This window comes from Mesorhizobium sp. P2_B5, from assembly GCF_056404775.1.
Genome location: NZ_JBFUDJ010000005.1, coordinates 341,695 through 399,365, shown reverse-complemented (window position 1 = coordinate 399,365; position 57,671 = coordinate 341,695). Strand labels below are relative to the sequence as shown.

Below are 57,671 nucleotides of genomic sequence, written 5' to 3'. Positions count from 1 at the left end.
GCCGACGGCTGCCCATTTCAGGCATTCGCGCTCACGCGGGGTCAATTCGATGTGATCGATGGTGTTGGCCGCCATCGTGTGCAGTTGCATGGCGCGGCCGACCGCATAGGTCGACACCAGCGACACCAATCCGAATTCGGCGCCCGACAACTCGACGGCCTCGCCACCCAGCGAGACCATGACGATCTGGCCTTCGAGCGTCACCAGCGGAAAGGCCAGGCCGTCGCGCAGCTTGAACTCTCTGGCGTCGCCCATCACCTCGCCGCTGCTCCTGTCGACGCGGATGCCGCGCGACGCCTCGCGCCATTGGAACGGCGCCTGCAATTCCTTCATGTGGCTGACAACGGGATCATGGTCGACATAGTTGCGCGCCACATAGCGCTCCAGCCATTCCACAGGCCAGTCGCACAAAAGCACGTGGTCCTTTTGCTGGCCACGCGGCGTGCCGGGTTGCGGGACCGTTCCCGCCATCAGCGCCGTCAGGCCAAAATGCGAGGTGACGCCAAGCAATGTTTCACAAACCGCAGCCGCCGTGTCGGCATGCTGCAGCTGGTCCATGTATTCCAGTGTGCGATCGAACTGACTCATCGCAACATCTACCCCATGTTGCCTACCGCTCTTGAGACCGATGCTACGCGCCTGATGCGCACTTCGCCATCAACCCCGGATTGCAAGCCGCATGCTTGATTTTTCTAGCGCAGCGACCGCTTGCCCTCGGACCGACTCTGCGCGGCTATTTGCAACCTCTATGAAGCATAACTCGAAATTTGCCCTTTGAAATCAAAAACAATTGTGCCTGCACCGTTTTCGTATCAAAAGCCAACAAGACGCGCGTGGAGTTCTTCCGTGACATCTCGCTGGATAGCCATCGCCTTGCTGTCGCTGCTGGTCGGAGCGCAGCCTTTTGCCGGCGTCGCACGGGCGGCGGAACCGCAGGTGCCCGTGCTTTGGGACGCCAAGGAGCGGCTGCCGAAACCGGATCTCTCGGCGCTGCCGAGGCTCAGATTCCTCACCACCACCGATTTCCCGCCCTTCAACTTTCTCGACGGCGCCGGCCGGCTGTCCGGCTTTCACATAGACCTGGCGCGGGCGATTTGCGCCGAACTCGACATCGCCGACAAATGCCAGATCCAGGCGCTGCCCTGGGCCGAGCTCGACGACGCGTTGCAGAAAGGCGAAGGCGAGGCGATCATCGCCGGCATCGCCGCGACGCCGGAAACGCGGGTGAAATACAGTTTTTCGCGCTCCTATCTGCAGTTTCCGGCGCGCTTCATCATGCCGAAAGCCAAGGCCTTTGCCGAGCCTATCCTCGACAAATTGCGCAGCAAGCGGGTCGGCGTGCTGGCCGGCTCGGCGCATGAAAAGATGCTGCGCGATTATTTCGGCACGGTGCAGATCGTCCCCTTCAACAGCCCTGAAGACCTCTACACCGATTTGAAAAGCAGCAAGATCGACGCCGCCTTCGGCGACGGCATGCGCTTTTCCTTCTGGCTGGGCGGCACGGACGCGGCAGGCTGCTGCCGCTTCGCCGGTGGCCCGTACCTGGCCCCGGAATATTTGGGATCCGGCATGACGATTGCCACAAGGGCCGGCGACCCGGCGCTGGCAGCGGCCATGGACTACGCGCTGCAGGAGATATCGGTGAAGGGCACGTTCGCCGAATTCTATCTACGCTATTTCCCGGTCAGTTTCTTCTGATCCGGTCCTGGTCAGCTTGTTCTAGGGCTACCGGCGAGACTTTTAGGTCAACGTCCGCAGCCGCGCCTTCGCGCCGCGCGCGATGGCCGCGGCGGTCAGCGTATCGAGATCGAGTTGGCGCCGGATGAGCTGCAGCACCCGCAATTCCTCCATGCGCATTTCGAGATCGACGGCGGCAACCTCAAAGGCGGCGGCATAGGCGGTGTCGTGCAGCCGCTCGGGCAAAGCCTTGCCAACACGCTCGAGAACGCCTTCCAGCCCATCCTTTTCATGCAGCATCTTCTGGCAGTCCTGCGCGATGGCAATAAGCCTGTCCTGATTGAAATCCTCGAACACCGGCCAGCTGCGGACGACGTCCCCGATGCGCGCCAGTTCGACATCGGTCATGTCGCGGTCGGATGCCGAGGTGATGACCATCAGGTAGATCAGGGCTTCATGCGTGGACGGCAACGGCATTCAAAACTCCTTGATATTGAGTTTCGAAGGTAGGAACGCGGTCTCCGGGCCGCAAGGAAAAACCGCCGCGCGCGTTGACGCCCAAGGCGTGCACGCCTAGAGACCGGTTGAAAAACTCCGATCCGGCGAAGCCGGTGCATAATTTGGAAGACAGCGACATGACGGGATCAAACATCGCCGATCTCAACCTCGAAATGCTTGCGGCGGCAGCCGAAAGCAAGGCCTGGCCGTTCGAGGAAGCCAAAAAGATCATCGAGCGCTACAAAGGCGCCGACTTTCCCGAGACCGTCCTGTTCGAGACCGGCTACGGGCCGTCGGGCCTGCCGCATATTGGCACGTTCGGCGAGGTCGCCCGCACCTCGATGGTGCGCCACGCCTTCCACGTGCTGACCGGAAACAAGGTCAAGACCAAGCTTCTGTGCTTCTCCGACGACATGGACGGCATGCGCAAGATCCCCGACAATGTGCCGGATCGCGCCGCGCTCGAGCCGTATCTGCATATGCCCTTGTCGTCGGTGCCCAATCCGTTCGGCGGCGACTATGCAAGCTTTGCCGACCACAACAATGTGATGCTGTGCCGCTTCCTCGATACGTTCGGCTTCGACTACGAGTTCGCCAGCGCGACGCAGTACTACAAGGCCGGCCGCTTCGACGCGATGCTGCTGCGCGCCGCCGAGCGCTATGACCAGATCATGGCGGTGATGCTGCCGACGCTCGGGCCGGAGCGCCAGGCGACCTACAGCCCGTTCCTGCCGATCTCGCCGAAGAGCGGCCGCGTGCTGTACGTGCCTATGAAGCATGTCGACGCCAAGGCCGGCACCATCACCTTTGACGATGACGGCACCGAGACCACGCTTTCGGTGACCGGCGGCAGGGTCAAGCTGCAGTGGAAGCCGGATTTCGGCATGCGCTGGGCAGCGCTCGGCGTCGATTTCGAAATGTTCGGCAAGGACCACCAGACCAATGCGGTGGTCTACGATCGCATCTGCAACATCCTTGGCGGACGCGCGCCGGAGCATTTCGTTTACGAGCTGTTTCTCGACGAGAACGGCCAGAAGATCTCGAAGTCGAAGGGCAACGGGCTGACCATCGACGAGTGGCTGCGCTATGCGCCGACCGAAAGCCTCGGCCTGTACATGTACCAGCGGCCCAGGCAGGCGAAAAAACTCTATTTCGACGTCATCCCGCGCGCCGTGGACGAGTACTACACCTTCCTCGGCGCCTATCCGCGCCAGGACTGGAAGGAGCGGCTGGGCAATCCGGTCTGGCATATGCATGACGGCAAGCCGCCGGCGATCGACCTGCCGGTGCCGTTCTCGCTGCTGCTTAATCTGGTCAGCGCCTCCAACGCGCAGAACAAGGATGTGCTGTGGGGCTTCATCTCGCGCCATACGTCCGGCGTGACGCCGGCAACACATCCCGAGCTCGATCAGCTGGTCGGCTTCGCCATCCGCTATTTCGACGATTTCGTGAAGCCAACGAAAACCTTCCGGCCGGCCGACGATGTCGAACGCGCAGCACTCGAAGCTCTTGGCAACGCGCTTGGCGCCCTGCCCGCGAGCGCCGATGGCGAAGCGATCCAGAACGCTTCGCTCAACGTCGCGCGCAAGATCGAACGCTATCAGGATCATTCCAAGCAGAGTCCGGACGGAGGCCCCGGCGTTTCCGGCGCCTTCTTCCAGATGATCTACCAGGTGCTGATCGGCCAGGAACGCGGCCCGCGCTTCGGCTCGTTCGCGGCGCTTTACGGCATTGCCGAGACGCGCGCGCTCATTGAGCGGGCGCTGGCTGGTCAGTTGGCGGCGTAACGTCCGTCCCGGCCGGCGCGACATCTGTCGCCGGGGCATCGAGGATCGGCTGCGAGGCCGTTGGTGCGGCAACCGGCGTTGGCGCCGGTGGCAGGCCGTCGAGATCGGGCGCGGCGCCGAAGATGCCCTTTTTGGCGGTGCGCGCCTTGTCGCCCGCTTCGACATAGGGGCCGCCGGCGATCGCGCGCGCCCAGCCGTTTTCGACCAGCCACTGGCCGACATCCTGCTTGCCGATGCGGCACTCGGCGACGATCAGGTTGCGGTCGGCCTCCGGCGGCACCTTGCACGCCACGGCCCGGCCGCGCAGGAGAGACCGGAACGCGGTGCGCGCGCGAACGCCGCAAGCCCAGGACTTGCCGTCATCGGTGCAGGTCTCGTCTTGCCTGACGATGTTGATGCCGGAAACCGCCACGGAATAACCATTGGCTTCGATCAGGCCGGCGGCGGATGCGACCGGCTGGAACAGTTTTGTCCCGCCCCAGTCGTCGACTGCTTTCGGCCGGCGCGGCTTGGGCGGTCCGGCCAGCGCCAGATCGCTCAGCGGTGCGCGCGGTTCGACCCGTTCGAGCTCCTCTGACGGCAGCGGCGGCGGTGCGATGGCCTCTGGATCGATCGCTCTCGAATGCAGCGGAGGCGAATGCACCGGAGGACTGGGGGGCTGGATCTCGGGGATCGCCGACGTCGCGGGCTCTTCGGGCACGATGTCAGCGGCCGGGTCGATCTGGTCGATGACGACGCTGCTCTGCTCGGGCTGCAGGACGCGGCCACCGGCGACAACCAGGGCCACCATCGCCGGGACCGCCAGCACGGCCAGGGCCAGTTGCAGCAGCCGCACTACTGGCTTGCCCAGACGATCCGCGCCACCCATTCGACATCGCGCATCGCGATGTCGCGGTCCGGGTGGTCGGGATTGAGCGAGATCAGCAGGATCGATTTCGCCGTCTGACGGTCGAGCACCTTGGCCATGACCTCGCCGGCATTGGTCTTGACGACGACGCGGTCGCCCTTGCGGGTGGCGGCGCCCGGCTCGACAATCAGCACATCGCCATTGCGGTAGAGCGGCAGCATGGAATCGCCCTGCACCTTCAGCGCATAGGAGGTTTCCGTCGCCCGCGCCGGAAGCTCGACCAAATCCCAGCCCTGGCCGGAGGGATAGCCGGCATCGTCGAAGAAGCCGCCGGCGCCGGCCTGGGCAAAGCCAAGCAGCGGCACCGCTGAACGCTGCACTGTCGTGGCGCCTGAAGCGTCCCTGGCGCGGCCTTCGACCAACCCGGTGAATTCGTCGAGCGAGGCGCCCGTCGCCTCGATGATCTTGGCCAGCGATTCGGTCGAGGGCCAACGCGGCCGCCCATCCGAGGACAACCGCTTCGACTTGTTGAACGCGGTCGAATCAAGGCCGGCACGCCGGGCAAGGCCTGAGGCCGACAGCGAATAACGCTCGGCGAGAGCGTCGATGGCGGCCCAAACGCGGTCATGCGAGAGCAATTCGCTCTCCTCAAAACAGGAAAAAATACCTTTTCCTTCTAGCGCGCGACCGTCCGCTTGTCCACCGGCAGTCCCGATCACAAAAGGGTTCAGTCGCCCCCCTTGGCCAAGCTGCGCAATCCCTGGTGGGAGGTCATGAAAGTCCGCTCGGCCTCTGTCGGCGGCCGCGGTTGAACGGAACGGCCAAGTGCCGCCACGACCTCGTCGATGTCGACAAAGCGGCGGCCGGGACGGTCATAGACACCGCCCGTCGTCATGATCAGAGCAGCCGTCTCGCCATTGTCGAGGACAAACCGGTGCCTGCCGATGACCTGGGTACCTTCCCAGGTCTCGATCGAGGACATCACCTCAAAGCGACGCCACAGCCTGATCTCGCGCACATAGACCGACTCCAGACCTCCGATCATCGGCGCCCAGCCTTTCTTGCGCGCCAGCGCGATCAGGCCGACGCGCAGGAAGATGTCGATGCGGCCGAGATCGGCCAGCATCATGTAGCGGGCGTTGTTGAGATGGCTGTTGAAGTCGATGTCGGTCGGCAGGCAGCGGAAAGCCAGGCGGCTTTTGCTGCCGACCATATAGGGGCCACGGCGTGATGCCGTGGCCATCATGCGCGCCAGGCGCCCCCAGACATACATGGGGCGCTAGATCAAGCGGCCTTCTTCACTTCGCCCTTCGCATAGGGGTCGAAGCGCTGGTAGAAGGTCTCGCCCTTTTCGGCCAGGTCGAGCAGCAGCTTTGGCGCCTTGAACTCGGCGCCGTATTTCTTCTGCAGGCCCTTGGCTATTCTGACGAACTCCTTGGCGCCGATGCCGTCGATATAGGACAGCGCGCCGCCAGTGAACGGCGCAAAGCCAAAGGCGAGGATCGAGCCGACATCGGCCTCGCGCGGGTCGGTGACGATGCCCTCTTCCATCACCCTTGCCGCTTCCAACGCGATGGTGACCAGCAGGCGCTGCTGCAGCTCCTCATAGTCGACCTTCTCGGCCTTCAGCTGCGGATAGAGGTCCTTCAGTCCCGGCCACAGCTTCTTCTTGGCGGGCTTTGCGGGATAGTCGTAAAAACCCTTGCCGTTCTTGCGGCCGAAGCGGCCATGGGTGTCGACCAGCGTGTTGATCAGCGCCATCTGCTTGGGGTCGACGGCCTTGTCGCCGAGGTCCCTGATGGTCTGCTTCATGATCTTCTGAGCAAGGTCGATCGCCGTCTCGTCGGTCAGCGCAAGCGGGCCGACCGGCATGCCGGCGGCCTTGGCGGCATTCTCGATCATCGGCGCCGGAACACCCTCGATCAGCATCTTGTAGGCTTCCGACATATAGCGCAGCACGCAGCGGTTGACGTAGAAGCCGCGCGTGTCGTTGACGACGATCGGTGTCTTCTTGATGGCGCGCACGAAGTCAATCGCGGTGGCAAGCGCCTTGTCACCGGTCTTCTTGCCCAGAATGATCTCGACCAGCATCATCTTGTCGACCGGCGAGAAGAAGTGGATGCCAACGAAATTCTTCGGCCGCGCGGAGTTTTTGGCCAGCGCGGTGATCGGGATGGTCGAGGTGTTGGAGGCAAAGATCGCCGACGATTTCAGCACCGCTTCCGCCTGTTCGGTCGCAGCCTTCTTGACGGCCGAATCCTCGAACACCGCCTCGACGACGAGGTCACAGCCGGCGAGATCGGCATAGTCCGCGGTCGGCGTGATCAGCGACAGCAGCGTCTCCTTCTCCTCGGGCTTGGCGCGGCCCTTCTTGACCTGATCCGAGATCAGGCTGTCGGAATGCGCCTTGCCCTTTTCGGCCGACGCCATGTCGCGGTCGAGCAGCACGACCGGGATACCGGCCTTGGCGGTGACGAAGGCGATGCCGGCGCCCATGAAGCCGGCGCCGAGAATACCGATCTTCTTGAACCTGGTTTCCGGCACGCCGGCCGGGCGGCGGGCGCCCTTGTTGAGCTCCTGCAGCGAGACGAACAGCGAGCGGATCATCGCTGCCGCTTCCTTCGACTGCATGATTTCGGTGAAATAGCGCTGTTCGATCCGCAAGCCGGTGTCGAACGGCACCAGCAGGCCCTCATAGACGCATTTCAGGATGGCCGCGGCGGCCGGATAATTGCCATAGGTTTCGCGGCGCAGGATGGCGATGGCCGGCGGCCACAGATTGAAGCCGGCGGGCGAATAGATCTGGCCGCCGGGCAGCTTGAAGCCCTTCTCGTCCCAGGGCTGGACGGCTTTCAGGCCGTTCTTGATCATCGCTTTGGCAGTGTCGATCAGTTTGCTCGGCTCGGCGACCTCGTGGATCAGGCCCATGGCCTTGGCCTTCTGCGGCGACAGGCTCTGGCCGGCGGTCAGCATCTGCAGCGCCTGCTGCTGATCGGTCAGGCGCGGCACGCGCTGGGTGCCGCCGGCGCCGGGGAAGATGCCGACCTTGACTTCCGGCAAGGCCATCTTGACCTTTTCTGAATCGGCTGCAACGCGGCCATGGCAGGCAAGCGACAGTTCGAAGGCGCCGCCCATGCAGGTGCCGTTGATGGCCGAAACCCAGGGCTTGCCCGAGGTTTCGAGCTTGCGCCAAAGCGCGCCCATACGGCCGGCATTGTCGAACAGAAGCTTCGCCGCCTTCTCCGGATCCTTGCCTTTCTCCTTGGCAAAAACCGTCAGCATCTTCTGCAGCATGGTGAGATCAGCGCCGCCGGAGAAGCTGTCCTTGCCCGAGGTGATCACCGCACCCTTGATGCCAGCGTCGGCCACCACCTGGTCGATGATCTTGTCGAGCTCGTTCATCACCTCTTCGGTGAAGACGTTCATCGAGCGGTCCGGCATGTTCCAGGTGACCAGCGCAATGCCGTCTGCGTCGGTGTCGACCGTGAAGTTCGTGTAGGTCATGTCTCTCTCCTTCCGGCCGAAAATCAGACGCGTTCGATGATCGTTGCGGTGCCCATGCCAGCGCCGATGCAGAGCGTCACCAAAGCGGTGTTGAGGTCGCGACGTTCCAGCTCGTCGAGCACCGTGCCGAGGATCATCGCGCCGGTGGCGCCGAGCGGATGGCCCATGGCAATGGCGCCGCCATTGACGTTGATCTTGTCGTGCGGAATGTCGAAGGCCTGCATGTAGCGCAGTACCACCGACGCGAAGGCCTCGTTGAGCTCGAACAGGTCGATATCCGACAGCTTCATCTTGGCCCGCTTCAGAAGCTTCTCGGTGACGTCGACCGGACCGGTCAGCATCAGCACCGGCTCGGAGCCGATATTGGCGAAGGCGCGGATGCGGGCGCGTGGCTTGAGACCCATCGTCTTGCCGGCCTTCTTGGAGCCGAGCAGCACGGCGGCCGCGCCATCGACGATGCCGGACGAATTGCCGGCATGGTGGACGTGGTTCACTTCCTCGACTTCCGGATGCTTTTGCACGGCAACCGCGTCGAAGCCGCCCATTTCGCCAGGCATGACGAAGGACGGGTTGAGCGAGGCCAGCGACTGCATGTCGGTCGACGGCCGCATATGCTCGTCGTGGTCGAGGATGATGAGCCCGTTCTGGTCCTTGATCGGGATGACCGAGTTCTTGAAAAGGCCGTCGGCCCAGGCCTTGCCGGCGCGCTTCTGGCTCTCGACCGCATAGGCGTCGACGTCGTCGCGCGAAAAACCGTATTTGGTGGCGATCAGGTCGGCCGAAATGCCTTGCGGCACGAACCAGCCGGGCAGACCGACGGACGGATCCATGAACCAGGCGCCGCCCGAGGCGCCCATGCCGACGCGTGACATCGATTCGACGCCGCCGGCAATGACGATCTCGTCCGCCCCTTGCGCGATCTTGGCGGCGCCGAAATTGATGGCGTCGAGGCCGGAGGCGCAGAAGCGCGAAATCTGCATGCCGGGCGCCTTGTTGTCGTAGCCGGCCTCGAAGGCGGCAGCGCGCGGAATGACCGAGCCGGCTTCGCCGACCGGATCGACGCAGCCGAAGATGATGTCGTCGACATTGCCGGTGTCGAGCCCGTTGCGGTCGCGCAGCGCCTCGAGCGTCCTGGCGGCAAGCCGCACCGCGGGCACTTCGTGCAGCGAGCCATCTTTCTTGCCCTTGCCGCGCGGCGTGCGTACGGCGTCATAGACATAAGCTTCGGCCATTTTTTCGGTTCCTTCCTTCTGGTGCCGCCTAAGGCTAACGCAAAGCCGCGCGTAGGCGATTCAGTTCGTTCTTGAAATTGCCTGCATCGGCTGGAGCGGCTTCAGCCCAGAGTTCCATGAGTTCAGAGTTAGGGCTGCTTACACATTCGACTGCCTGGATTGCCTTGCCCTTCAATCCACTCAAAGCTTGCCAGTTCGAGACAGTTCGCAACGCCGTCTCTGCAGGTTTCGACAAGAACTCGGACTTCCCGTTAGCTGCGGCGACAATTGCGGCGGCGGCCAGCGCAACCGAGCCATCCGGCGCCTCGATGTAGTCAGGATTGTTGCAAGCCGCATCGAGCGCGCCTGCAACGGCGACGGCGCCACTGTTCTCAAATTCCGCGACGAAATCGGCTGCGTCATCGTTTTCGAAAATTTTGAAACCCCATGCGCCCATAATTGGTATCCTAAAGGCTCCGTCCAATCAGCAATTTCATGATCTCGTTGGTGCCGCCGTAGATGCGCTGGACGCGGGCGTCGCGGAACATGCGGGCGATCGGATATTCATTCATGTAGCCATAGCCGCCATGCAATTGAAGGCATTCGTCGACGACTTTTCCCTGCAGGTCCGAGAGCCAGTATTTGGCCATCGATGCCGTCACCGGGTCGAGGCCGCCATTGATGTGGCGGGTGACGCAATCATTGTAGAAGACGCGGCCGATGGTGGCCTCGGTCTTGAGTTCGGCGAGCTTGAACTGGGTGTTCTGGAACTCGACGATCGCCTTGCCGAAGGCCTTGCGCTCCTTGACATAGTCGATGGTCAACGCCAGCGCGCGCTCAATCATGGCGATGGCGCCGGTGCCGATCTGCAGGCGTTCCTGCGGCAGTTGCTGCATCAGCTGGATGAAGCCTTGTCCCTCTTCATGACCGAGCAGGTTGGAGGTCGGCACGCGCATATCGTTGAAGAACAATTCCGACGTGTCGTTGGCCTTCAAGCCGATCTTGTCGAGGTTGCGGCCGCGCTCGAAGCCATCGACCTCGTCGGTCTCTACAACGATCAGCGAGGTGCCCTTGGCGCCCTTGGCCGGATCGGTCTTGGTGACGACGATGATGAAATTGGCGAGTTGGCCGTTGGTGATGAAGGTCTTGGAGCCGTTGATCTTGTATTGGTTGCCGTCCTTCTCGGCGCGCGTCTTGACACCTTGCAGGTCGGAGCCGGCGCCGGGTTCGGTCATGGCGATGGCGCCGATCAGTTCGCCGGTCGCCAGCTTCGGCAGCCATTTCTTCTTCTGCTCTTCCGAGCCGTAATGCAGGATGTACGGGGCGACGATCGCATTGTGCAGGCCGATGCCGAAGCCGTCGACGCCGACATGGCCAATCGCCTCGATGATGGCGCTCTCATGCGCGAAGGTGCCGCCAGAGCCGCCATACTCCTCCGGCATCGAAGCGCAGAGCAGGCCGGCGGCACCCGCCTTGAGCCAGCTTTCGCGGTCGACCATCTCATTCTTCTCGAACTCGTCGTAGCGCGGCGCGATCTCCTCCGACATGAAGCGATGCGCCATGTCGTAGAGCATGCCGACCTCGTCCGCCGCCCAGGCGGGCTTCGGCAAAGAGAGCACTTCGGCTGGATTTGTCGCCACGATTTCCTCCGCGTTCCGACAATGTGGACCGGCTGAGCCGGCCCGACAAACCTAGAACGCTTCCGCAGGCAGCGCCATTAGCGTGTCCGCACCACTGGAAATGCGGGCGAGATGCGCCGACGTCTCGGGCATGATCCGCTCCATGAAGAAGCGCGCCGTCACCACCTTGTTGTCGTAGAAGGGCTGCGAGCCGTTGGCGCCGGTCTTACCTAGCGCGGCCTTGGCCATCTGCGCCCACATGTAGCCCAGCGCCACCAGGCCGAAGAGATGCATGTAGTCGGTCGAGGCGGCACCGGCATTGTCGGGCTTGGCCATGCCGTTCTGCAGCAGCCACATGGTCGCCGCCTGCAGATCGTTGAGGCCCTTCTTTAACGCCTTGGTGAACGGCGCCAGCTTCTCGTCGGAACGGTTCTCCTCGCAGAACTCGCCGACGTCTTTGAAGAACGCCTGGATGGCGCGACCGCCGTTCAGGCCGAGCTTGCGGCCGACGAGGTCGAGGGCCTGGATGCCGTTGGCGCCTTCATAGATCATGGCGATGCGCGCATCGCGCACGAACTGGCTCATGCCGTGCTCTTCAATATAGCCGTGGCCACCGAACACCTGCTGCGCCATAACGGCGTGGTCGAAACCCTTGTCGGTGAGCACGCCCTTGATCACCGGCGTCAACAGGCCGGTGTAGTCGTCGGCGGCCTGGCGGTCCTTGTCGTCGGCGGAGCGGTGGGCGATGTCGGACTTGATCGCCGTCCACAGCGCCAGCGCGCGGCCGGCCTCGTTGAAGGCCTTCATGGTCATCAGCGAGCGGCGGATGTCGGGATGGACGATGATCGGATCGGCCTTCTTATCCGGCGCCTTGGCGCCTGAGAGCGAACGGCCCTGCAGCCGGTCCTTGGCGTAGGAGACCGCGTTCTGGTAGGCGATTTCCGACAGCGACAGCCCTTGCAGGCCGACGCCGAGGCGGGCTTCGTTCATCATCGTGAACATCGCCTTCAGGCCGCCATTCTCCTCGCCGAGCAACGTGCCCTCGGCCTCGTCATAGTTCATGACGCAGGTCGAATTGCCGTGGATGCCCATCTTCTCCTCGATCGAACCGCAGGAGAGCGTGTTCTTCTCGCCCGGATTGCCCGAGGCATCGAGCTTGAGCTTCGGCACGACGAACAGCGAGATGCCCTTCACGCCTGCCGGCGCACCTTCGATGCGGGCCAGCACCAGATGGACGATGTTGTCCGCCATGTCGTGTTCGCCGGCCGAGATGAAGATCTTCTGCCCGGAAATCTTGTAGGTGCCGTTGCCGTTCGGCACCGCCTTGGTGCGCAGCAGGCCAAGATCGGTGCCGCAATGCGGCTCGGTCAGGTTCATGGTGCCGGTCCAGGCCCCCTCGACCAGCTTCGGCAGCCAGGTCGCCTTCTGCTCGTCGGTGCCGTGAGTGATGATCGCGGCGATCGCCCCTTGCGTCAGGCCGGGGTACATCATCAGCGCCATGTTGGCCGACACCATGTATTCGGCGACCGCCGTGTGCACGGCATAGGGCAGGCCCTGGCCGCCGAACTCGACCGGTGCCGCCAGCCCCATCCAGCCTCCTTCGCGATACTGGTCGTAGGCCTCCTTGAAGCCCTTCGGCGTCGTCACCGAGCCGTCGTCATGGCGCACGCAGCCTTCCATGTCGCCGACACGGTTCAAGGGATGCATGACGTTTTCGGCGAGCTTGGCGCCCTCGGCGAGGATCGCCTCGACCACATCGGGCGTCGCGTCGGCAAATCCGGGAAGGTTGGAATAGCGCTGGTAGCCCAGCACCTCATTGAGCACGAACAGCGTGTCCTGGACCGGAGCCCTGTAGATCGGCATGTGTTTCCTCCACCATGCGGGTCTTTGGCCGCGAGATCAGGCCCCCGAAACACGAGGTCGGGCAGCATGCGGACCAATGTTGAAAGCGGGATAGCAAAAATTGACGTTTGCGTAAACGTCAATTTTGTTGCCGCGACAAAATTTCCTTGTGCCAGCCTATCGGCACAGCTCAGCGGACACCAGCACGGCGGTTGGGTTGACCAGACGAAGATGGCAAACGAAAAGAGCCGCGCGGGCAGTCCCGCGCGGCTCTTGTCAAACGTCTCGGCGGAGCGGGATCAGCCGGCGGCGCTGGCCGGGGCTGAACGCTCGGACAGCATCTGGCGCACGGCCGACATCGAGCCGCTCAGCTCGTTGATCGCGTCGTCGATCAGCGCGCGCTGCTTCTGCAGGCGGGCAAGCTGCTTCTCTGACTTGTCGAGAGCCAGCCGCAGCTGCTTGGTGTTGGATCCCGTGGGATCGTAGAGATCCATCATCTGCTTGACGTCGCGCAGCGAGAACCCGACCTTGCGGCCGAGCAGGATCAGCTTCAGCCGCGCCTTGTCGCGACGCGTGTAGAGGCGCGTTGCCCCGTCGCGCTTCGGATTGAGCAGGCCCTTGTCTTCATAGAAGCGCAGCGTGCGCAGGGTCACGCCGTACTTCTTGGCCATCTCGCCGATGCGCACGAGTTCCTCGCCGGCTTCGACAGACATATTGTTGGTGTTGGCCGCGGCTTCGCCGGGCGAAACAAGTTTCATGGTCACTGGCTTTCCCCTGTAGTGGCGTCGCGGTCTCGGACCGTGCAGCGCCTGAGTGGAAGCGGGGGCATGCTTCCAGTCGTGGGTTTCAACTAATTCATCGCAAAAGGCACGAACAGCGCCCCTCTTACGTTTACGTCAATTCTATATCGATAGCCGCCTCATGACGCAAGGGCGTTCTGGGATTGCGAAACCTTATGCCGCACCCCTGGTGCCGGGTCCGAAAGGGCGCCGCCTGTATTTCAGCAATGCCGTAACTTCTTAAGCTTGGTTAACGCCTTGTTTACCACGATGGGTGAAATGTGCGCATGTCGGTCACCCGTGTTTATCCTGTAGCGAATTTTTCACGGTTTTTCGGAGAGCGGGCCTGGCCCGGGAAGCTCGTTCTTCCGCCGCAGCATAGCCGCACGGCCGCCTTCGTTCCCGACAGGGACTTTGGGGAAAACTGGCAGCAAGCCGGCCATTCTGAAAAACGGACGCATCGATGAACAGCAAGCGGTCCTATCTCGATACACTCAATGCCGGCAGGTCGCGCAGGCCGAACACCACGCTTGATGAATTGAACCGCTCGCTGGAAACGCTGGAACAGCGGCTGGAGCGCAAGCGCGAGGACGTGGGAGAGCGCTTCGATCCGCGCCGGCCACCGGTCGAGCCGCGCTATGCCAGCGCCCAGCCCTACGCCCCGCCGCGCTGGTATGAGGACCCGCAGCCCGCGCCGCGGCCGAAAAGCCCCGTGACGCCCGGCTTCGACCAGAATTATCAGGGGCTTGCGCGCGACATCGACCGCGTGCGCGGCCAGGAAGACAGCGTCGCCGTTGTCGGCAAGATCGCCGGCGAATTGCGCGGCCTGCGCGAGGAATTGCGCCATCAGATGACTGCCGGCCTGCAGCGCGAATTCGCCGCGCTGCGCAAAGACATCGAACGGGCGTTCCAGGCGAGCAACCAATCGGGAGGCCAATCAGGCGGCTTGCCCGGCAAGGGCAGCGCCGAACTCGGCCTCGAATTCGAGCGGCTGTCCGGCGCCATCCAGACGCTGGCCGAAAAGAGCGACGACAGAAGCGTCAACATGCTGCGGCTCGAACTCGAGCAGGTAAAGACCGCGCTCGACACGCTGGCGCGAGAAGAGAGCGTGCTGAAGGTCGACCGCCGCTGGGACGATTTCGACCGCCGCTGGAGCGCATTCGAGGACCGCGTGGACGCCGACCAGCGCAACCGCGCGGACGGCCCCGGATTTTCGGCCCTGACCGATCGGCTCGAGCAGATCAGCAATGCCGTCAACAATCTGCCGGAATCGCTGTCGCTGCGCTCGATGGAGGAAAAGGTCCGCACGCTTGCCGGCGCCGTCGACCACTTCGTCAGCCAGCAGAACAACCGCGGCGGCGACACGCTCGGCCTGATCGACGAACGGCTTGACGAGATTACGCGCGCCATCGTCGCCTCGACCGTCGCCGCCCAGGCCAATTCCTTCGACCCCGAGCCCTTCGAGCGCATCGAGAAGCGGATCGCCTCGCTGGCGCAGCAGATCGAGGAAGTGGTGCAGGTCCGTCCGAGCGGGGAGGTTCTTGACCGTCTCAGCATGCTGTCGAACCGGGTCGACGACCTCGCCGGCCGCGCCAATCTGCCGGAACAGGCGATGGAGCGCCTCGGCAACCAGATCGCGATGATTGCCGACAAGATCGACCGCGCCCCGGCCATGCCGGACGTCGACTATATTTTCCAGGGCCTGGAACAGCGCTTCGACGTGCTGTCGGGCATGATGGAACGCCGGCAAGGTGATGCCATCGAACAGGGCAACATGCTGTTTCGCGACCTCGAGCGGCGGCTGGACGAGGTTGCCGACCGCCTGGACCAGCGCCAGCCGCAAGCCGACAGCGCCGAAATCATGAACGCCATCGACGCACGCTTCACCGCGCTTGCCAAGCGCATGGAGACGCGTGTTCCCGATCCTGCCAACGAGGCGGCGATCCGCGGCCTGGAAAGCCGGCTCGAAGACATTTCAAGCCGGCTGGAATCGTCGGCCGCGCAGGTCGCCGGCATCGATCCGGCGCTGATCCGCAGCCTCGAGGCGCAGGTCTCCGGCCTGTCGGCGCATCTGTCGAAGCCCGGCACGCCGCTGCCGGAATTCGAGGACATCAGCCCGCGCCTCAACGAGATCGAGAAGTCGCTGGCCGGAACCCGCGAGTCCATCATGGGCGCGGCACGCGAGGCGGCCGAGAGCGCCGTGCGCTCGCTGGCCGATTCCAACGCCAACACCGCGGCCGTCACCGGCCTTGCCCAGGATCTGAAGACGCTGGAGGCGCTGACGCGCCGTTCGGACGAGCGCAATTCGCGGACATTCGAAGCCATTCACGACACGCTGCTCAAGATCGTCGATCGCCTGGGCTCGCTGGAAACCAGCGAACCGGTCGATGCGGTGAGCGAACTTCTGGATACGCCGGCCGAGCCGGCACGGCGGGCCCGCGCTGCCCGCGCCTCCAAGATCGCGGTCCAGGACGCGCCGTCGATGGACATCGACCAGCCGCAGCCGCTGACCGGAGACATCGCCGACCTCGACGGCCGCGCCGCCGCCATCATGCGCAACGAGCCCGATATGCGCGCCGAACCTGACATGCGCAGCGAGCCGGTGCGGCGCTCGCCGGCCGAGGCTGCCGCGGCCGCCGCGCAGGCGGCGCTCGGTTCCGATACGATTGCCGAGAAAGACGAAGGCACGGCCAAGAAGTCGCTGTTCGGCGGATTGGCGCGCGCCTTCAGGGGCAAGAAGCAGGCTGACATGCCGCCGCTTGCCGGTTCGGCGCCCAATGCCGACATGCCGAGCGTCGATCTCGATGAACCGCTTGACCCCAAGTTCGCCAACCGGCCGCTGGAGCCAGGCTCCGGCGCGCCCGACCTCAACGCCATCATGAAGCGGGTGCGCGATGAGCGCGGCCCGCCGGCGCGCCAAAGCACCGGCGATGCGTCGAAATCCGACTTCATCGCTGCGGCCCGGCGCGCGGCGCAGGCCGCTGCCGCCGAGGCCGACGCCCTGAAACGACAGTCCACCATGAAGGGTCCGGTGAAAGCGCTGCGGATCGGCGACCTGCTCAAGGCGCGGCGCAAGCCGATCCTGATGGGAGCGATCGCGATCATGCTGGCGCTTGCCGGCCTGCAACTGGGCAAGGCCTTCTTCGCCGACCCGGTCGAGGTCGCAAGCAACGATACCGCGCCGATTGTCGCATCGCAGCCGGTCGAGACCGCCTCGGTCAACGCTCCCAGCCAACCCAAGGCAGACACGCAGGCAACCGTGCAGGATGCATCGGCCCGGATGGTCAGGCAGGCGGAGCCATCGCAGCCGCCCGCCAAGGATGACGCGCCGATCGAGGCTGCTTCGACAAGTTCTGTTGGTCCTGACGTGCCGGCAGCCGAATCCACGCCAGCACCAATGGCTTTGGCCGATCCGGCCCCGGCGCCAGACGCAACATTGCCGACGACCGCCACTGCAGAACCGGCGGCTGACGCGCAACCTGCGGCCGCTGTCGTGGCGCCATCGGCATCGGATACGACCGGCGCCGTTCCACCCGCTGACACCGCGGCAACGCCTGTCGTCGCCAAGATCGACGTTCCGGCCGATGCCGGCCCGCAAGCCTTGCGCGACGCGGCCGCCGGCGGCGACGCCAAGGCGCTGTTCGAGCTCGGTTCGCGCTATGCCGAATCGCGCGGCGTTAAAGAAGACATGGCGGCAGCCGCCAAATGGTACGAAAAGTCGGCCGAACTCGGCTTCGCGCCGGCCGAGTACCGCATCGGCAATTTCTACGAAAAGGGCATCGGCGTCACGCGCGACATCAAGAAGGCAAAGACCTTCTACCAGCTCGCCGCCGCGCAAGGTAACGCCAGCGCCATGCACAACCTCGCCGTGCTCTTTGCCATGGCCGCGGACGGCGTGACCGACAATGAATCTGCCGCGCACTGGTTCCAGGCGGCGGCCGATGTCGGCGTCAAGGACAGCCAGTTCAATCTCGGCATCCTGGCGGCCAAGGGCGTCGGCATGAAGCAGAGCCTGGAGGAATCCTACAAATGGTTCGCACTCGTCGCCAAGACCGGCGACAAGGATGCGGAGGCCAAGCGCGACGAAGTCGCCAGTGCGCTGCGGCCCGAACAGCTCGAGCGCGCGCGCGCCGCCACCGAGCTGTGGAAGCCGAAGCCGCTCGACCCGGCGTCCAACTCGGCCGACATTCCTGAATCCTGGCAGGAAGGCACGCCGCAGACGACCGCCAGCGTCGACATGAAGAAAGCGGTCAAGAACATCCAGCTCATCCTCAACAAAAACGGCTACGATGCCGGCGGCGCCGATGGCGTGATGGGCGGCAAGACCAAGACCGCGATCATGGCTTTCCAGACCGACAACAAGATGCAGGCGACCGGCGAAATCGACGAAAAGCTGGTGAAGGCGCTGCTGGCGCACAAATAACGGCAGATGCGTCGCTAACGCGACGCCCTTGCCACACATTTGCCTGTTAACTGATTGAGATGTTTTTTGTTTCGGCAGGGCGGCGGGGTTTGACCCGACTGCCCCGTCGGCGCAAGGAAAAATTGGCTTTTCGGTGCGACAATGCCCGCGAATGGCTGCAATCGCCGACAGGCAAACTGATCGAGACTGACGGGTGGGCATCTATCTCCCGATCGCGGAAATTTCCGTCAACGTCTTCGTCCTGCTGGCGATGGGCGCGGCGGTGGGTTTCTTGTCGGGCATGTTCGGGGTCGGCGGCGGTTTTCTGATCACGCCGCTCCTGATCTTCTACAACATCCCGCCGGCCATCGCGGTCGCTACCGGCGCCAACCAGGTCATCGCCTCCTCCTTCTCCGGCGCGCTGTCGCACATGAAGCGCGGCACGCTCGACTTCAGCCTCGGCGGGGTGCTGCTGGCCGGCGGCATTGTCGGCTCGACCGGCGGTATCTTCGTCTTTGCCTTCCTGCGCCGGCTCGGCCAGCTCGATTTGTTCATTTCGCTGCTCTACGTCGTGCTGCTCGGCACGGTCGGCGGGCTGATGCTGGTCGAAAGCGTCAATGCGCTGCGCGCCACGCGCAGCGGCGCTGCGCCGGTGTTGAAGAAATCCGGCCAGCACAACTGGATCCACCGGCTGCCGCTGAAGATGCGCTTCAGGGCCTCGAAACTGTTCGTCAGTGTCATTCCGGTGCTGGGGCTCGGCGCGGGTATCGGCTTCCTGTCGTCGATCATGGGTGTCGGCGGCGGCTTCATCATGGTGCCGGCGCTGATCTACCTGCTGAAAGTGCCGACCAACGTCGTTATCGGCACTTCGCTGTTCCAGATCATCTTCACCTCGGCCTACACCACGCTGGTGCACGCCACCACCAACCAGACGGTCGACGTCATGCTTGCCTTCCTGCTGATGGCGGGCGGCGTCGCCGGTGCGCAATATGGCGCCAAGGCCGGTCAGAAGCTGCGCGGCGAACAACTCAGGGCGCTGCTGGCGCTGCTGGTGCTGGCGGTTGCGATCCGGCTGGCCATCGATCTCTTCGTCACGCCGCCAAACCTCTATTCGCTGACCGCGGCAGGCCTGAACTGATGCGGGGATGGAGGATTTTTTCGGCCGTCGCTTTGCTTTTCGCCCTCGCCCTGCCGGCGACAGCACAGGCGCCGAACCCGCTGCCGGAAGGCATCCAGATCGGTCTCTCCACCGACGCCGTGTCGATCACCGCCGGTTTTTCCGGCGCCGACCTGACCATTTTCGGTTCGCTGGAAAACCCCGATCCGCTGGTCGCGCGGCAGGGGCGCTATGACGTCATCGTCGTGCTGGAAGGGCCGCCGCGGCCGGTGGTGGTGCGCCGCAAGGACCGGGTGCTCGGCGTCTGGGTCAATCTGGAATCCGAAACTTTCGAAAACGTGCCGGTGTCCTATTCCGTCGCCACGACGCGGCCGCTGCAGGACATCACCGAACCCAACAGCTACAAGCAGCTATCGCTTGGCGCCTCCAACCTTTACATGAAGCCGGCCGACGCCACCGACAGTCCGGCGACGATCGAGGAATTCACCATGGCGCTGCGCGAGCGCAAGGCGGCGACCGGCCTCTACAGCGAGAATGTGGGTGGCGTGCAATTCCTGTCGCAGAACCTGTTCCGCGCCACGGTGCGGCTGGCGCCGAATGTCCCGGTTGGAACGCATAAAGCCCGCGCGTTCCTGTTCAAGAGCGGCCTGTTCCTCAAGGAAAGCTCGGCCCAGCTCGAAATCCGCAAATCGGGTTTCGAACAGTCGATCTTTCGCGTCGCGCACGATTATTCCTTCCTCTACGGCGTTTTTGCCGTGTCGCTGGCCATGATCACCGGCTGGCTGGGCAGGCTGATCTTCCGCAAAGATTGACGTCTAGAAGCTCATTTTACCAGAAAAACAGGGTTCCCCTTTCCGCGTTTATGCGATAGATCGCCGCCTCCCAACCCTCGGGCAAATACGCACAATCAATTCGGCAAGCGGTCCGGACATCCGGATGACAGTGCTTTTCAGCGTCGGCCACCGCGACCCAATGACAGGAGGCTGCAATGCATCAGGCATTTGGCGGCATCGATTTCGGCACGTCCAATTCTACGGTGGGCGTAATCCGGAACGGCCAGGCACGACTGGTGGCGCTGGAAGGGGAACAGCCGACATTGCCAAGTGCGGTGTTCTTCAACTTCGAGGACGGCCACACTTATTTCGGCCGCCGCGCCATCGCTGACTACACCGACGCCATCGAAGGGCGGCTGATGCGGTCGCTGAAGAGCGTGCTCGGCAGTTCGCTGGCGCATGAGAAGACGCGCATCAAGGCGCGCCAGATCGGCTTCATCGACATTGTCGGCATGTTCGTCGGCCATCTCAAGACGCGGCTCGAGGAAGATGCCGGCGCTCCCGTGGAGAGCGTCGTACTCGGCCGGCCCGTGCAGTTCGTCGACGATGATGCGGAAGCCGATGCCAAGGCGCAGGGCGAGCTTGAAAAGGCAGCGCGCGCGCAAGGCTTCAAGCACATCGCCTTCCAGTTCGAACCGATCGCCGCTGCACTCGATTACGAACAGGGTGTGGCACGTGAGGAGTTGGCGCTGATCGTCGACATGGGTGGCGGCACGTCCGACTTCTCGATCGTGCGGGTTTCGCCGCAGCGCGCCCGCTCAGGCGATCGCAAGGATGATATCCTGGCCAACCGCGGCGTCCACATAGGCGGCACCGACTTCGACCGGCTGCTCAGCATCGCCCATGTCATGCCCAAGCTCGGCTATCTCTCACCGACGAAAGACGGCAAGCGCAATCTGCCGGCGAGCTACTTCATCGATCTGGCCACGTGGCAGCGCATCAACCTTGTCTACACCGCCAAGGCGATGACGGACCTCAGGCAGATCCGCTTCGAGGCCAAGCGTGCCGACCTGGTCGAGCGCTTCATCCACATTGTCGAGCATCGCTACGGCCATGCGCTCGCCGGGCTAGTCGAACGAGCCAAGATCGCGCTGACGGATCAGGCTTCGGCTGATGTGACGGTGGCGCTGCCCGACGTGCATTTTGCCGCCGAAATCACGCGGACAGGCCTGGAAGAGACTATCGCCGCCGACATCGAACGGGTGTCGGCGACGGTGCGGCAGACGATCGCCGACGCCGTCGTGAAAGCATCCGATATCACCGCCGTGTTCCTCACCGGCGGTTCGACCGCCATTCCGCTGGCGAGGCGAGAAATCCTGTCGCTGGTGCCGCAGGCCGCTGTCATCGAGGGCGACATGTTCGGCTCGGTCGGGCTTGGCTTGGCGCTGGATGCAAAGCGGAAGTTCGGCTAGTACCCTCACGCATGGTCTGCAGAGGCGCTGAGATGCGCTTTGAGCGCCATCTGCGCCAGGCTTGCCTGGCGGTCGCGATGGGTGATCATGGCAAAGTCGCGCTTCGGCAATTCAAGCGGCACCGAACGGAGACTGCCCTCGGCAACGGCGCGCCCGACGACGAGGTCGGAGATGATGGTGGCGCCGGCGCCGGCCTCGACCGCCTGGCGAACCGCCTCGTTGCTTGGCAGCACCAAAAATATCTGCAGATCGGCGAGCGAAATCCCTTCGCGGCGGGCCAAATCCTCCAGCACCTCGCGCGTGCCGGAACCACCCTCGCGGATGATCCAGCGCAGCCCCCTGATGTCGGGGCGGCCCGGCGCGATTTCGACGATCTCGGGATGCGAGGCGGCGACGACCAGCATCAGCCTGTCGACGTCAACCTTGGTGCGGCGCAGGATATCGGACTCGGTGCGCCCCTCGACCAGGCCGAGATCGGCAGTGCCGTCCAGCACATTGGCCTCCACCTGCCTGGTGTTGCCTATGGTCACGCTGAGCCGAACCGCCGGGTAGGCCTCATGGAATGAGGCCAGCCGGCGCGGCAGCCAGTAGCTGGCGATGGTTAGGCTGGCGGCGATCGACAGGCTGCCGGCGACGGTCTGCGAGACATGTTCCAGCACGTTGCGGGCGGCGGCCGCGCGCTCCAGCACCGCTTTGGCCTCAGGCAGGAAGCGGTGGCCGGTTTGCGCCAGCTCGATGTTGCGGCCTACACGGTTGAACAGATGAACGCCGTGCTGCTCTTCGAGGGCGCGGATGGCCGCCGACGCAGCCGACTGGGAGATGCCCAAAAGCTCTGCCGCCTTGGTCATGTGGCCGCGTTCGGCGACGGCGACGAAAATGCGCAACTGATCCAGGGTCATGCGCGCATTAAGAACCAATTTCGATCGAATTTACAAGAACAACTGATTAGACAGATCGATAGCTTTATTCTACTTTTTCAACCGAAGTTAGAAGAAATTCGCCAACAGATCGCAGCCAACAAAATGATCGGGCGGTTCAGATCTCTGCTTGCGCATTGGACCCGTGGCCTCAGGCGGCGGCTTGCCGGCGACCGCTATCACCCTGAAGAGCACTATATGCGTGGCCCCGGACCGAAGACGCGGGCCAAATTCTCAGGCAGCAAAAGCACGCCGGGTCCATGAGCCACGGAGCGCCGCGCGGGGCCAATTCCGCACCGTCGCAACGGCCGCTTGCCGATACGCGCGCTCCGGACGAAGGCGACGGCGTCGACACCTCGCCCGATGTCTCCGACAGCATCGCCAAGACCACCTGCTATATGTGCGCCTGCCGTTGCGGCATCGACGTCCACATCAAGGACGGCAAGGTGCGCTACATCAACGGCAACAAGGACCATCCGGTCAATCGCGGCGTGATCTGCGGCAAGGGCAGCTCCGGCATTATGCAACATTACAGCCCGGCGCGGCTGAAGAAGCCGCTGCTGCGCAGCGGTCCGCGCGGCTCGGGCGAATTCCGCGAGATCGAGTGGGAAGAAGCCTTTTCGATTGCGACTGAACGACTTTCCAACATACGCCGCACCGATCCGAAAAAGCTCGCCTTCTTCACCGGGCGCGACCAGTCGCAGTCGCTGACCGGCTGGTGGGCGAGCCAGTTCGGCACGCCGAACTTCGCTGCCCATGGCGGCTTCTGCTCGGTCAATATGGCGGCGGGCGGGCTCTACACGATCGGCGGTTCGTTCTGGGAGTTCGGCGAGCCCGACTGGGACAACACCAAATACTTCATGCTGTTCGGCGTCGCCGAGGACCATGATTCCAACCCGATCAAGATCGGGCTTGGCAAGCTCAAGGCGCGCGGTGCCAAGGTGGTGTCGATCAACCCTTGCCGCACCGGCTACAACGCGATCGCCGACGACTGGATCGGTATCCGGCCCGGCACGGACGGCCTCTTCGTCTTCGCCCTCATCCATGAACTGCTCAAAGCGGGTCGCGTCGATCTCGATTATCTGCTGCGCTACACCAACGCTCATGTTCTGGTCATCCAGGAGCCGGGCGCGGCCGATGACGGGCTTTTCCTGCGCGACAGCGACAACAATCCCGTCGCCTGGGACCGGGTGGCGAAGGCCTCCATCAACGCCGCCGACCTAGATGCAAAGCCGGCGCTGACCGGCAGCTACACCGTCGCCGGCCGCCGCTGTGTGCCGGTGTTCCAGCTCATCGCCGATCGCTACATGGACGACAGCTACGCGCCTGACGCAGTCGCGGCGCAGTGCGGGATTCCGGCTGACACGATCCGCCGGATCGCGGCCGAACTCGCGCATGTCGCCTTCGAACAGACAGTAGAACTGCCGGTGGCGTGGACCGACTGGGCCGGGCGTCGGCACGAGACGATCAAGGGACGGCCGGTGTCGATGCATGCCATGCGGGGCATATCGGCCCATTCGAACGGTTTTCACTCTTGCCGCGCCATCCACCTGCTGCAGGTGCTGCTGGGCACGATCGACGTGCCCGGCGGCTTTCGTTTCAAGCCGCCCTACCCGCGCTCGGCGCCGCCGGGGCCGAAGCCGTGCGGCAAAAGCGTAAAGCCGATGACGCCGCTGGACGGCGTGCCGCTCGGCTTCGTCTGTGGGCCGGATGACCTGCTGGTCGATGAGGCCGGCACGCCGCTTCGCATCGACAAGGCCTATTCCTGGGACGCGCCGCTGGCCGCGCATGGGCTGATGCATACGGTCATCCGCAATGCCTGGGCCGGCGACCCTTACCCGATCGACACGCTGATGATGTACATGTCGAACATGGCGTGGAATTCCTCGATGAACACCGTCGAGACCATTGCCATGCTGACCGACCATGACGAGGCGGGCAACTACAAGATCCCCTTCATCATCTATTCCGACGCCTATTATTCGGAGACGGTGCCGTTCGCCGACCTGGTGCTGCCCGACACCACCTATCTCGAACGGCATGATTGCATCAGCCTGCTCGACCGACCGATAAGCCATGCCGATGGACCGGGCGACGCCATCCGCCATCCCGTTGTCGAACCCGACCGCGACGTCAGGCCGTTCCAGTCGGTGCTGATCGAGCTCGGCGCGCGGCTCGGCCTGCCCTGCTTCGTCAATGATGACGGGTCCGCGAAATATCGCGACTATGCCGACTACATCGTCAATCACGAGCGCACGCCGGGCATCGGCCCTCTCGCCGGCTGGCGCGGCAAGGACGGCACGTCTGTCGGCAAGGGCGAAGTCAATCCGGACCAGCTGCAGCGCTACATCGACAATGGCGGCTTCTGGCACCAGGACTTTGCCGCCGACCAGCGCTATTACAAGATGGCCAACCGCTCCTATCTCGACTTCGCGGAGCAGTTGGGGTTCATTCCCAAGGCCGAGCCCATCGTGTTCCAGCTCTATTCCGAGCCGATGCAGCGCTTTCGCCTCGCCGCGCGCGGCCATGGTCGCGTGCAGCCGCCGGAAGCCGAGCGCGGCCGTATCGAGACCTATATGGACCCGCTGCCGTTCTGGTTTACGCCGTTCGAAGAGGCCGCCGTCGATCTCGAAAAATATCCGCTGCACGCGCTCACGCAGCGGCCGATGCACATGTATCATTCCTGGGGTTCGCAGAATGCGTGGCTGCGGCAAATCACCAGCCAGAACCGGCTGTTCGTGCATCACAAGACCGCAGCAATTCTCGGCCTTGTCGACGACGACTGGGTGTGGATCGAAAGCATCAATGGCCGGGTGAAGGGGCAGATCAAGCTGGTCGACGGCGTCAATCCAGATACGGTGTGGACCTGGAACGCCATCGGCAAGAGGCGCGGCAGCTGGGGGCTGAAGGACGATGCCGCCGAGAGCAATCGCGGCTTCCTGCTCAACCACATTATCGGCGACCAGACCTCGGTCGATGCCAACGGCAAGCGCTATTCGAATTCCGATCCGGTGACCGGACAGGCGGCGTGGTTCGATTTGCGGGTGCGCATCGTCAGATGCGCGGCCGAGGAAGCCGGCTTCACCGAGCCGCAATTCGAGCGTTTCAGCCAACCGCCAAATGTCGCGCCATCGCCCGACATCCTTCGCTACGGCGCCGAATTCCGCGTCAACAGGGAAGCCGTGGAATGACCTGCCTTCCCACCCATACCGACAAGAAGCTCGGCCTGGTCATCGACCTCGACACCTGCGTCGGCTGCCAGGCCTGCGTCACCGCCTGCAAGGAGTGGAACACCGGCGGCCACATGGCGCCCCTGACCGACATCCACCCCTATGGCGGCAATGTCGACGGCGTCTGGTTCAACCGCGTGCACAGCTACGAGCACACGACGGAGGCGGGCGGGCGCACCGTCAACTTTCCTCGCTCCTGCCTGCATTGCGAGACGCCGGCCTGCGTCACCGTCTGCCCGACCGGCGCCTCCTACAAGCGGGCATCGGACGGCATCGTGCTGATCGACGAAAGCAAATGCATCGGCTGCAAACTGTGCAGCTGGGCCTGCCCCTATGGCGCGCGCGAATTCGACACCGATGTCGGCGTGATGAAGAAATGCACGCTCTGCGTCGACCGCATCTACAATGACAATCTGGCCAAGGAGGACCGCGTGCCGGCCTGCGTGGCCGCCTGCCCGACCAGCGCCCGGCATTTCGGCGATCTCGGCGATCCCCTATCGGCGGTGTCGCAACTGGTGGCGGAGCGTGGCGGCGTCGACCTGATGCCAGAGATGGGCTACAGGCCGACCAACAAGTACCTGCCGCCGCGTGCCCACACCGAGCGTGCAGCTTCAGTGGCGGCGCCGAGGCTCGAGGCGGTCAAGGCCGAAGGCGGTTTCCTCGGCTGGGTCGACCGCATGCTTTCTAACTGACCAATGCATCCAGCCTTTTCCGTCGTCTTCTTCACCACTGCCACCGGCGCCGGCTACGGCCTGCTGGCACTGCTTGGCGTGCTTGGCGGACTGGGGTTCATCCCGGCCGATTTCTGGCTCGGCCTCATCGGCATGGGGCTGGCGCTCGGCCTGATCGCCGCCGGCTTCTTGTCGTCGACCGGCCATCTCGGCCGCCCCGAACGGGCCTGGCGCGCCTTCTCGCAATGGCGCAGTTCCTGGCTGTCGCGCGAAGGGGTGGCTTCGGTCGCGACCTTCATTCCGGCCGGGCTGTTCGGCCTTGGCTGGGTGGTCTTCGGCCGCACAGATGGTTGGGTGGCTATCGCCGGGATTCTGGCGGCCATCGGCGCGGTCGTCACCGTCTGCACCACCGGCATGATCTATGCCTCGCTGAAGCCGATCGCGCAATGGCACAGTCCCTATACGCTGCCCGGCTATATCATCTTCTCGGCGATGACCGGCAGCGTGCTGCTCAACGCGCTGCTGCAGGCTTTCGCCATCGGCTCGAACCCCGTCGTGGCCGCCGCCCTGCTGCTGACCTTGCTCGGCTGGGGCTGGAAGCTGGCGACGTGGCGCTACAATGACAGGCTGGAGATCGCCACCACCGCCAACACGGCAACCGGGCTTGCCGGCGGCACGGTGCGCTCGCTGGAATGGCCGCACACCGAAGAGAATTACCTGCTCAAGGAGATGGGCTTTCGCATCGCCCGCAAGCACGCCGCCAAGCTGCGAGGGATCACGCAAGCGTTGGCTTTTGCCTTGCCGGCTCTGTTTCTGCTTGTTGTTCTATTCGCTTTGCCCTGGCCGCTCGCGGCGGTGCCGTCGGTGCTTGCGGCCATTGTCCAGTTCGCCGGCATGCTGGTCGAGCGCTGGCTGTTTTTCGCCGAGGCCAAGCACACCGTTACCCTCTATTACGGGCGGTAGCGCGCCGTCAGGCGGCCCGCGCTTCCGGTGCCGCCGGCAAGTCCTTCAGCAGGATTTCGATAGCGGCATCGACCACCGCTGTCCGTCGGTCGTGCGCATAGAGTCCGTATTGCACGATGAGCGGCTCGGGCACCGATGTCTTCAGCACGCGCATTGAGCCAGTGCGCACCGATTCCGGTGGAAGCAGTCCGACGCCCAGTCCGTTCTCGATCGCCGCCTGTAGGCCGGTGACGCTCTGGCACGACAGAACGATCCTGTGCTCCCGGCCGGCGGCAACCAGCGCCTCAATCATGCGCCTGCGCCAAGGGCAGGTTGCACCGAAGGCGACGAGATCGAGCGGCCGTTCCTGATCCAGCACATAGTCCGTAGCGCAGACCCATTGCAGTTCGACATTCCACGTCGTCAAGGCATCGGCTGCGACGACCGATGTCGGGGCAATCATGACATCCAGCGCGCCTTCACTCCACAGCCGCCCCAGCGCGACACTGTGCTCGACCATGGCGTCGAGGCTGATGTCGGGATAGGTGCGGTGCAGCCGTCCCAGCGCGGCCGAGAGCGCTGCGGTGGTGACTTCCTCGGCGAGGCCGATGCGCACGCCGCCGCCAATGCCGGCCTGCTGCAGCCGCGCCACCGCTTCATCGCCGAGGGCCAGGATGCGGGTCGCATAGCCCAGAAAGAGCTCTCCCTCCGCGGTCGGCACGACGCCGCGGCCGGTGCGCTGGAACAGATGCCGCTGGAGCAGGCCCTCGAGCCGGCGCATCTGCATGCTCAGCGACGATTGGGTTCTGCCGGTCTGTGCGGCGACCCTGCTCAGGCTGCCTTGCCGGCAGACCGCCACAAAGGTGCGAAGAAGGTCGAGGCCGATCTGTTCAGATATCATTTTCTGTGAACTCTGATGTCATTGATATCAATCTACAATGATATCGTGCCACGCGCTATCTCCCTCCCACGAGAACAGGCAGGGAAGAAACCATGAAAGCGATCCGTGTTCACCGCCATGGCGGGCCAGAGGTGCTTGCCTATGAGGATGTCGACATTCGCCAGCCCGGGCCGGGCGAGGTCCGCGTGCGCAACCGGGCGGTCGGCCTCAACTTCGTCGACGTCTATTTCCGCACCGGCGAATATGCGCCACCCGCTTTGCCGTTCACGCCGGGCAACGAAGGCGCCGGCGAAATCATCGCGGTCGGCGAAGGCGTCAGCGGCTTTGCCCCGGGCGATCGCGTCACCTATGTCGAGACGCTCGGCGCCTATGCCGAGGAGCGCATCGTGCCGGCGCATTTCGTCGTGCATCTGCCCGACGCCATCGATTTCGAGACGGGTGCGGCAATGATGCTGAAGGGGCTGACGGCGCAATATCTCTTGCGCCGCACGTTTCGCGTCGAGGCCGGCCACACCATCCTGGCGCATGCCGCGGCAGGCGGTGTCGGCCTCATCCTGACGCAGTGGGCAAAGCATCTCGGCGCGACCGTCATCGGCACGGTCGGCTCACCCGAGAAGGCCGAACTGGCGCGCGCCAATGGCTGCGACCATGTCATCGAGTACAGCAGGGAGGACTTTGCCGCGCGGGTGAAAGAGATCACTCGTGGCGAAGGCTGCGACGTCGTCTATGACGGCGTCGGCAAGGCGACCTTCCCGACTTCGCTCGATTGCCTGCGGCCGTTCGGCACGTTTGTCAGCTTCGGCACGGCGTCGGGATCGATCCCGTCCTTCGACATCATGCTTTTGATGCAGAAAGGATCGCTGTTCGCCACCTGGCAGTTGCTGTTCCATCATCTCGCCAGGCGCGAGGACGTTGTCGCCATGAGCGAGGATCTCTTCAGCGTCGTGCTCAGCGGCGCGGTGAAAATCCCCGTGCACACAAGCATGCCGCTCGCCGAAGTGGCTGAGGCGCATCGCCGGCTCGAAGCGAGGCAGACGACCGGCGCTACCGTGCTAATACCGTAGAACTCAGCCCGGCCGCAGCATGGCGTGGGAAATGGCGAAGATGCGCTCGGCGCCCAGCATATAGGCCATCAGCGTCTCGCGGCGGAACAGGCCGGCATAGGCGCGGTCGAGCACGTTGAGCGAACCGGTATAGGCGCCGAAGGCCGGCATGATCATGCGGCCGCCATCGCCGGCAAAGCAGCGGCGCCGCACCGAACGGCCGCGCTGGACGATGCGCGCACAAGGATGCAGATGGCCTGCGACTTCGCCCTCGGTTCTCGCCTTCGACGGCTCGTGGCGGAACAGCAGCGAGCCAATGGCGAGTTCGCGCACCGTCTCGCCCGGCAGGTCGGCCGGCGCTTCCGGGTCATGGTTGCCGGCGACCCAGAACCAGTCGCGGCCGGCCATCAGCGCCTCCAGCCGTTCGCGGAAGGATTGATGCATCCGCTCGGCGCCACCGCCATCGTGAAAGGAATCGCCCAGGCTGATGACGATCGAAGGCTGGTAGTCCGATATCACCCCCTGCAGCCGCAGCAAGGTGGCACCGGTATCGTAAGGCGGGATCAGGGCGCCGCGCCTGGCGAAGGACGAGCCTTTTTCCAGGTGCAGGTCGGAGACCGCGAGCAGCCGCAGATCGGGGAAATAAAGCACGCCGCGGGGGTCGCAGACCGCGCGTTCGCCGGCGATGCCGACCATATCGGCCTCGGCGATCAGTGTTGCGCGCGCCAGCGAAAAATTCATTTCAAGTCAGACCCTCTTGGTCCGGTTTCGCCCTTGGCCCCATGGCCTCTTCGACCAGATCGGCGGCCTCCATGAGCAGAGACTCGTTGGCGCCGCCATTGACCGATTCCCTGCCGATCTCCAGCATCACAGGCAGAGCCAGCGGCGAAATCTGGTCGAGATGCTTATGCATGATTCGACCGCGCACACGCGAGAGCATCTCGGCAAGTCTGCTGACATCGAGCAATCCGGCCGAGGCATCGGTGCGCGTCGCCTGCAGCAGGATATGGTCGGGTTCGTGGCTGCGCAACACATCGTAAATCAGGTCGGCCGAGACCGTCACCTGGCGGCCGCTCTTCTCCTGTCCAGGAAAGCGCTTCTCGATCAGCCCGGCAATGACGGCGCAGGTGCGGAAGGTGCGCTTCAGCATCCAGCTGTCGTTCAGCCAAGCTTCGAGGTCGTCGCCAAGCATGTCCTCGTCGAACAGAGCAGCCAGCGACGGCTTCTTCGCCTTGAACAAGGCCGCCATGTCGTCGAGCGCCCAGACGGCCAGCGAATAGTCGGTGGCGACGAAGCCGAGCGGACGGGCGTTGGCCCGCTCCAGCCGGCGCGTCAAAAGCATGCCAAGCGTCTGGTGCGCCAGCCTGCCCTCGAAGGGATAAGCGACCATGTAGTGGCGGTTGCCGCGCGGAAAGGTCTCGACCAGAAGATCGCCCCGCTTGGGCAGCACTGACTTTTCCTTCTGCAGTCTGAGCCAGTCGGCAACCTGCTCGGGCAATGCCTGCCATTTGTGGGGATCGGCCAGCATGCCGCGCACCTGGTCGGCGAGATAGGTCGACAGCGGAAACTTGCCACCGGCATAGGATGGCACGATGATGTTGGCGCCGGCGCCGTTCGAAACCACGCATTCATTCTCGCGAATGCCCTCGAAGCGCAGCACTTTGCCGGCAAACAGGAAGTTGTCGCCAGGCCGCAGCGTCTCGGCGAAATACTCCTCGATCTTGCCCAGCACCGGCCCACCGCGTCCGGCCATGCCGCGTCCTTGCCGGACATAGCGGACATTGAGCTCCGGCATTTCGACGATGGTGCCGACATTCAGGCGATATTGTTGCGCGATGCGAGGGTTGGAGACGCGCCACAGCCCGTCCTTGGTCTGGCGGATGCGGGCGTAGCGCTCATAGTTCTTCAGCGCATAGCCGCCGGTGGCGACGAAGTCGACGACACGGTCGAAGGTCTGGCGCTCCAGCCCGGCATAGGGCGCAGCGCTGCGCACCTCTTCGAACAGAAGGTCGGCGTAGAAAGGCGCGCCGCAGGCGACGCCCAGCACATGCTGCGACAACACGTCGAGCGCGCCGTTGATCAGCGGTGGCGTGTCCTGCGCGCCGAGATAATTGGCGTCGAGTGCCGCCCGGCATTCCAACACCTCGAAGCGGTTCGCCGGGATGAGGATCGCCTTCGACGGCTCGTCCATGCGGTGGTTGGCGCGGCCGATGCGCTGCGCCAACCGGCTGGCGCCCTTGGGCGCGCCGACATGGACAACCAGATCGACATCGCCCCAGTCGATGCCAAGGTCCAGCGTCGAGGTGGCGACGATGGCACGCAGCGCGTTGTCCGCCATCGCTTTCTCGACGCGGCGGCGCTGGCCGACATCGAGCGAACCATGATGCAGCGCGATCGGCAGCGAGTCCTCATTCGCCCGCCACAGTTCCTGGAACAGCATCTCGGCCTGGCTGCGGGTGTTGACGAAGAGTAGCGTCATGCGGTGCTTCTGGATCGCCTCATAAATCTCGGGAATGGCATAGCGCGCCGAATGTCCCGACCACGGCACACGCTCGCGCGAGTCGAGGATGGAGATGTCGGGCCTGGCGCCACCGGAGACGGTGATCAGCCCGGCCATCTCACCCGGTGGACTTTGCCCGACCAGCCAGCGCCGCAACTCATCGGGCTCGGCCACGGTTGCCGACAGGCCGATCGTCTGCAGGCCGGGCACGTAAGCGCGCAGCCGCGCCAGACCGAGTGCCAAAAGGTGGCCGCGTTTCGAAATCACCAGCGAATGCAGTTCGTCGAGCACGACATAGCGCAGATCCTCGAAGAACCGCCTGGCATCAGGCGCCGCGATCAGCAGCGCCAGTTGCTCCGGGGTGGTTAGCAGGATATCGGGAGGCGCCAGCTTCTGGCGCTGGCGCTTGTGCGAGGGCGTGTCGCCAGTGCGCGTCTCGATGGTGACGGGAAGCCCTATCTCTTCCACCGGCTTGCCGAGATTGCGCTCGATATCGACTGCCAGCGCCTTCAACGGCGAGATGTAAAGCGTGTGGATGCCGCGATGCGCCTGACCGGGTTTGCGCCTGGGACGGTTGGCCAGTTCGGTCAGCGACGGCAGGAAGCCGGCCAGCGTCTTGCCGGCCCCGGTCGGCGCGATCAGCAGCACCGATTGCCCGGCCTGGGCTCTCGCCAAAAGTTCGATCTGATGGGCGCGCGGCGACCAGCCCTTCTCGCCGAACCATCTGATGAACGGTTCGGGCAAGGCGACACTGGCATTCTGTTCGGCAAGGCGCGGCTGCTCGGTCACCCGAAAGAGGTAGCGCGAGCGCGCGCGAACGCCAAGCAAAATCGGAACAAAAGGTGATCGAAGAGAGCTTTCCTCGCCCCGTTTACGGGGAGAGGATGCCGGCAGGCAGGTGAAGGCGCAGCGCTGACAATCGAAAGTTCGCGCCGCCCCTCATCCGCCCTTCGGGCACCTTCTCCCCGTGAACGGGGCGAAGGAAGAGGTTACGGCCTGCGAAACCCCGTCGGCCCGCCATAGAGATAGCCGATGCGGTCGATCGCGTCCTTCAGCCCTTCGCGCGATACCAGCATGGTGTGGCCGTTGGCGTGGATCATGTCGCGGGCGTCGGTCATGATGGCGACGTGGCCCTTCCAGAACACCAGGTCGCCGCGCTTCAGCCCGGCATAATCCGGTCCCGGATCGATCGGCTCGCCAAGGCCTGCCGCCTGCATGTCGGAATCGCGCAGCACATTGCGGCCGGCCATACGCATGGCCAGCTGCACAAGGCCCGAACAGTCGATGCCGAAGCCGGAGGTGCCGCCCCAAAGATAGGGCGTGCCGAGAAACATCTCGGCCACGGAGACATAGTCGGCGGCGACATCGCCGAGCAGTCGCAGATGGCCGGCGATCAGCGCCTCGCCGGAGGGCAGCAGCGCATAGTGGGTGCCGCGCGTTTCGGCAGCGCCCGTCACCGTGACCGTCGAGCCCATCGACAGCTGGCCGGCGATCGGAAAGCGCAGATCGGCGCCGGGATACAGGAAGGTGCGCGGCGCAGAGACAATATGGGTGGGCGCATGCTCGCGAGCACCCAACATGGTGGCACCGACATAGCCGACATAGCCGTCGCGTTCGGCCTGGACCCAGGCCCAGCCTTCGGCTTCCTCGAAGACAAGCACATCGTCACCAAACAGCACCTGCGTGTTGACGCCCGCGTCGGGGCGCGGCGCCTTGCGGATATCGGCCACGGAGGCCGCGATGCGCGCCGGACGGCCGGTGACGAAGCGATCGGCCGATACCTCGCCTTTCAGCCTGGCATCGGCGAGGTCGGAACGGAAGGCGTGAAGGCGGGCATCCCTGGCAGTCAAATCAGCAATCCAGCTATTGGGTATGGTCAGATGGGCAGCTCATGCGCCCGGGCAACGATACCATCGCCGAAGCGCTCGACAAAGAGCGCGCCTTCGACCGTGCGCCGGATCAGCACGTTGCGCTTGTCGAGTTCGTCGCGATGGCGCGACACCAGCTTCAGCGCGCCCATCGTATCCAGCGCGCGGGTGATGACCGGCTTGGTGACGTTGAGCCGGGCTGCCAGGCCGCGCACTGTATGCGGCGGCGGGTCAAGATAGATGGTGAACAGGATCGCCGTCTGGCGCATGGTGAGATCGGGCGCGTCATCGCGCACCTGCGACAGCATCACCTGCTGCCACAGTCGCATCGCCTGGCTCGGACGCATCGAAATCGACATCGCCCGAGCATGACGGCAAATTGTTTCGGTTCCGTTTCAGTTTGGAGGCCGTGCGCTATGCCTCACGACCTCAGGCATAGCGCCTCGAAATGATCCGCTCCAGCGCACGGATGCCTTGCGCCTCGCCGCCGGCAGGGCCGTAAGGGCGGTCGGACGGATTCCAGGCAAAGATGTCGAAATGCGCCCAGCGCGGCGTCCGCTCGACAAAGCGTTTCAGGAACAGCGCCGCGGTGACCGAACCGGCAAAGCCGTCGGTGGTGACATTGTTGATGTCGGCGATCTTCGAGGCCAGCCTGGCATCGTAGGGTCGCCACAGCGGCATGCGCCACAACGGATCCTCGACGGCAACGGAGGCCGCCACCAATTCGGACGCCAGCGCTTCGTCGCCGGTGTAGAAAGGCGGCAGGTCGGGACCGAGCGCGACGCGCGCGGCGCCGGTCAGCGTCGCCATGTCGATCAACAGTTCAGGCTCCTCATCATCGGCCAGCGCTAGTGCATCCGCCAACACCAGCCGCCCTTCGGCGTCGGTGTTGCCGATCTCGACGGTGGTGCCCTTGCGGCTGGTCAGCACATCGCCAGGCCGGAAAGCATTGCCGGCAATCGAGTTCTCAACCGCCGGGATCAGGACGCGCAACCTTACCTTCAACCCGGCAGCCATGATCATCGAGGCAAGGCCCAGAACATTGGCGGCGCCGCCCATATCCTTCTTCATCAACAGCATGCCCGACGACGGCTTGATGTCGAGACCGCCTGTGTCGAAACAGACGCCCTTGCCGACCAGCGTCACCTTCGGCGCATCGGCCCGTCCCCAAATCATGTCGATCAGGCGCGGCGCGCCGACAGAGGCGCGGCCGACCGCATGAATCATCGGAAAATTCTGCTTGAGCAGATCGTCGCCCTTGATCACCGACACCTCGGCCTTGTGTGTCGCCGCCAAGGTCTGCACGGCCTTTTCCAACTCGTCCGGTCCCATGTCACTGGTCGGCGTATTGACGAGATCGCGCGTCAGGAAGACGCCGTCGGCGATGCGGCGGACACGGCTCGCATCGGCGCCGGACGGCATGGCAAAGCGCAATGCCTTGCCTGGCTTCTTGCCGTATCGGGTGAAGACATAGCCGCCGAGAACCAGGGCTATGGCCGAGAGTTCCGGCTCGGCATGCGCCGAGGCAAGGTGCCAGTCGCCCTCCGGCAGGGCTCTCGCCAGCGCACCGATGGCCAGTGCGCCCTCGCCTTCGCCGATGCCGAACAGCGCGCCGGCAAGCGCACCGTTTTCGCCGGGCACGGCGAGTGTCCTGCCGGCTTCGCCGGAAAAGCCGTTGGCGGCCGCCCAGGCGATCGTGGAAGGCGAAAGCCCCAAGGCCTCCAGGCCATCCCTCGCGACCAGATGGACGGGCAAGGCAGTGTTCAGTGTCTCGACGAATTCGACGGGCATTCGATGGTCTCCGCGCAGGCTTGCAAGTCGTCCCCAGTCACCTGACAGGGACGTCGAATGATTTCAACCTCTATGCACAGAGGCCAGGCATAGGAAAATGCCAAGCCAATGGCTTCCGGCGGGCGGCGTACCGATCTCAACGGGCCACTTTTTAACTATCCGTTAGGGTTAACAGAATATTTCTGGGGGAATGAAGACGGCCACGCAATGGCCGCGCGCAGGAATGGAGAGCCCCGTGCCGATGCCGACCAACCGCAGGATGAACGTCACGGGCAAACGGTTGGTCACCACGGCGTTGCTGATGGCGCTCGCGGCCAGTGTTGCCGGGTGCGGAACCAGCAAGCTCACGACCGGCTCGATCGGGCGCACCAGCGGCAAACCGCTGGAAACGATGTCGGCCAGCGAGTTGCACAGCGCGACCACGCGGCTCGGCGAATCCTACGCAAAAAATCCCAACGACAAACGGCTGGCGACAAATTTTGCGGCGGCGCTGCAGATGGACGGCGATGCCGACCAGTCGCTTGCCGTGATGCGCAAGCTGGCGATCGCCTACCCCAAGGATCGCGACGTGCTCGCCGCCTATGGCAAGGCACTCGCCGCCAACGGCCAGTTCGAGCCCGCGCTCGACGCGGTGCGCCGGGCGCAGACCCCGGAATATCCGGACTGGCGGCTGATGTCGGCCGAGGCCGCCATCCTCGACCAGATCGGCCAGAAGGATGAAGCGCGCCAGGATTACCGCAAGGCGCTGGACCTCAAGCCAAACGAGCCCTCGATCCTTTCCAATCTCGGCATGTCCTATGTGCTGGAAGGCGATCTGCGCACCGCCGAGACCTATATGCGCTCGGCCGCCCAGCAACCGAACGCCGACAGCCGGGTGCGCCAGAACCTGGCGCTGGTCGTGGGACTTCAGGGCCGTTTCGACGAGGCCGAGAAGATCGCCTCGCAGGAGCTTTCGCCCGAACAGGCGCAAGCCAATGTGGCCTACCTTCGTCAGATGCTTGCACAGCAGAACGCCTGGAGCCAGCTCAAGGATCAGGACAAGGGCAAGCCGGCGACCAACTGAGCGCCGAATACACCTCCGCGCAGCGCAAAATCCATCCACATCAAAGCTGAAAATCCAAGAGCCGCATTGCATCGGCAACGCGGCTCTTTCGTATGGCTGCAACGAAGCCTACTGGCTTGAGGAATTGTGCTGGTCGCCGAAGATGCCGCGCTGGCTGACCTGCATGCCGGCCGGTCCAAGAATGATGGCGAACAACACCGGCAGGAAAAACAGGATCATCGGCACGGTGAGCTTCGGCGGCAGGGCGGCGGCCTTCTTCTCGGCCGCATTCATGCGCATATCGCGACTTTCCGAGGCCAGCACGCGCAATGCGTGCGCCACGGGCGTGCCGTAGCGCTCGGCCTGGACCAGCGCCTGGGACACCGACTTCACCGATTCCAGGCCGGTACGAGCCGCGAGGTTTTCATAAGCCTGCTTGCGCTCCTGCAGATAGGAGAGTTCGGCATTGGTCAGCACGAACTCCTCCGCCAACGCCACCGACTGCGAGCCGATCTCATCGGCGACCCTGCGCATTGCAGCCTCTACCGACATGCCCGACTCGACGCAGATCAGCATCAGGTCGAGCGCATCCGGCCACGCCTGCTGGATCGACTGCTTGCGCTTGGCGGCACGGTTGTTGACGTAAAGGATCGGCGCGTAGAAACCGGCATAGGCGACAAGGATGCAGACGAACAGCTTCACGAAAGCCGGCCGGTCCGGCAGGCCGCCGAGCACGAACAGATAGATCGCCGCCAGCGCGAAACCGACAAAGGGCAGGACCAGGCGGAAAAACAGGAAGCGCGTCAGCGGGTTCTGGCCACGAAAGCCCGCCACTTTGAGCTTCTGCAGCGTGCCTTCATCGGCCAGCGCACGCCGCAGGTCCAGCCTGTCGACGATGTTGCGCATGCCGATAGACTGTTCCTCGCGCAGGCCCTTGCGGCGGCGATCGGCTTCGTTGGCCAGCCGCGCGCGCTGCTTGGCGCGCAGTTCGTCACGCTCCAGCGCGACCGATTTCATGCGCGCCTTGAGCTGATTGCCGCCCAGGGCCGGCAGCAGCGTGAAGACGGTCGCGAACACCGCGATGCCGACCAGCAATGCGATCAGGAAGGCAGGATCGGTCAGCGATTTGACGACTTGGTCTGTCATTCGTTTTCAGTCTTTTCGTTCGAGCTTTCCGAAGTCGGGCCTAAACCTCAAAGTTCATCATCTTGCGCATCACCAGAATGCCGATCGACATCCAGACGCCGGAACAGCCGAGGATCAGATTGCCGGTGCTGGTGGTGAACAACGGCATGATGTAATTCGGGCTCGACAGGTAGACGAGAAGGGCGACGACAAAAGGCAGCGCGCCGATGATGACGGCCGAGGCCTTCGCTTCCATCGACAGCGCCTGGACCTTGGCCTTCATCTTCTTGCGATCGCGAAGCACGCGCGAAAGGTTGCCCAGCGCCTCGGAGAGATTGCCGCCGGCCTGCGACTGGATCTGGATGACGATTCCGAAGAAGCTTGCCTCGCTGCATGGCATGGTTTCGGCCATGCGCAAGGTGGCATCGGGGATGGACATGCCAACCTGCTGTGAATCGACGATGCGGCGGAACTCGGTCTTGACCGGCTCCGGCGATTCATTGGCGATCAGGCGAATGGCGTCGTTGAGCGGCAGGCCGGACTTGACGGCGCGCACGATGATATCGAGGGCGTTGGGAAATTCGTTGAGGAACGCCTTGACCCGGCGCGCGCGGCGAAGCGAGACGAACCAGCGGGGCAGGCCGAGCGCGCCGGCCAGCAGCGCGCCTGGCAAGACCAGCAGCGGCGCGCCGGCGAAATAGGCAAGCGCCGTCAGCGCGATGCCGCAAAAGAGGGAGTAGAGATAGAAACGCTCAATCGAGACCTGCATGCCGGCCTGACGGAGCTGGGCCTTCAGCGGCGGCTTCTTGACAACGCGTTCGGTGGTCTTCTGCTTTTCGTCGAGCTGTTTCAATGAATCCTGGACGGATTTGCGCCGCTTGGCCGCCTCCGCGACACGGTCGCGTGAAGCCTTGACGACCGAACGATCGGTCTCGGCGGCTTTGATCGTCTCGAGCCGCTTGCCGGCCTGCTTCTCGTTGCTCATCTGGGTGAACAGGAAGGCATAGGCGACCGCGCCGGCGCTGAAGCCGGCGAGCACGATGAACGCCAGTACGGTGGTGTCAATTCCGAACATCAATCTTGGTCCCCACGCCTCCAGATGCGTCAGTCAGCGCGTTTCTCCATCGATTCCAGCGCATTGGCGAGGCGCTGTTCCTCGCCGTAGTAGCGGGCACGATCCCAAAAATGCGGACGGCCAATGCCGGTCGACACATGCTCGCCCAGCAGCCTGCCGTTCGAGTCCTCGCCCTTGATGTTATAGAGCACGAGATCCTGCGTGATGATGACGTCGCCTTCCATGCCGATCACCTCGGTGATGTGGGTGATGCGGCGCGACCCGTCGCGAAGGCGTGCTGCCTGGATGATGACATCGATGGAGCCGACGACGATTTCGCGCACGGTCTTCTGCGGCAGTGAATAGCCGCCCATGGCAATCATCGATTCGATACGGTTCAGACATTCGCGCGGGCTGTTGGAGTGGATCGTTCCCATCGAACCGTCATGGCCGGTGTTCATCGCCTGCAGCAGGTCGAAAACCTCCGGTCCGCGCACTTCGCCGACGATGATGCGTTCGGGCCGCATGCGCAGGCAGTTCTTGACTAGGTCGCGCATGGTCACCTCGCCTTCGCCCTCGAGATTGGGCGGGCGGGTTTCGAGACGCACCACATGCGGCTGCTGCAGTTGCAGCTCGGCCGAGTCCTCGCAGGTGATGACGCGTTCCTCGCGGTCGATATAGTTGGTCAGGCAGTTGAGCAGCGTCGTCTTGCCGGAGCCGGTACCGCCGGAGATGACGATGTTGCAGCGGACGCGGCCGATGATCTTGAGGATTTCGGCGCCCTGCGGCGAGATGGCGCCGAACTTGACCAGCTGATCGAGCGTCAGCTTGTCCTTCTTGAACTTGCGGATGGTGAGCGCTGTGCCGTCGATGGACAGCGGCGGGGCGATGACGTTGACGCGGGAACCGTCGGGTAGGCGGGCGTCGCAGATCGGGCTCGATTCGTCGACGCGGCGGCCAACCTGGCTGACGATGCGCTGGCAGATGTTGAGCAGTTGCTGATTGTCGCGGAAGCGGATGCCGGTCTGTTCGACCTTGCCGTTGACTTCGATGTAGACGTTCTTGGAGCCATTGACCATGATATCGGCGATATCATCGCGGGCAAGCAACGGCTCCAGCGGGCCGTAGCCCAGCACGTCGTTGCAGATGTCTTCGAGCAGCTCTTCCTGCTCGGCAATCGACATTGCGAAATTTTTGATGGCGATGATGTCGTTGACGATATCGCGGATTTCCTCGCGCGCGCTCTCGGGATCGAGCTTGGCGAGCTGCGACAGGTCGATGGTGTCGATAAGCGCGGAGAAGACCTGACTCTTGGTGTCGTAGTAGGTCTCACTGCGTTCGCGCTGGACCTTTCTTGCCGGCTCCGGCGCCATCGGCGGCGCCTCAACAGCACGGCGAGCGGGCGGCATTGCCGGCGCAGCAGACGGCGACGCTGCGGCGGGCCGGGAAAGAACGGCCGTGTCCGCAGGCTTTGCAGCCACCGGCGCCGCGGGCGGCGGTGCTGGCTGACGGAATTCCGGGATGGACCGGCTGCCGTCGTCGGAGCCTCTTTTACCAAACATGATCGACTACCAATTCCGCTTGAGAAGCGTCATTTCTTGTTACGCGAGAGCTTGCCGAGCAGGCCGCCAAGGCCTGCCTTCTTCTTGGCCTTGATTTCGCTGCGACCGGTCAGCACATGCGCGATTTCATTGATCATCCCGACGACCGGGCTCTTGGCATCCATCTCGCCCAGCATGCGGCCGTTGTTGGAGGCGTTTCCAAACAGCAACGGGTCGAAGGCGATCACCGACATCGGCGTGATGCCGAGCGGCTCGGCGAAGTCGGAAGCTGATATTTCGGGTCGTTTCGGCACCCCGGCCTGATTGATGATGAGCTTCGGCGGCGCATCGTTCGGGCGAAGCCGCGTCAGCATATCGACCATATTCTTAGTGTTGCGCAGATTGGCCAGTTCCGGTGTCGCCGTGATGACGATCTCGTCGGCCTTCATCAGCGTGTTCTTGGTCCAGCCGGTCCAGACATGGGGGACGTCGAGCACCAGCAGCGGCACGCTGCGCTGCGCGGTGTCGATGAGTTGTGTGAAGGCCTCGGGATCAAAGTCGTAGACCCGCTCCAGGGTGGAGGGCGCGGCGAGCAACGACAGATGCTCGGCGCACTGGGCAAGCAACCGGTCGAGATAGACCTCGTCGACGCGTTCGGGTGAAAACACGGCCTCGGCTATGCCTTGCGCCGGGTCCTGGTCGAAATTGATGTTGGCCGTCCCGAAAGCCAGGTCGAGATCGGCGACGACCACTTCCGACTTGAACAGTGATGACATCGCCCACGCCACATTGTGGGCGATGGTCGAGGAGCCGACGCCGCCCTTGGCGCCGATGAAGGCAATCGAACGGCCGATCGGCTCGGCCTCCGGATCGACGAAGATCGACGACACCACGGAGACGACATCGGCCATCGACACCGGCGCGATGACATATTCGGAAATACCGAAGCGGATGAGTTCGCGGTAAAGCCCGACATCGTTGTAGTGGCCTATCACCACGACTTTCGAGGAGGGATCGCAATATTCGGAAAGCTGGGCAAGCTGCTCCAGCAATTGCTTTGGTTCGCTGCGCGATTCCAGCAGGATCAGGTTCGGCGTGGGCGCCGACTGGTAGAATTCGATCGCCGTGGCGATGCCGCCCATATGCACTTTCAGATGCGCCTTCGCCATGCGGCGGTCTTCGCCGGCCCGCTCCACCGGATGCGCGACACCTTCGGTCTCGCAAAATGCCTGTATCGAAATACGCGGGACCGGCCGCAGAGCCTGCATCGCGGCAATATCTGATTGCGAGCTGTCGCCGCCGTCTACGGGCGCGTCGTAGGCAAGATTGCTCATCGTCATGCTCTTTCCGTGACTTCTCTTTCCGGTCTCTACGCGGGACTGGCGCTCCTAGTACGTCACTTCCGAATTGCTGAGGAACTCGTCCGAAATACCCCTACCGCGATAGACGTCGATCACCGCACCGCGGTTCTCGGCGTCGATATCAGTCGACTTTCTTGGCCCCAGCAGATCGGCCGGATTGGCGAGCTGCGCGGCGAGGTTGTTCTGAGACGAGCAGCCGTAATCGGCGTAGTGCTTGTTTTCCGAGGTCTCGAACAAGTCCTCGGGCCAGCGCCCGCATTTGTCGGTCTGGGCTCTCACCGAAATATAGGAGACGCGGATAGGCGCCGAGGCTTCCGGGGAAACCGACTGATAGGAGGTAACGACGATCCGGTTTCGCTTGATGCCGCTGGCAACCGCCAGCCTGGCGAAATCGCGTGCCGCGGCAGTCGCTGCCACCTCGTTGGCCGAGCCGATCGGGGTTGCGATCGTCAGCGCCGGGGCAGCGCTCTTGTCGTAGCCGTCGAGGAAGCCGAGAAGCGTATCGCGCTGCGAGCCGGTCATGCCGCGATCACCGGCGCCGACCGGAAGGTCGATCTTCTGGTTCTTCTCGGCAATGACGATTGGATGCGTGGTGCGATAGTCATCGGGAATTGCCCCAACCGTGATGCTGTCGCGCTTGGCGCAACCGGCGAGCGTGGCCGCGATCGCGATCGCCAGGATCGGCATTGCCGATCGGCGGATCCGGGCACGACCGGACCGCATTGTTGCGGCAACCGCCATTGCCTTCGATGCTGACTGAGACATGTCCGCTCCCCGCTTACTTGTAGATGAAGCCAACAACGCCGTGGTAGCGGCCGTTGGGCTTGTCGGTCTGCATGGTGCCGTAGACGCGGTTGACGCGGCCAAGGAACATGGCCGGGCCATCGCCGGCGGCATTGAAATTGTCGTCCGGCTTGGCCAGGTCGTTGCGCGCCACCGGCCGCGCCAGATAGGGCGTGATGATGATGACCAGCTCGCTTTCGTTGCGGACGAAATCGCGGCTGCGGAAGAGCGTGCCGAGCACTGGGATCTTGGCCAGGCCGGGCAGACCCGATACGGCCTGGCGGACGTCGTCGCGAACCAGGCCGGCGATCATCATCGAGCCGCCTGACGGCAATTCGACGGTGGTGTCGGCAAGCCTCTTGCGGATCGACAAAATCGTCATGCCGGGTAAAGTGATACTCGCTCTACTACCCCCTCCTTCGAGGGTCGTCCCACCTTCCGTAGTCGGCTCCGAGACGGATGTCCTGACCTTGAGGCTGATGCGGCCCGCCGACAGGACCACCGGCTGGAATTCGAGACCGATGCCATATTCGAGCTTTTCATTGGTATAGGTAGTCTGGCCGGTCTGGTTCTCGGAAGAGACATTGCTTGTTCGCGCAGTGACGATATTGAACTCGCCGCCAACCTTGAACGTTGCCTTCTCGCCCGAAACCGCCGTCAGGGTCGGTTCGGCAAGCGTCTTCATCACGCCGCTTTGTTCCATAGCGTTGATGTAGGCTTGGATACCGTTTCCGAGGCCGTCCCCCAACAGTAAGCCGGAAGTCTGCGCGATCGGCTTGCCCAATCCGAAAGACGGTGAACTCGATGCGCCGTAGGAGATGCCATTAGAGCTGCCGCTGCCAATCATATTGACGCCGAGCTGCTTCATCACCGAGCGGCTGACTTCGGCCACGGTCACCTTCAGCGTCACCTGGTCGTCGCCGATGATCTGCAGCAGGTTGACGATCTTCGAGACCCGGCGCTCGGCATCCGGATTGTTAATGTCGACGCCGCCATTGGCATTACCACCGGCCGCGGTCTGCGAGTACTGGCCGGTCGTCGCTTCACCGCCGGACACGAAGATGGTTGCCAGATCGACGGCGCGCTTGGCATCTAGCGGCGTATCCACCGTGCCGGTCAGGACGACGTTGTCGTTCAGCAATTCGACTTTGATCTCGGCGTTCGGAAGGAAGCGCTTGAGGTAGTCCTCCAATCCGGCGACGTCGCGTTCGACGGCCAGATCAAGGCTGACGATCTGCTCGCCATTGGGACCGAAGACGAAGATGTTGGTTTCGCCCACTGCCTTGCCGAACAGATAGATGCGCCTTGCCGTGCGCGTCACCGCATCGGCGACCGCGGGGTTGGCGACAAGGATGTCGTAGGCGTCGCTTGGCAGGTCGATGACCACCGATTTGTTGAGGCCGAGCTTGACGCGTTGCGTGGCCGTCGAAGCGGTGACCCCGGCGCTCTTGCCGGCGGCCTTGGCCTCGAGGAGGCCACTTGCATGGACTCCGAGGAAAAGCAGGCCGATTGCCGCAGCCATGGTGACCGGCAGTTTAGCGATTAACCTCATTTCCTTGCCCCTACTTCGGAAACTTCGCCCGATTTGATCAACCGCACCGTTCCGCGCCGCCCATTGCCGGAAACGAGATAGTCGGCCTCATCCGTATGTTTTTCCTGATTGTCGGTGATCGAGCGCAGTGCCAGCGTCAGGCGATCGGCCATCTGCTGGGCGACAGTGATGATCTCGGCCTGCTGCGGCGTCAGCTCCAGCGTCGCCGTCTGTCCGACCCTGGTCTTCTTGCCTTCCTCGTCCTCCTGGATGGTCTGGTCGATCGCCAGGACCCGGATGTTCTTGAGGATGGTTTCTGTGGTGAATCCGCTGCCGGCGTTGCCGGTGTCGGATCTGCGGGTCATGATGACGTCGACAAAATCGTTGGGCAGGATAAAGCCGCCTGCCGACGTATCGGCCGAGATCGCCGTGGCGACGGCCCGCATGCCGCTGGGCAGGATCGACGACATGAAGCTCTGCCCCTCGCCGATCAGCTTGGAGCGCCGCAACGGCTCGCCGGTGTACATCGCGACGCGGGCAACAGAGCCTTTCAGCTTCTCCAGCGCGTCGGGTTCGACGGCGCGGGTGATGAAATTCGCGTTGATCCCTTCGGCCGGCCAGGACTCCCAGCTGATGTTGTTCTCAAGCGGACTGCCCATGGCGACGTCGCCGGAAAGCACGAGCACATCCTGCAAGGCGATTGCAGGCGCCTGAGGCGCGTCGACGACGACCTGTTGGGGCGGCGAGACCGCCACCATGTTCTTTGCAACGTAACCTGCACCACCCGCCGCAGCCACCGCCACGCCCAGAATGATCAGTCGGGATGCTGGCATCTGTCCGAACCCTCGCCTTTAGGCAAACCACCTATCCAGGCCGGACTTTGCAGCGGCAATCGTCAAAACAAGGTTAATGTAATGCTTACGATCGTGATTAATTTAAGGTTTACATAAATTGGACACATCCAACGCTGCGACAACAAAAAGGCGGCCAAGCCGCCTCTTTTCATCGATGCCGGAGCGGCAAAGAGGTTCGCTGTATCAGGTCGCCAGCCTTGCCAATGCCCATACCATCAAAGGTGAATCCGGATAGGTCAGCAGCCCGCCAATGCCGAGTGCAATGCCGTAGGGAACGCCAGTCGTGTCGTCGGCGAAATGGCGCAGGAACGGATTGTGGCTGGTGTAAGTCGCCAGCGGCGATTTCCGATAGAGAAGGATGGCGAGCGTCAGCAGGCCACCAATGAACGTCGAGATCACCAGATACTCGACAAGGTGAGGGTTGAACCCCATCCAGACGGCGGTGCCGGCGAGCAGCTTGGCGTCGCCGCCCCCCATGCCGCCAAGCGCAAACAGACCGAACGTCACGGCCAGCACCAGGGCGCCGGCAGCGAAATGCCAGCCATAGGTTGCCCAGTCCATACCCGTCAGCGGCGCAACCAGGGCAAACACAGCCAGCAGCAACACCGGTACGCGGTTGGCGATCGTCATCGACAGCATGTCGGAGATCGCGGCAAAGAGCATGCAGAAGGGAAAGACGACGAAGATCAGGGCTTCAAGCATCGGCGCGGCGCCTTGGTCAAATTGTATCGGACTTCAGCCTAGACAGGTTCGATTAACGATTGATGAGGCAGCGATCTCAAATTCACAGGTGTCGCCTGCGAATTGCGGATTCAGATCCTGCGCATCGCACAAATGAAACAAGGGCCGCAAAGAGCGGCCCTTGTTCCCAAACAATCACTGATCCGTAAGTATTACGGAGCATTGCCGGTCGAGACGGCTTCGGCGATGTCGTTGAACTTTACGCCCAGGGCGTTGCCGAGCGAACCAGCACCGACCATGATGGCAAGCGCGATGAGAGCGGCGATCAGACCGTATTCGATAGCGGTCGCGCCGGACTCGTCCTTCACGAAACGTGCGATGAGATTAGACATTCGAGAGCTCCTACTCCACGTGTTACAGCACTTCCGTCAACTTCTGTGGTGGTTGATCGGATGGTGCCAATCTAGGGAGAAGCTCTTTCAATCGGCTTAATAAACAGCCTTACCGATTCCTTTCGCGCCTCGAACAGCTTGCGTGGTTAACCGTAAACTAAACGCCGGACAGCGGCTCGCCTGCCAATGAAAAGGCCGCGAAAGCTGGAACTTCGCGGCTATCGGCAGGACACTCTTTATATTAGCCAGTGGCAAAATACGCGCCGATATCCCTGGCCCGGTCACCGGCTTAACCGTTGGTTCACCAATCTCGTTCATGTTCCGTTGAACAAGTTGCCGCCGTGGAGCGCCTCGATGACCGTCATGAAATCGTCATTCCTGCTTGCCGCGCTTCTCGCCGTCCCGGCTTTTGTGCTACCGGCCAAGGCCGGAGCCGGCATCGAAGTGACGATGAACCAGGCCAAGATCGTCAAACTGACACGCCCGGCCGACACCATCGTGGTCGGCAATCCGGCGATTGCCGACGCCTCCGTCCAGGATGCATCGACGATCGTGCTAACGGGCAAGGGGTTCGGCGTCACCAATCTGGTTGTCCTCGACCAGGAGGGCAGCCCAATCATCGACGAGCAGGTGACGGTGGTGCGCCAGGACGCGTCGTCGGTGCGTATCTACAGGCGCGCTTCGGTACAGACCATGTCCTGCACGCCTTATTGCGAGAGCTCGTTCAAGAGCGAGTCGGAGAAGGCCTCCGAAGCCGAAATGAGCGCCGGCCAGTAAGCGCCTGGGCTGCTCAGTTCCCCGAAATGTCGCTTCGGTTATCGGCCGGTTAATGCCTTTCCGTCGAATTTAACGGTCATCCAAACCGGACCTCAATGGGTTCTCGCTAATGTTGCTGACGGTACCGCATCAGGATCGGCAGGGACGTGACATGGGCGACGTTTTGGACGGGCGTTTGGACGAGGATTCAGGACGCGAGATCGCGAACGGCAAGTCTGGACGCGTAACGTTTACCCGCCGCTTCCTTGGCGATCGTCGCGGCAGCACGGCGATGGAATTCGCCATGCTGGCGATCCCGTTTGCGCTTCTCGTCTTCGCCATCCTCGAGAGCTGCATTTCATTTGCCGGACAGGAGGTGATGGCCAACATCACCGACGACGTCGCCCGCCAGGTGCGCACCGGCCAGTTGAAGCCGGCCGACCTGACCGGAACCAAGCTCCGGGACCTCATCTGCACCAGACTGGAGATCATGGTCGCCAAGACCTGCCCCGGACTGCTGGTGGATCTGCGCGAATATCCGACCTTTGCCGATGCCGCCACGGCTGGCTTCAAGATCGTCAATGGCGAGATCGTGCTGACGCAAGGCACCAATTCGATGAGCTTCGCCGTGACGCCGGGCCTGGCGGAAACGAAGAACATGCTGCGGGTCTTCTACAAATGGCCGGTCATGACCGATTTCATGGCCAAATCGATGGCCAATCTGAAAGACGGCAACACGCTGCATTTCGCATCGGTGACCTGGCAGAACGAACCGTTCGACGACTGAGAACGCAGCGTTATTTTGGCTTAAAGGGAAACAGGCATGTATCGTGCGGGGGCACATCAGGGATTTTCGAGTGTCTGGGCAAGAGCGGTGCGATTCTGCTCGGATCGCCGCGGCGTCGCGGCCATCGAGTTCGCCTTCATCGTGCCTGTGCTCCTGGTCATGTATTTCGTGACCATGGAGGCCTCGCAGGCCATCGAGACCAGCAAGAAGGTCAGCCGCATCGGCTCCATGGTTGCGGATCTCGTGACGCAGCAGACGTCGGTCACGCAAGCAGACGTCGATGCGATCATGAAGATCGGCACCTCGACCCTGCAGCCCTACAACCGCTCAACGCCGAACATCATCGTCACGGCGATACAGATGACGGACGAGGCCTCGCCCACGGCAAAAGTAGTGTGGTCGCGCAAGGTGGTGAATGGCACCTATTCCGCCGACGCTAAGAAGGACGATCCAACCACGGTGCCCACTACGCTTAAGATCAGGAACACTTTCCTTATCCGTGTCGAAAGCCAGCTCGGCTACCAGCCCATCATCGCATGGGACGTCGACAATGCGAAACGGGTTGGCTTGACTAGCTCCTTCTTCAGCACCATCAACATGGGCGAGACCTACTATCTCAGGCCGCGCCGGGTTCTGACGCTGCCCTGCAGCGACTGCTGAGCCCCGGATCTATTGGCCGCTGCTCTCCGACAGCAGGCGCACGATGGCTGTTGCCATCGCATAGTCGCCGGCGGCGGCTGATATGAAGCCGCCGGAATGTTTCGCTTCCACGAAATCGTAGACTTCCGGCGATTGCGATCGGAGATTGGTGAGGAAGACGGTCAGCCGGCGCTTGGCTTCGGGATCGAGATCGCTGCGGACGGCGTGGGGGCCGTATCGCAGCACATCGGAGGTCCAGATGATCTGGAGCGCGGTTTTTGGAATTCCCGCCGCCTCCAGCCGCGCCGCCGTGCCGTCCGGATCAGCCGGCTGATCGCCGGCAATTGCCGTCCGGTTTTCCGCCGCGGCCCGCTCCCAGCCGAACACGGCATCGGCCTGGCCATCGACCAGCATCGCTTCGGCAGCGGCGGCCGAGCCGGCATGAGTGAGGAATGGCGCATCCTGGCTGATCTTGATGCCATCGGCGGCCAGCCCGGCGAGCGGCAGAAGAGAACCGCCGACATTATCGGAAGGCGCCATGGCGATGCGGTGCGTTTGCATGGCTGCAAGATCGGGAAGCTTGCTGTCGCGCGTCAAAAGCACGGAGCGGATGCCGGTGGCGCCGTCGGCATCGACCGGCGCCACCAGAGGTTCGACGCAGCCGCAGCGCTCCAAGGCGGTGGCGTAGGCGGTCGCCGAATAGACCGCGTACTGAATCCGGGCAGTGGCCTGTGCCTCGATCAGCGCCGCATAGTCATGCGCGACGACAAATTCCACCTTCATGCCGAGCGCCTTGCCGTAGGCGTCTGTCAGCAAGGCCAGACCCGGAACCGTGTTGCCTGCGCCCGGCTCGGCAACGATGCCGATCCGAAACGTCCCGATCTGGTCGCGCCAGTCGGCGTGCACGGCCTGCGGCAAGGCCAGCAACGCCACGCTGGTCGCCAATGCCCTCCAACCCGGCCCTATGGCGAGATCCGCCCGTGTCATCGTTTCATGCCTCGTACCGCCGTCCTCGAAGCGCGCCGCATGTCGCAAGGATGCGTACACCCGCGCCTGCCCGCCGTTGCGACTATTGCGCCAAGCCGTTGCTGCCTGGTTTCCGATTTGCCAATGCAGCGACGGGACCTTATGTCTGGTCACCCAGACTGGCAATGACGGCACCGATGGCGCGCGCTTTCCTCTTCGTTCTCGATTCTTTCGGCATTGGCGGCGCGGCCGATGCCGAACGCTATGGCGACGCCGGGTCGAACACATTCGGACATATCGCCCAGGCCTGCGCGGAACGCCGCGCCGATCGCGAAGGCCTGCGCAAGGGACCGCTTCTGGTGCCCAACATGGTTTCACTCGGTCTAGCCCGCGCCGCGCACACTGCGACCGGCTTCCGGTTCGACAGCACGGCCGACGCTGTTTCGGCCTCCGCCTTCCACGGCGCCGCGCAGGAGATCTCGAGCGGCAAGGATACGCCATCGGGCCACTGGGAAATCGCCGGCCTGCCTGTGCGCTTCGACTGGGGCTATTTCCCCGATACGGTGCCCGCCTTCCCTGCCGAACTGACCGAAGCGATGATCCGCGAAGGCAACGTGCCGGGCATTCTCGGCAATTGCCATGCGCCAGGTACTGAGATTATCGAGCGATTCGGCGAAGAGCACATCCGCACCGGCAAGCCGATCTGCTACACCTCGGTCGATTCCGTCCTGCAGATTGCGGCGCACGAGGTTCATTTCGGCCTGGAGCGGCTCTATGAGTTCTGCAAGACGGTGCGCCGGCTGGTCGACCCGCTGAAAATCGGCAGGGTGATCGCACGGCCTTTCCTTGGCGAAACATCGGTCACCTTCGAGCGCACCTATAACCGCCATGACTACGCCGTGCCGCCGCCCGAGCCGACGTTGCTCGACCGGCTGACCGGGCGCGGCAGCCGGGTGATCGCGGTCGGCAAGATCGGCGACATCTTCGCCCACCGCGGCATCTCGGAAGTGCGCAAGGCGCCCGGCAACATGGCAATGTTCGATAAGGCGCTGGGCGCGATGGACGATGCCGGCGACGGCGACCTGGTGTTCGCCAATTTCGTCGACTTCGACACCGAGTTCGGCCACCGCCGCGACGTCGCCGGCTATGCGGCGGCGCTCGAAGCCTTCGACCGCCGGCTGCCCGAAGCGCTGGTGAAACTGAAGCCGGGCGATCTGCTGATCCTCACCGCCGACCACGGCAACGACCCGACATGGCGCGGCACCGACCACACGCGTGAACGCATTCCGGTCATCGGCACCGCACCGGGTCTCACCGGCGGCGACATTGGGCTCAGGACGACCTTCGCGGATATCGGTGAAACCGTGGCCGAACACCTCGCGCTGGGGCAAGGCCGACACGGTACCTCCTTCCATGCGACGATAGGCGGCCATGCCCGAGCTGCCTGAGGTCGAAACGGTCCGGCGCGGCCTTCAGCCGGTTCTGGAAGGCGCGCGCATCGTGCGCGTCGAGGCACGCCGGCCCGATCTCAGATTTCCGTTTCCGGCGAAATTTGCGCAGCGGCTGACCGGCAAGACCATCACCGCGCTTGGCCGCCGCGCCAAATATCTGACCATACATCTGGACGGCGGCCCGGTTCTGATCTGCCATCTCGGCATGTCGGGCTCGTTCCGTATCGAAACCGCTGATGAGACGCCAGGCAAGTTCCATCACGAGCGCTCGAAGGATGCCAAGCACGACCATGTCGTGTTCCACCTCGTGTCGCCAGCCGCCGTCCAATCTCGTGTGGTCTTCAACGACCCGCGCCGCTTCGGCTTCATGCTGTTTGCGGAAGGATTGGCCGACGCGCACCCGATGCTGGCGGGACTGGGCATCGAGCCGACCGGCAACGCGCTGGACGGCGCCCTGCTCGCCTCGCTGCTGAAGGGCCGCAGATCGCCGTTGAAGGCGGCGCTGCTCGACCAGAAGCTGATCGCCGGGCTCGGCAACATTTATGTGTCGGAGGCGCTGTGGCGCGCCAGCCTGTCGCCATTGCGCGAGGCAGGCACTATCGCCGGGACCGGCAAGAAGGCCAAGGAACAGAGCGAACGGCTGGCCGAGGCAATCCGTTCGGTCATCGCCGATGCGATCGCCGCCGGCGGGTCGTCGCTGCGCGACTATGTGCACACAGACGGGTCGCTGGGCTATTTCCAGCATTCCTTCGCGGTCTACGATCGCGAGGGTGAGCCCTGCCCGACGCCCGGCTGCCGCGGCCACATCGAGCGCGTCGTGCAAAGCGGCCGCTCGACCTTCTATTGCCGGACCTGTCAGCGGTGAGCTAGAGCGGCTCACCGTTTCACGGAAACGGCGACCCGTTCTAGCTATTGTTTTGACGCAATTCCGGACGGAAAACCGCTCACACTTTTCCTGGAATTGCTCTAGACCGATCCCTTCAATGCCGGAACGAGGAGGCCAGCCCATGAGCTATGAAACCATCATCGTGGAGACGCGCGGCAAGGTCGGCCTGATCACGCTGAACCGGCCCAAGGCGCTCAACGCGCTGAATACCCAGGTGCTGGCGGACATATTGGTGGCAGCAAAGGGGTTCGATGCCGATCCGGGCATCGGCGCCATGGTCATCACCGGTTCCGAGAAAGCCTTTGCGGCGGGCGCCGACATCAAGGAAATGCAGACCATCGCCTACGCCGACGCCTATGTGCAGGATCTTTTCGTCGGCTGGGAGGAATTCACACGCACGCGCAAGCCGATGATCGCGGCGGTCGCCGGCTATGCGCTGGGCGGCGGCTGTGAGCTGGCGATGATGTGCGATTTCATCATTGCCGCCGACACCTCAAAATTCGGCCAGCCCGAAATAACGCTCGGCGTCATTCCCGGCATGGGCGGATCGCAACGGCTCACCCGCTTCGTCGGCAAGTCGAAGGCGATGGACATGTGCCTGACCGGACGGATGATGGATGCCGCGGAGGCCGAGCGGAGCGGCCTGGCGTCGCGCGTCGTGCCGGCTGGGGAACTGGTCGACGAAGCGCTGAAGGCCGCAGCCAGGATCGCTGAATTTTCGCTGCCCTCGGTGATGATGGCCAAGGAGGCCGTCAACCGCGCCTACGAGACGACGCTGGCCGAGGGGTTACGCTTCGAACGCCGGCTGTTTCACTCGCTGTTTGCGCTCGACGACCAGAAGGAAGGCATGGCGGCCTTTGCAGAGAAACGGAAGCCGAATTTCACCAACCGCTAGCGTCAACGCGTTAGAGCATGATGCCGCGACAAACGGTTTCCGTTCGTCCGAGAAAAACGGCTTCACACCTTTCGGCATCAGGCTCTGGCGGCGGAGGCCAAAAAGAAGCCAAAGCGGCGTTGACGTGCCGGGAAAGCTGAACTATAAGCCGCTCCAACCGAGGCGGCCGTTGGCTGCCCGTTTGTTTTTTGCGCCCTGCGGCATCCCGCATGCGCTCACCAGATCAGAAGAGAGGCACCATGGCCAATACCTCCTCGGCCAAAAAGGCAACGCGCAAGATCGCCCGCCGCGCAGCGATCAACAAGAACCGCCGCTCGCGCGTGCGTACCTATGTCCGCCAGGTCGAAGAGGCACTGGCTGCCGGCGACAAGGCAGCCGCGCTGGAAGCCTTCAAGACCGCAGAGCCGGAATTGATGCGCGCCGCGACCAAGGGCGTGATCCACAAGAATACGGCATCGCGCAAGGTGTCGCGTCTGGCACACCGCCTCAAGGTGCTGTCGGCCTGATCGACCGTTCCTGAACTGTCGTTCTTTCAAACCCGGCCGATCGCGCCGGGTTTTTTCGTTTGCCGGCAAGCACTTAAAAAAGAACGCCCGCAAAGCGCGCCCGGCCCGCATTCCAGAGTTCGGAATGCTTTGCCGGCACATACACTCCCACTGATATTCCAATCCGTCGAAACGGCCCGCGCCAATAAATTTGACTGTCACAAATTACTAATATTTTTCAATGGCTTGCAGTCGGTGATCCACAGCTTGTTCACATCGCCTGTGGGCGACAGGCGGCAAGTTGGTGTCAAGCGAATTATTTCAGAAAATTTCAAACCGCACAGCCATTTTCATATTCGCGGCAAAAGGGTTTGAATCACAATGGCTTTGTCAAAATCTACGGTTCCAGGACGGGACCCGAACCCTTCATCAGTAACCAGATTCCTTAAAAATCCGTTAGACGTGGCCTTGCCCTATCCACAGCGATTTCGGTAATGTCGATCTATCGAAAGGGACGGGCCATTAGCCCATAACCCAGCCTGAATCGGCCAGCTCACAGTGGCAGAATTCATGACGCGGATCAATTCCGCGAACGGGTATGGTTTGTCTGTTCGATGCGGTAGGGGACTGGCGTAATTTGTACATGGCAGGTCGATGGCGCACCGGCGTTTTCGCTGGGTGGTGTCGCTTTGCCCGAACATGTCAGACGGACTGGCTTTAAGCAGCCAGGATCGATCCCTTGCTGACGAGGCAACGTCATTCGCCGGCGGCGGTGGTGGTGTTGTAGCGAAGATACGGTCGTCGGAAACATGGGTGCAGGAGGCGCATCCCCGGCGGAAAAAAGGTACAGAAGAACAAGGGACGCACAATCATGCAGAGCGGCATCGAGCGGGAGCTTACGGGCGACCTGCCATTTCCTGGAACATTGGTCGGAGCGCACGACATGGCGGCTTCCAGCGACGCGGAACAGAAGTTCGACCGGGTCAAGGCCCAGTTGAAGGCGCGTCTGGGAACCGAGGTCTATTCGAGCTGGTTCGGGCGGATGAAGGTGGCGGAGGCTTCCCGGGGCATTGTACGCATCTCTGTGCCCACGGCCTTCCTGCGCTCGTGGATCAATGGTCACTATCTCGATCTCATCGCCGATCTGTGGAAGCACGAAGATCCCGAGGTCCTGAAAATCGAGATCGTCGTGCGCACCGCGACCCGTCCGGCCCGCAATGGCGTCGAGCCCGAAGCCGTGCCTGCGCGCAAGATGACCAAGCAGACTCAAACGGCATTGGCGGCCGGCACGGCGGGTCCAGGCCGGGTGGAGCGGGCGCCCGCCCCTCGCCCCGGCACGCCGATCGAGGCCGAGTTCCGGCACAATGTGCTGGGGTCGCCGCTCGACCCGCGCTACACGTTTGGCTCCTTTATTGAAGGCCCGTCGAACCGGGTGGCCTTCGCTGCCGCCAAAGCCGTGGCGGAATCGCAGTCGAGCGCGGTTCGCTTCAATCCGCTGTTCCTCCATGCCACCGTCGGCCTCGGCAAGACCCACCTTTTGCAGGCTATCGCGGCCGAGTCGCTGAAGCAGAATCCGAAATCGCGCGTCGTCTACCTCACGGCCGAATATTTCATGTGGCGCTTCGCCACCGCGATCCGCGATAACAATGCGCTGACGCTGAAGGAACAGCTGCGCGACATCGACCTGTTGATCATCGACGACATGCAGTTCCTGCAGGGCAAGTCGATCCAGCATGAATTCTGCCATCTCATCAACATGCTGCTCGACAGCGCCAAGCAGGTGGTGGTTGCAGCCGACAGGCCGCCGTCGGAACTGGAATCGCTGGAGCCGCGCGTGCGCTCGCGCCTCAATGGCGGTGTCGCGCTCGAAATGTCGGCGCCGGATTTCGCCATGCGCATCGGCATGCTCAAGCTGCGGCTTGCCACAGCCAAGGTCGACGATGCGTCGCTCAATATTTCGGAGGAGATCCTCAACCATGTCGCCCGCACCGTGACCGGCAGCGGGCGTGAACTGGAAGGCGCGTTCAACCAGCTGCTGTTCCGTCAGTCATTCGAGCCGGCGATCACCATCGACCGCATCGACGAAATCCTCGGCCACATCTATCGCTCAGGCGAGCCGAAGCGGGTGCGCATCGAGGACATCCAGCGCATTGTGGCGCGCCATTACAATGTGTCGAAGACCGAACTTCTGTCCAACCGGCGCACGCGCACCATCGTCAAGCCGCGGCAGGTCGCCATGTACCTGTCGAAGGTGATGACGCCGCGTTCGCTGCCGGAGATCGGCAGGCGTTTCGGCGGTCGCGATCACACCACGGTGCTGCATGCCGTGCGAAAGATCGAGGACCTTTCCGGCGTCGACAATACGCTGGCGCAGGAGCTGGAACTGTTGCGCAGGCTGATCAACGACCAGGCCTGAGCGGCGAGGCAAACAGAGCGCGCCGGGTTTAGAGTATTCGGTCGGCGCGCTTTAAATTTCTTGTTTTGATGCATGTCGTTGTCCCAAAACCGCTGCGCACTTTTGGGCGACATGCATAGGTTGGCGGCCATTGCCCGCTTTATCCCCAGAAAGCCCGCGTAACCGGCGCGAACCGGTGGCGCGGGCTTGCGTTTAACCGCTTTTTCCTGTCAGTTTGCATAGATTCTGAGCCTGTTCAGACCTTTCGCGGGGCGCCGCCCACTGGTGACCCGTTCATTCATTCAAGCGAGCCTGTTTCGTCATGCGTGTTATCCTGGAACGGTCAAATCTCCTGAAGTCGCTCAACCATGTTCATCGCGTGGTCGAACGGCGCAACACCATACCGATCCTGTCGAACGTGCTGCTCAGCGCCGAGGGCGCCAGCCTTGAAATGAAAGCCACCGACCTCGACCTCGAAGTGACCGAAGCGACACCCGCCAAGGTCGAGCGCGGCGGGGCGACGACGGTTCCGGCGCACCTGCTCTACGACATCGTGCGCAAACTGGCCGACGGCGCCGAGGTGATGCTGAAGACCGACGAGGACGGCAATGCCATGACGGTGACGTCGGGGCGCTCGAGCTTTCGTCTGCAATGCCTGCCGCAGTCCGATTTCCCCGAGCTTTCGGCCGGGTCGTTCTCACATATCTTCCGCCTCGATTCCGTCGCCTTGAGAGGCCTGATCGAGAAGACGCAGTTCGCCATCTCCACCGAGGAGACGCGCTACTATCTGAACGGCATCTACCTGCACACGCATGAGACCGGCGGCAAGCTGAAGCTGCGCTCCGTTGCAACCGACGGCCACCGCCTGGCGCGCGCAGAGATCGACGCCCCGGCGGGTTCCGAAGGCATGCCGGGCATCATCATTCCGCGCAAGACGGTCAGTGAGCTGCAGAAGCTGGTTGATGATCCGGATGTCGCTGTCACCACCGAATTGTCCGACACCAAGATCCGCTTCACCATCGGCAGCGTGGTTTTGACCTCGAAGCTGATCGACGGCACCTTCCCGGACTATCAGCGGGTCATTCCGACCGGCAACGACAAGAAGCTGATCATTGATCGCCAGAGTTTTGCCGCCGCCGTCGACCGTGTCTCGACCATTTCCTCCGAACGCGGCCGCGCAGTGAAGCTTTCAATCACCGAGGGCCAGGTGACGCTTGCTGTCAACAATCCGGATTCGGGCAGCGCCACCGAGGAGCTGGCCGCCGACTATTCGTCCGACCCGATCGAGATCGGCTTCAACGCCAAATATCTGCTCGACGTCGCCGCCCAGTTGACCGGCACGGAAGCGAAATTCATGCTGGCCGATGCCGGTTCGCCGACACTGATCCACGACATGGCCGACGAAACCGCGCTCTACGTGCTGATGCCGATGCGGGTGTAGCCGCGCTGCGGCAAACCTTCGGCGTGACGGCTGAGGCGACTTCTACAGGCGGATAGCGGTTGCCCCAGCAAAGCCATATAAGTAAGCTTACACTTACGAACTTCCGCAACTATGCGGCGTTGTCGATCGGCTTTTCTCCGGGCGCCGTGGTGTTTTCCGGCGACAATGGCGCTGGCAAGACCAATCTGCTGGAAGCCATCTCCCTGCTGACGCCGGGCCGCGGCCTGCGCCGCGCGCCCTATGCCGACGTGGCCCGCGAGAGCGGCGATGGCGGCTTTGCGCTGCATGCAAGGCTCGACGGACCGGAGGGCCAGGTCGAGATCGGCACCGGAATCACCGGGGGCGAAGCGGCCGGTGAGGGCGGCCGCAAGGTGCGCATCAATGGCGCGCCGGCGCGTTCGGCCGATGCCATGCTCGAATGGCTGCGCGTCGTCTGGCTGACGCCGGCCATGGACGGCCTGTTCCCGGGACCTGCCGCCGACCGCCGCCGCTTTCTCGACCGGATGGTGCTGGCGATCGATCCCGGCCACGGCCAGCGCGCGCTCGACTATGAGAAGGCGATGCGCGGGCGTAACCGATTGCTTACGGAAGGCTCGCGCGACAGCGCCTGGTTCGATGCCATCGAGATGCAGATGGCCGAGACCGGCGTGGCGATTGCCGCGGCGCGCGCCGAACTGGTGCGCCTGCTCGCCGCCATGATCGACAGGCTGCCCAGCAGCGGGCCGTTTCCGCAGGCCGACATCAGCCTGTTCGGCGACCTGGAAAGCGATGTGGCCTCTTCGCCAGCGGTCGACGTCGAGGAACGCTATCGCGCCGCCCTCGCCGAAGGCCGCGAGCGCGACCGCGCTGCCGGACGCACACTGGACGGCCCGCACCGTTCGGATCTTCTCGTGCGCCACCGCCCCAAGGCGATGCCGGCCGAACTCTGCTCGACCGGCGAGCAGAAGGCGCTGCTGGTCGGCATCGTGCTGTCGCATGCGAGGCTGACCGGCGAGATGTCGGGGATGACGCCGATCCTGCTGCTCGACGAGATCGCCGCCCATCTCGACGCCGGCCGGCGCGCCGCACTGTTCTCGATCCTGGAAGAGCTGAACTGCCAGGCCTTCATGACCGGAACCGACGCCTCGCTGTTTTCCAGCCTTAGAGGACGCGCGCAATTCCTCACGGTCGACCACGGCACGGTTGGGCCAACCGAAGCCCCCTGACAAGATTTTC

Annotated in this window: 49 protein-coding genes (1 of these 49 running past the window's edge); 21 read left to right on the top strand and 28 right to left on the bottom strand. The window is 63.3% G+C overall.

All coding sequences use genetic code 11. From position 1 onward, the window contains the following. A protein-coding gene (locus tag AC1D1N_RS19760) for a helix-turn-helix transcriptional regulator (RefSeq protein ID WP_436257997.1) crosses the window boundary here: on the bottom strand, nt 1-588 show its 5' portion. 144 nt of this gene lie to the left of the window's left edge; 588 of the gene's 732 nt are visible here — the first part of the coding sequence; it begins with the start codon at nt 586-588; its stop codon lies beyond the left edge, outside the window. A gap of 288 nt (nt 589-876) precedes the next feature. Between AC1D1N_RS19760 and AC1D1N_RS19755 the strand changes: the two genes are divergently transcribed. Further along, a complete protein-coding gene (locus AC1D1N_RS19755) occupies nt 877-1,698 on the top strand; it encodes a transporter substrate-binding domain-containing protein (RefSeq protein WP_436261882.1) in 822 nt (273 codons plus the stop codon). A 42-nt stretch (nt 1,699-1,740) separates the two neighbouring features. Here AC1D1N_RS19755 and AC1D1N_RS19750 read toward each other — a convergent pair whose 3' ends face one another. After that, complete coding sequence (locus tag AC1D1N_RS19750) at nt 1,741-2,154, bottom strand: tellurite resistance TerB family protein (RefSeq protein WP_192258856.1); 414 nt, start codon at nt 2,152-2,154, stop codon at nt 1,741-1,743. A 158-nt stretch (nt 2,155-2,312) separates the two neighbouring features. Between AC1D1N_RS19750 and AC1D1N_RS19745 the strand changes: the two genes are divergently transcribed. Beyond that, nucleotides 2,313-3,962 carry a lysine--tRNA ligase gene (locus tag AC1D1N_RS19745; protein ID WP_436257996.1) on the top strand — a complete coding sequence of 550 codons (1,650 nt, stop codon included), beginning with the start codon at nt 2,313-2,315 and terminating at the stop codon, nt 3,960-3,962. Here AC1D1N_RS19745 and AC1D1N_RS19740 read toward each other — a convergent pair. The 9 genes from AC1D1N_RS19740 to AC1D1N_RS19700 form a co-directional block, all read right to left on the bottom strand. Further along, a complete protein-coding gene (locus AC1D1N_RS19740; protein WP_436261881.1) occupies nt 3,925-4,797 on the bottom strand; it encodes a thermonuclease family protein in 873 nt (290 codons plus the stop codon). The genes AC1D1N_RS19745 and AC1D1N_RS19740 overlap by 38 nt on opposite strands. Next, nucleotides 4,797-5,447, bottom strand: a complete 651-nt coding sequence (locus AC1D1N_RS19735) for a S24 family peptidase (protein ID WP_436257995.1) — start codon at nt 5,445-5,447, stop codon at nt 4,797-4,799. Before AC1D1N_RS19735 ends, AC1D1N_RS19740 begins: the two co-directional genes overlap by 1 nt. Nucleotides 5,448-5,536: 89 nt before the next feature. Next, nucleotides 5,537-6,082, bottom strand: coding sequence for a thioesterase family protein (locus tag AC1D1N_RS19730; RefSeq protein WP_436257994.1), 546 nt, complete (start codon nt 6,080-6,082; stop codon nt 5,537-5,539). An 11-nt stretch (nt 6,083-6,093) separates the two neighbouring features. After that, nucleotides 6,094-8,313: a 3-hydroxyacyl-CoA dehydrogenase NAD-binding domain-containing protein gene (locus AC1D1N_RS19725; RefSeq protein ID WP_436257993.1), complete on the bottom strand. Its 2,220-nt coding sequence runs from the start codon at nt 8,311-8,313 to the stop codon at nt 6,094-6,096. Between the two features lie 23 nt (nt 8,314-8,336). Next, on the bottom strand, nt 8,337-9,545 hold the full coding sequence (locus AC1D1N_RS19720; RefSeq protein ID WP_112560503.1) for an acetyl-CoA C-acetyltransferase: 1,209 nt from the start codon (nt 9,543-9,545) through the stop codon (nt 8,337-8,339). Nucleotides 9,546-9,579: 34 nt separating this feature from the next. Next, nucleotides 9,580-9,981: a DUF4259 domain-containing protein gene (locus AC1D1N_RS19715; protein ID WP_112560504.1), complete on the bottom strand. Its 402-nt coding sequence runs from the start codon at nt 9,979-9,981 to the stop codon at nt 9,580-9,582. Between the two features lie 10 nt (nt 9,982-9,991). Beyond that, nucleotides 9,992-11,164 carry an acyl-CoA dehydrogenase family protein gene (locus AC1D1N_RS19710; RefSeq protein WP_436257992.1) on the bottom strand — a complete coding sequence of 391 codons (1,173 nt, stop codon included), beginning with the start codon at nt 11,162-11,164 and terminating at the stop codon, nt 9,992-9,994. A 51-nt stretch (nt 11,165-11,215) separates the two neighbouring features. Continuing rightward, nucleotides 11,216-13,006 (bottom strand): acyl-CoA dehydrogenase, encoded by a 1,791-nt coding sequence (locus tag AC1D1N_RS19705; protein WP_436257991.1) that lies wholly within the window; start codon nt 13,004-13,006, stop codon nt 11,216-11,218. Nucleotides 13,007-13,284: 278 nt separating this feature from the next. After that, a complete protein-coding gene (locus AC1D1N_RS19700) occupies nt 13,285-13,743 on the bottom strand; it encodes a MerR family transcriptional regulator (RefSeq protein WP_112560507.1) in 459 nt (152 codons plus the stop codon). 484 nt (nt 13,744-14,227) lie between these two features. Between AC1D1N_RS19700 and AC1D1N_RS19695 the strand changes: the two genes are divergently transcribed. The 4 genes from AC1D1N_RS19695 (at nt 14,228) to AC1D1N_RS19680 (ending at nt 21,528) form a co-directional block, all read left to right on the top strand. Further along, on the top strand, nt 14,228-18,187 hold the full coding sequence (locus AC1D1N_RS19695; protein WP_436257990.1) for a peptidoglycan-binding protein: 3,960 nt from the start codon (nt 14,228-14,230) through the stop codon (nt 18,185-18,187). Nucleotides 18,188-18,380: 193 nt separating this feature from the next. Next, nucleotides 18,381-19,304 (top strand): sulfite exporter TauE/SafE family protein, encoded by a 924-nt coding sequence (locus tag AC1D1N_RS19690; protein WP_436257989.1) that lies wholly within the window; start codon nt 18,381-18,383, stop codon nt 19,302-19,304. Further along, the gene (locus tag AC1D1N_RS19685) at nt 19,304-20,095 is read left to right on the top strand and encodes a TIGR02186 family protein (RefSeq protein ID WP_112560509.1); all 792 of its coding nucleotides are present in this window, start codon (nt 19,304-19,306) and stop codon (nt 20,093-20,095) included. The genes AC1D1N_RS19690 and AC1D1N_RS19685 overlap by 1 nt, the downstream gene beginning before the upstream one ends. Before the next feature lie 176 nt (nt 20,096-20,271). Further along, entirely contained in the window at nt 20,272-21,528 is a 1,257-nt protein-coding gene (locus tag AC1D1N_RS19680) for an Hsp70 family protein (protein WP_477350478.1), read from the top strand. A 5-nt stretch (nt 21,529-21,533) separates the two neighbouring features. Here the strand turns inward: AC1D1N_RS19680 and AC1D1N_RS19675 are convergent, their stop codons facing one another. Next, complete coding sequence (locus AC1D1N_RS19675) at nt 21,534-22,427, bottom strand: LysR substrate-binding domain-containing protein (RefSeq protein WP_352555230.1); 894 nt, start codon at nt 22,425-22,427, stop codon at nt 21,534-21,536. A gap of 278 nt (nt 22,428-22,705) precedes the next feature. Between AC1D1N_RS19675 and AC1D1N_RS19670 the strand changes: the two genes are divergently transcribed. Genes AC1D1N_RS19670 through AC1D1N_RS19660 form a run of 3 tightly spaced genes read left to right on the top strand, consistent with a single transcriptional unit; the run spans nt 22,706 to nt 27,309 of the window. Beyond that, entirely contained in the window at nt 22,706-25,636 is a 2,931-nt protein-coding gene (locus AC1D1N_RS19670; RefSeq protein WP_477350476.1) for a molybdopterin oxidoreductase family protein, read from the top strand. Next, nucleotides 25,633-26,367: a 4Fe-4S dicluster domain-containing protein gene (locus AC1D1N_RS19665; RefSeq protein WP_477350474.1), complete on the top strand. Its 735-nt coding sequence runs from the start codon at nt 25,633-25,635 to the stop codon at nt 26,365-26,367. The genes AC1D1N_RS19670 and AC1D1N_RS19665 overlap by 4 nt, the downstream gene beginning before the upstream one ends. Before the next feature lie 3 nt (nt 26,368-26,370). Continuing rightward, entirely contained in the window at nt 26,371-27,309 is a 939-nt protein-coding gene (locus tag AC1D1N_RS19660; protein WP_477350472.1) for a dimethyl sulfoxide reductase anchor subunit family protein, read from the top strand. Nucleotides 27,310-27,316: 7 nt separating this feature from the next. On the opposite strand, the gene AC1D1N_RS19655 is transcribed toward AC1D1N_RS19660, so the two are convergent. Then, the gene (locus tag AC1D1N_RS19655) at nt 27,317-28,189 is read right to left on the bottom strand and encodes a LysR substrate-binding domain-containing protein (protein ID WP_477350470.1); all 873 of its coding nucleotides are present in this window, start codon (nt 28,187-28,189) and stop codon (nt 27,317-27,319) included. 92 nt (nt 28,190-28,281) lie between these two features. Between AC1D1N_RS19655 and AC1D1N_RS19650 the strand changes: the two genes are divergently transcribed. Further along, complete coding sequence (locus tag AC1D1N_RS19650) at nt 28,282-29,253, top strand: quinone oxidoreductase family protein (RefSeq protein WP_477350468.1); 972 nt, start codon at nt 28,282-28,284, stop codon at nt 29,251-29,253. Nucleotides 29,254-29,256: 3 nt separating this feature from the next. Here the strand turns inward: AC1D1N_RS19650 and pdeM are convergent, their stop codons facing one another. The 5 genes from pdeM to AC1D1N_RS19625 all read right to left on the bottom strand — a co-directional run bounded on the left by pdeM (nt 29,257) and on the right by AC1D1N_RS19625 (nt 35,391). Next, nucleotides 29,257-29,973, bottom strand: coding sequence for a ligase-associated DNA damage response endonuclease PdeM (pdeM, locus tag AC1D1N_RS19645; RefSeq protein ID WP_477350466.1), 717 nt, complete (start codon nt 29,971-29,973; stop codon nt 29,257-29,259). A 1-nt stretch (nt 29,974) separates the two neighbouring features. After that, the gene (locus AC1D1N_RS19640; RefSeq protein ID WP_436261880.1) at nt 29,975-32,521 is read right to left on the bottom strand and encodes a ligase-associated DNA damage response DEXH box helicase; all 2,547 of its coding nucleotides are present in this window, start codon (nt 32,519-32,521) and stop codon (nt 29,975-29,977) included. A 200-nt stretch (nt 32,522-32,721) separates the two neighbouring features. Then, nucleotides 32,722-33,582 carry a C40 family peptidase gene (locus AC1D1N_RS19635; RefSeq protein WP_477350464.1) on the bottom strand — a complete coding sequence of 287 codons (861 nt, stop codon included), beginning with the start codon at nt 33,580-33,582 and terminating at the stop codon, nt 32,722-32,724. Between the two features lie 26 nt (nt 33,583-33,608). After that, a complete protein-coding gene (locus AC1D1N_RS19630; RefSeq protein ID WP_112393125.1) occupies nt 33,609-33,959 on the bottom strand; it encodes a MarR family winged helix-turn-helix transcriptional regulator in 351 nt (116 codons plus the stop codon). A 70-nt stretch (nt 33,960-34,029) separates the two neighbouring features. Continuing rightward, entirely contained in the window at nt 34,030-35,391 is a 1,362-nt protein-coding gene (locus tag AC1D1N_RS19625) for a leucyl aminopeptidase family protein (RefSeq protein WP_477350462.1), read from the bottom strand. 241 nt (nt 35,392-35,632) lie between these two features. Here AC1D1N_RS19625 and AC1D1N_RS19620 point away from each other — a divergent pair, with 241 nt between their 5' ends. Beyond that, entirely contained in the window at nt 35,633-36,454 is an 822-nt protein-coding gene (locus AC1D1N_RS19620; protein WP_477350526.1) for a tetratricopeptide repeat protein, read from the top strand. Nucleotides 36,455-36,562: 108 nt separating this feature from the next. On the opposite strand, the gene AC1D1N_RS19615 is transcribed toward AC1D1N_RS19620, so the two are convergent. The 9 genes from AC1D1N_RS19615 to AC1D1N_RS19575 form a co-directional block, all read right to left on the bottom strand. Continuing rightward, complete coding sequence (locus AC1D1N_RS19615; protein ID WP_112560521.1) at nt 36,563-37,579, bottom strand: type II secretion system F family protein; 1,017 nt, start codon at nt 37,577-37,579, stop codon at nt 36,563-36,565. 40 nt (nt 37,580-37,619) lie between these two features. Further along, complete coding sequence (locus AC1D1N_RS19610; protein WP_477338110.1) at nt 37,620-38,633, bottom strand: type II secretion system F family protein; 1,014 nt, start codon at nt 38,631-38,633, stop codon at nt 37,620-37,622. A gap of 29 nt (nt 38,634-38,662) precedes the next feature. Then, entirely contained in the window at nt 38,663-40,174 is a 1,512-nt protein-coding gene (locus AC1D1N_RS19605; RefSeq protein ID WP_436257977.1) for a TadA family conjugal transfer-associated ATPase, read from the bottom strand. Between the two features lie 29 nt (nt 40,175-40,203). Next, on the bottom strand, nt 40,204-41,487 hold the full coding sequence (locus AC1D1N_RS19600; RefSeq protein ID WP_436257976.1) for a CpaE/TadZ family protein: 1,284 nt from the start codon (nt 41,485-41,487) through the stop codon (nt 40,204-40,206). A 54-nt stretch (nt 41,488-41,541) separates the two neighbouring features. Beyond that, complete coding sequence (locus tag AC1D1N_RS19595) at nt 41,542-42,279, bottom strand: CpaD family pilus assembly protein (RefSeq protein ID WP_477350459.1); 738 nt, start codon at nt 42,277-42,279, stop codon at nt 41,542-41,544. A 13-nt stretch (nt 42,280-42,292) separates the two neighbouring features. Beyond that, complete coding sequence (locus AC1D1N_RS19590; RefSeq protein WP_477350457.1) at nt 42,293-43,849, bottom strand: type II and III secretion system protein family protein; 1,557 nt, start codon at nt 43,847-43,849, stop codon at nt 42,293-42,295. Next, nucleotides 43,846-44,661, bottom strand: coding sequence for a Flp pilus assembly protein CpaB (cpaB, locus tag AC1D1N_RS19585; RefSeq protein ID WP_436257973.1), 816 nt, complete (start codon nt 44,659-44,661; stop codon nt 43,846-43,848). Before cpaB ends, AC1D1N_RS19590 begins: the two co-directional genes overlap by 4 nt. 204 nt (nt 44,662-44,865) lie before the next feature. Continuing rightward, nucleotides 44,866-45,384, bottom strand: a complete 519-nt coding sequence (locus AC1D1N_RS19580; RefSeq protein WP_112560528.1) for an A24 family peptidase — start codon at nt 45,382-45,384, stop codon at nt 44,866-44,868. A gap of 191 nt (nt 45,385-45,575) precedes the next feature. Continuing rightward, entirely contained in the window at nt 45,576-45,755 is a 180-nt protein-coding gene (locus tag AC1D1N_RS19575) for a Flp family type IVb pilin (protein WP_112560529.1), read from the bottom strand. A 354-nt stretch (nt 45,756-46,109) separates the two neighbouring features. Here AC1D1N_RS19575 and AC1D1N_RS19570 point away from each other — a divergent pair, with 354 nt between their 5' ends. The 3 genes from AC1D1N_RS19570 to AC1D1N_RS19560 all read left to right on the top strand — a co-directional run bounded on the left by AC1D1N_RS19570 (nt 46,110) and on the right by AC1D1N_RS19560 (nt 47,958). Further along, nucleotides 46,110-46,532 carry a pilus assembly protein N-terminal domain-containing protein gene (locus AC1D1N_RS19570; protein WP_477350455.1) on the top strand — a complete coding sequence of 141 codons (423 nt, stop codon included), beginning with the start codon at nt 46,110-46,112 and terminating at the stop codon, nt 46,530-46,532. A gap of 151 nt (nt 46,533-46,683) precedes the next feature. Then, nucleotides 46,684-47,298, top strand: coding sequence for a TadE/TadG family type IV pilus assembly protein (locus AC1D1N_RS19565; RefSeq protein ID WP_477350453.1), 615 nt, complete (start codon nt 46,684-46,686; stop codon nt 47,296-47,298). 36 nt (nt 47,299-47,334) lie between these two features. After that, the gene (locus tag AC1D1N_RS19560) at nt 47,335-47,958 is read left to right on the top strand and encodes a TadE/TadG family type IV pilus assembly protein (RefSeq protein ID WP_477350451.1); all 624 of its coding nucleotides are present in this window, start codon (nt 47,335-47,337) and stop codon (nt 47,956-47,958) included. Between the two features lie 9 nt (nt 47,959-47,967). On the opposite strand, the gene AC1D1N_RS19555 is transcribed toward AC1D1N_RS19560, so the two are convergent. Next, complete coding sequence (locus tag AC1D1N_RS19555) at nt 47,968-48,924, bottom strand: phosphate/phosphite/phosphonate ABC transporter substrate-binding protein (RefSeq protein ID WP_477350449.1); 957 nt, start codon at nt 48,922-48,924, stop codon at nt 47,968-47,970. A gap of 176 nt (nt 48,925-49,100) precedes the next feature. On the opposite strand from AC1D1N_RS19555, the gene AC1D1N_RS19550 reads away from it, so the two are divergent. From AC1D1N_RS19550 to recF, 7 genes are all read left to right on the top strand, one after another. Next, nucleotides 49,101-50,351: a phosphopentomutase gene (locus tag AC1D1N_RS19550; protein ID WP_477350447.1), complete on the top strand. Its 1,251-nt coding sequence runs from the start codon at nt 49,101-49,103 to the stop codon at nt 50,349-50,351. Continuing rightward, nucleotides 50,335-51,219, top strand: a complete 885-nt coding sequence (gene mutM, locus AC1D1N_RS19545; RefSeq protein WP_477350445.1) for a bifunctional DNA-formamidopyrimidine glycosylase/DNA-(apurinic or apyrimidinic site) lyase — start codon at nt 50,335-50,337, stop codon at nt 51,217-51,219. The genes AC1D1N_RS19550 and mutM overlap by 17 nt, the downstream gene beginning before the upstream one ends. Before the next feature lie 142 nt (nt 51,220-51,361). Then, a complete protein-coding gene (locus AC1D1N_RS19540) occupies nt 51,362-52,135 on the top strand; it encodes an enoyl-CoA hydratase (RefSeq protein ID WP_477350443.1) in 774 nt (257 codons plus the stop codon). Between the two features lie 239 nt (nt 52,136-52,374). Beyond that, nucleotides 52,375-52,641, top strand: coding sequence for a 30S ribosomal protein S20 (rpsT, locus tag AC1D1N_RS19535; RefSeq protein WP_023681995.1), 267 nt, complete (start codon nt 52,375-52,377; stop codon nt 52,639-52,641). 850 nt (nt 52,642-53,491) lie between these two features. Continuing rightward, on the top strand, nt 53,492-55,036 hold the full coding sequence (dnaA, locus tag AC1D1N_RS19530) for a chromosomal replication initiator protein DnaA (RefSeq protein ID WP_142868389.1): 1,545 nt from the start codon (nt 53,492-53,494) through the stop codon (nt 55,034-55,036). Between the two features lie 301 nt (nt 55,037-55,337). Then, entirely contained in the window at nt 55,338-56,456 is a 1,119-nt protein-coding gene (gene dnaN / locus AC1D1N_RS19525) for a DNA polymerase III subunit beta (protein ID WP_023669575.1), read from the top strand. Between the two features lie 59 nt (nt 56,457-56,515). Continuing rightward, nucleotides 56,516-57,661, top strand: a complete 1,146-nt coding sequence (gene recF, locus AC1D1N_RS19520) for a DNA replication/repair protein RecF (RefSeq protein ID WP_436257965.1) — start codon at nt 56,516-56,518, stop codon at nt 57,659-57,661. Nucleotides 57,662-57,671 lie beyond the last annotated feature (10 nt).

Excerpts from the sequence above, each read along its gene's own strand:
- AC1D1N_RS19750 (WP_192258856.1), bottom strand. The coding sequence starts at position 2,154 with ATGCCGTTGCCGTCCACGCATGAAGCCCTGATCTACCTGATGGTCATC.
- AC1D1N_RS19745 (WP_436257996.1), top strand. The coding sequence starts at position 2,313 with ATGACGGGATCAAACATCGCCGATCTCAACCTCGAAATGCTTGCGGCG.
- AC1D1N_RS19730 (WP_436257994.1), bottom strand. The coding sequence starts at position 6,082 with ATGTATGTCTGGGGGCGCCTGGCGCGCATGATGGCCACGGCATCACGC.
- AC1D1N_RS19725 (WP_436257993.1), bottom strand. The coding sequence starts at position 8,313 with ATGACCTACACGAACTTCACGGTCGACACCGACGCAGACGGCATTGCG.
- AC1D1N_RS19720 (WP_112560503.1), bottom strand. The coding sequence starts at position 9,545 with ATGGCCGAAGCTTATGTCTATGACGCCGTACGCACGCCGCGCGGCAAG.
- AC1D1N_RS19715 (WP_112560504.1), bottom strand. The coding sequence starts at position 9,981 with ATGGGCGCATGGGGTTTCAAAATTTTCGAAAACGATGACGCAGCCGAT.
- AC1D1N_RS19705 (WP_436257991.1), bottom strand. The coding sequence starts at position 13,006 with ATGCCGATCTACAGGGCTCCGGTCCAGGACACGCTGTTCGTGCTCAAT.
- AC1D1N_RS19700 (WP_112560507.1), bottom strand. The coding sequence starts at position 13,743 with ATGAAACTTGTTTCGCCCGGCGAAGCCGCGGCCAACACCAACAATATG.
- AC1D1N_RS19695 (WP_436257990.1), top strand. The coding sequence starts at position 14,228 with ATGAACAGCAAGCGGTCCTATCTCGATACACTCAATGCCGGCAGGTCG.
- AC1D1N_RS19685 (WP_112560509.1), top strand. The coding sequence starts at position 19,304 with ATGCGGGGATGGAGGATTTTTTCGGCCGTCGCTTTGCTTTTCGCCCTC.
- AC1D1N_RS19680 (WP_477350478.1), top strand. The coding sequence starts at position 20,272 with ATGCATCAGGCATTTGGCGGCATCGATTTCGGCACGTCCAATTCTACG.
- AC1D1N_RS19675 (WP_352555230.1), bottom strand. The coding sequence starts at position 22,427 with ATGACCCTGGATCAGTTGCGCATTTTCGTCGCCGTCGCCGAACGCGGC.
- AC1D1N_RS19670 (WP_477350476.1), top strand. The coding sequence starts at position 22,706 with ATGAGCCACGGAGCGCCGCGCGGGGCCAATTCCGCACCGTCGCAACGG.
- AC1D1N_RS19665 (WP_477350474.1), top strand. The coding sequence starts at position 25,633 with ATGACCTGCCTTCCCACCCATACCGACAAGAAGCTCGGCCTGGTCATC.
- AC1D1N_RS19660 (WP_477350472.1), top strand. The coding sequence starts at position 26,371 with ATGCATCCAGCCTTTTCCGTCGTCTTCTTCACCACTGCCACCGGCGCC.
- AC1D1N_RS19655 (WP_477350470.1), bottom strand. The coding sequence starts at position 28,189 with ATGATATCTGAACAGATCGGCCTCGACCTTCTTCGCACCTTTGTGGCG.
- AC1D1N_RS19650 (WP_477350468.1), top strand. The coding sequence starts at position 28,282 with ATGAAAGCGATCCGTGTTCACCGCCATGGCGGGCCAGAGGTGCTTGCC.
- pdeM (WP_477350466.1), bottom strand. The coding sequence starts at position 29,973 with ATGAATTTTTCGCTGGCGCGCGCAACACTGATCGCCGAGGCCGATATG.
- AC1D1N_RS19630 (WP_112393125.1), bottom strand. The coding sequence starts at position 33,959 with ATGTCGATTTCGATGCGTCCGAGCCAGGCGATGCGACTGTGGCAGCAG.
- AC1D1N_RS19625 (WP_477350462.1), bottom strand. The coding sequence starts at position 35,391 with ATGCCCGTCGAATTCGTCGAGACACTGAACACTGCCTTGCCCGTCCAT.
- AC1D1N_RS19620 (WP_477350526.1), top strand. The coding sequence starts at position 35,633 with ATGCCGACCAACCGCAGGATGAACGTCACGGGCAAACGGTTGGTCACC.
- AC1D1N_RS19615 (WP_112560521.1), bottom strand. The coding sequence starts at position 37,579 with ATGACAGACCAAGTCGTCAAATCGCTGACCGATCCTGCCTTCCTGATC.
- AC1D1N_RS19610 (WP_477338110.1), bottom strand. The coding sequence starts at position 38,633 with ATGTTCGGAATTGACACCACCGTACTGGCGTTCATCGTGCTCGCCGGC.
- AC1D1N_RS19605 (WP_436257977.1), bottom strand. The coding sequence starts at position 40,174 with ATGTTTGGTAAAAGAGGCTCCGACGACGGCAGCCGGTCCATCCCGGAA.
- AC1D1N_RS19600 (WP_436257976.1), bottom strand. The coding sequence starts at position 41,487 with ATGAGCAATCTTGCCTACGACGCGCCCGTAGACGGCGGCGACAGCTCG.
- AC1D1N_RS19595 (WP_477350459.1), bottom strand. The coding sequence starts at position 42,279 with ATGTCTCAGTCAGCATCGAAGGCAATGGCGGTTGCCGCAACAATGCGG.
- AC1D1N_RS19590 (WP_477350457.1), bottom strand. The coding sequence starts at position 43,849 with ATGAGGTTAATCGCTAAACTGCCGGTCACCATGGCTGCGGCAATCGGC.
- cpaB (WP_436257973.1), bottom strand. The coding sequence starts at position 44,661 with ATGCCAGCATCCCGACTGATCATTCTGGGCGTGGCGGTGGCTGCGGCG.
- AC1D1N_RS19580 (WP_112560528.1), bottom strand. The coding sequence starts at position 45,384 with ATGCTTGAAGCCCTGATCTTCGTCGTCTTTCCCTTCTGCATGCTCTTT.
- AC1D1N_RS19575 (WP_112560529.1), bottom strand. The coding sequence starts at position 45,755 with ATGTCTAATCTCATCGCACGTTTCGTGAAGGACGAGTCCGGCGCGACC.
- AC1D1N_RS19570 (WP_477350455.1), top strand. The coding sequence starts at position 46,110 with ATGACCGTCATGAAATCGTCATTCCTGCTTGCCGCGCTTCTCGCCGTC.
- AC1D1N_RS19565 (WP_477350453.1), top strand. The coding sequence starts at position 46,684 with ATGGGCGACGTTTTGGACGGGCGTTTGGACGAGGATTCAGGACGCGAG.
- AC1D1N_RS19560 (WP_477350451.1), top strand. The coding sequence starts at position 47,335 with ATGTATCGTGCGGGGGCACATCAGGGATTTTCGAGTGTCTGGGCAAGA.
- AC1D1N_RS19555 (WP_477350449.1), bottom strand. The coding sequence starts at position 48,924 with ATGACACGGGCGGATCTCGCCATAGGGCCGGGTTGGAGGGCATTGGCG.
- AC1D1N_RS19550 (WP_477350447.1), top strand. The coding sequence starts at position 49,101 with ATGGCGCGCGCTTTCCTCTTCGTTCTCGATTCTTTCGGCATTGGCGGC.
- mutM (WP_477350445.1), top strand. The coding sequence starts at position 50,335 with ATGCCCGAGCTGCCTGAGGTCGAAACGGTCCGGCGCGGCCTTCAGCCG.
- AC1D1N_RS19540 (WP_477350443.1), top strand. The coding sequence starts at position 51,362 with ATGAGCTATGAAACCATCATCGTGGAGACGCGCGGCAAGGTCGGCCTG.
- rpsT (WP_023681995.1), top strand. The coding sequence starts at position 52,375 with ATGGCCAATACCTCCTCGGCCAAAAAGGCAACGCGCAAGATCGCCCGC.
- dnaA (WP_142868389.1), top strand. The coding sequence starts at position 53,492 with ATGCAGAGCGGCATCGAGCGGGAGCTTACGGGCGACCTGCCATTTCCT.
- dnaN (WP_023669575.1), top strand. The coding sequence starts at position 55,338 with ATGCGTGTTATCCTGGAACGGTCAAATCTCCTGAAGTCGCTCAACCAT.